The organism is Bifidobacterium sp. B4081, assembly GCF_026537335.1.
In the GTDB taxonomy this organism is placed as follows: Bacteria; Actinomycetota; Actinomycetes; order Actinomycetales; family Bifidobacteriaceae; genus Bombiscardovia.
Genome location: NZ_JAFNMM010000004.1, coordinates 115343 through 167571, shown reverse-complemented (window position 1 = coordinate 167571; position 52229 = coordinate 115343). Strand labels below are relative to the sequence as shown.

Below are 52229 nucleotides of genomic sequence, written 5' to 3'. Positions count from 1 at the left end.
CCGGGCGGGCATCGGACTGGCAATCAAAAAGCTATAAGTAGCACAAACACGCTCTTGAGTTCTCAAACCACCACCACACCAACAATTCCAAGCCCTCCGAAGAGTTCTCAACACTGCCGGGCAGCAAGAAGTAAACTTACACTAACTTAGGTTGTCCCGCAAATTGGTATACAAAAATATCGGAGGAACCCAATGATTCCGGGGCTTTTACGGCGTGTCGACTTTCATCGACATGTTCCCCGTTTCATCGGCCTTCGCCTATCCAGGAGCCCCGTGCACTCTTCAGCGAGGCTCATACCAATATCTTCAAGGCCTAATGTTAGTAGATTTAGTCGTTCGCAGGAAGTATTTCCACCATGCGGATGAGCGCGTGCGACGAGGCAACCATTGCTTATCAATAGCGTGCTACAGGCAGAGGGATTTAACAGTCGCCGCGAACCGTTCAGGCTCATCCCATTGCGGGCAATGCCCTGACTGGTCAAAGCAGATGAACCGATGCGGGCTCTCCAACCCATCGGCGAACTGCTCAACCAGACTACCCGGCAGATGACGGTCATACCTGCCGCTAATGAAATAGACGGGCGCCCCGAAAGAGGTCCGCCCGCTGAAATCGACCTGCTCCAGCTCAGCATCCAAGCGCGCCCGGGATTGAGCCACCCCCTTGGCTTGGTTAAGCAGACGCGACCAGTTGTAGTACGGCGAGCGCAGGTAGGTCATGATCCGTCCCAGGAATCCGAACAGCATGGCAGCCCCGCCGCGAGACAGCAACTCATCAATCATCAGCACCAAGTCGGCAATCCCGCTCTCCCCGCTGACAATCGAACTGAGCCGGTGGCCTAAATGCTGTTGGGCCCAATTTTGTCTTAACCGAAGAGCGGCATGCATACTGACAACCTGTCCGAGGCCGATGTAGCAGCGGACAAGCGAGGGATAGCGCTTCACCATTTCCAGCCCCAGGACGCTGCCCCAGGAATGACCGATGAGGATCAGGGAATCCTGCCCATAGGCGCGAAGAAGCTTTAGCACGAACTGGTGAACATCTTCGACTATAGAATCGATGGTTACTGCTTCGCCTGGGATAAAAGGATGGTAGGACAACCCACTGCCGCGCTGGTCCAGGTTGATGAAACGGAAATCGCGTTCCAATGCCGCGTTGTACCGCATGGTCAACGGAATGCAAGCATCGCCTGGGCCACCATGCAAATAAAGAATGATAGGAGCACGACGCGGTGCCGGATTCATCGAGAATACCAGGTGCGTGCCATTGATCTGCGTCCTATACAGGCGGGAGCGGCTGGGAACTACCACGGTGCGACCAGTCATGGAATCATTTTATCCATATCTCATCCAGTGTGCGCTGAAATCACCTTTAATGAGATAAAACCTGGCGTATAAGTATATGCACGGTTCGCATATTTCTTGACTCGCGTATCAATATAATTGACTGCTGCTTAAGCATATCTGTAAACCGGCGAATCAATCATCGCAGAAACAGAGCTGGCTTTTCTTCCCTGAAATTGCCTAATCTTCTTTCCCTATCCGATGGTCTTGCAAATAGCTAGCTGCATCCAAATAGTGAGAACGTTTTCTAGGTATCAAGAGCACAATATCAAATAGGATGTGTTTTAGGCAATATAGAGCTTTATGATCTACCAGTGTTTGACGATAGAACGTTTTCATAATATGCTGTTTTATGTAGTGTCGATGATGTCACCGGCAAGAATTCAACAAGAGGGACCAGTAATAAAACGAAAGGAGCCTTGTACATATCAGCGCACCCCAGCCGATTATGACCTTGCTCTTGAGAATCAGACGGCCAACGCGTGAACAATGTAGTTCTCGGCATCACTCAATCGGGTCCTGAACAATCCGAATCGAGCGATTGCTTCGCATTCCGATGAAAGAAACGCATCATGGGAAAATATCAGACACTTATAGCATTAGCGGCGAGCGCGAGCCTGCTGATCGGAACATGCGTTCTGCCAGCGGCCTACGCCGATGAAGCCAAACCAGCACAAGTCCTCAAAGTCGATATGGGCAAGACAACCGGGGACTTCCTCGGCGGAGCCTCAGGAACCCTGTACGGTTTAGGCGACGAAGGATCGCCGACAGATGCCATTCTCGACGGCGCCCGTGTGGATAATTCTTCACAGAAACCGCCAACGGGCTCCCAACACCCCAGCGGGGACGCCCTGGCCTTGGAGCGCCAGTTCTTTGCCAATGGAGGACGAGAACTGGCCGTATACATGCAGGATTATTACCCAGATTGGTCCTATAACCATGGTTCACGCCCGGGAGATGACCGATCATATGTAACCAATGTGCCTGTCAGCGATCCCAGATATGGCACCTACAGCGATCAGTCCAATGGACGTTGGGATTATAGCGAAGTCGTCGAAATCGTCGTCAATAAGATATTGTCCCAATCAGAGCATCCTGACCAATACATCTTCATCCCCTTCAACGAGCCAGACGGAGGCAACTGGTACTACACGGGCGATGATGCCCAGAACCCGCTGTTCAAAACAACTTTCCTGAACGACTGGGACGCAGACTACCAACTGATACAAACCATCTGGCAACAATACAAAACCGGCGAAAAACCAAGCAAGGTGCACCCCACAGCAGCGCATGCCCGCATAGCCGGCCCTGGGGACTCATCCTTCAGGCAGAATAGATCAGAAGCTTTTCTGCGCCACACCAAGGAAGTGGGAACCCTACCGGATATCTTCGTCTGGCATGAGCTGGGCAAAGAAAGCCTGCAGAACTATCGGACCCACTACGCGAATTACCGTGCTTTGGAACACGACATCGGCGTGCCCGCCAGAAAGATCAACATCACCGAGTACGGAGAGCTACGCGACATGTCCGTACCTGGTCAACTTGTGCAATGGATGAGCATGTTCGAGGACACCAAAGTCCAAGCCGAGACCGCCTACTGGAACTATGCAGGCAACCTATCAGACAATATGGCCAATGCCAATGCTGCCAATGCAGGCTGGTGGCAGTTCAAATGGTATGGAGACCTGAGAGGAGATCAAACTGTTCAGGTGGATTCCGATCACCGCGACAAAATCGACTCGCTCCAAGGCATCGGGGCATTGGATACCGCCAACCATAAGGGAACAGTCTTATACGGAGGCGCCAACGACGAGAACGCCGATCAGGTGAAGAATACCGGAGCCAACATTCCAGTGACCGTGCAACTGACGGGATTAGACAAGGCAGGGTTTGGCTCCACAGTGGATGTCGAAGTGCGCGAGAATGCTTTTACGGGACCAGACGGCATCGCTGCAACCCCCCGCGTGGTCAATGCGCTCTCAAATGCTCAGGTACGCAATGGCACACTCGATGTCACCACGACCAGTGTGGACCGGTATGCCTCATATCAACTCGTCGTCACGCCACACCAGGACCGGTCACTTCGCACAGATGACCAATTGGGTCGAAATCTCCAAGTCACAGAAGCTGAACGGACCAAATTATCCGGCGGCGCCCGTGCTTACGACAAAACACCTTCGGGCAATGGGTGGAGCTACTTCATGACGTCCGGCAACGGTGATGTCGGCAACTTCAAGGATGGGGCCACAGCTGACTGGGAAGTCCAAACCTCTGCTGACGGCAAATACAGGCTGCAGGTAATCAGCGGAAACACTGGATTCCCAGGGACTAATAAGGTCAGCGTGGACTCCAAAGCCGTTGGTGAATTAGACTATCACGCCGAACTTGCCATGAAAGATGCTGCGAAATGGCTGTATAGGGGAAGCTCTCAGCTGGAGATGAACCTTACTCAAGGACGACACATCATCAGTATCCATGGATCGACGGCCTTGGATAACACCCTTGACAAGTTCCTCCTTTACAGGATTCCCGAGGATCGCGATGGAACCAGTGATGCCGTAGACTACCCAGCTACGCAATTTCGCCTTGCCGGCGGAGCCTCGCTCGATTTCTCCAATGAAGGCAGTCGCGGGTTCGCCGAACTTCGATCAGGCCATGCTCATGCCTTCATCCACGGCTGGTCCCAGGGATACCACACGATCAAACTCGTCTATCGGGCCGCCAAAGGAACACCGATTGCCCTGAACATGAATGGAAAAATCCTCCCGGGAATCACTGCCGCCTACTCAGGTCTGCAATCGACCAGTCTTGAGGTGGCACTGAGTGAAGGCATCAACAGTCTGGACCTTTCGGGAACAGGCGTGAGTCTACGCGATGTTCAGGTCGCCGCATCCAAGGATCTGCGTCACTCTGCCATCTCCCTTCAGGCAGAGGATCAACAATTGAACGGCGGGGCGAGCGCGATCACTGAGAATTCGTCCAATGCCGAAAACCACCAATACGTGATCGGCCTGGGAAATCAGTTCACCACTGCTGAAAGCGGCCCAGCCGGATACGGCGATCGCACCCGTGTAGTGGTTGAGAATAGCAACAACAGACCAAAGGTGAATACGCACAATCCCGGCATCATGACCATTCCGGCAGGCACGGTTCCTCGTGGGGACTATATGATCGCCGTCAGATTCTCCAACGATGCCTTCATCGGCAGGCACGACTACAACCCGCAAATCGTGGACCTCGGACTGCAAATCCGCCAGGGGGATGGCCACGGCCCCGAACTTGCCAGAGGTTCGTTTAGGTATACCTATTCCGACAGAAGCTTCTTGAACCGCTCGCTGCAGGTATCCACGAATGGAGGGGCCCTATCACTGGGGAACTGGGATCCGGCTGGAACGGGCAGAGGCGCTGTCTCCTGGGGAGTGGCACCGAATATCGACTCCCTGATTTTCTACCCTGAAATCATCGGGACGCCGACATCCGAAGACCTAGAGTCCCACCCATCAGAACCAGGTTCAGTCACCATCCATGCCCCCGGCCTGGCTCAGGGCCGAATGACACTGCGTAAGGGCCAGAAATTGCAATTGACCGCCACAGATTCGCAGAGTTCATCTGATGCCGCCATCACCTGGTCCACATCGGATCCACGCATAGCAACGGTAGACCCCCAAGGCATGCTGTCTGCCCTTGAGGTTGGCAACTGCACGATCACAGCAAGTTCCGGAAGTGCCAGCTCGTCCTTCCGTCTTCAGGTGATTCCGGCGACATCCGCAGATGCGTCGACCGCGAACGATTCAAAAGCTAAGCCTAGGTCGAGCGCGAAAGCAGCAGGACAAAAAGGTCAGGAATTCCGACTTTCATCCACAGGGTCTGCAGTTACGCTCATCCTCCTTACAACCATCGTGCTTGTAGGAACTTCCGTTCTGACCTTCATGATGATCCAGCATTCTCACGGCAAACAGTCATGACATACTGTGCATACTGTGAGGCTTGGTCGAATTAACGGCTTTCCTGTGGCCATTCCCCAGTGCGATAGCCACAGGAAGACCGGCATCGCCGGCAGACACACTTACAACCCGACAGAAACGACACGCTTAATTGACTCGATAACGTTTTCAAATTACTCTGTGTTTTTAGGTATTGACCTTCGTGGCCATAGGGATATGAACATTCTCCAAGACCGCAGAGAGGCGATCAGCAAATAAGCAGGGAAGGTTGTTTGCGGTTATCGGTCACCACGATCTCCACCGACACCCGACTTGGCTGTAATCATATGGCAGAGGACATCATGACACATGACTTTCAATGGGGCAATAATCGTCTATCCTTCTTTTTCCATTGGGATGACGACGCTCCAGTCAGCATAGGTCGGATTACGTCGGATGATGTGGACATGAGGATCGACGACAATCTGCCCCTTGTGGAGATCATGGCCGCTGGCTTCGGTCATTGGATTGCCTGCGAAAGGCTGGTCAGCACTTCAATCGGGGCTGGCATGCGATACGTTTCTCATCATTCTGACAAATCTGAAAACGGTATCAATTCGTTACACGTACGAATGAAGAACCGTACCGCCGGTCTTCAAGCTGACGTGACCTATCAACTTCCTACGAATCAGACCATGTTCCGGACCTTTGTAACAGTGACCAACATCGGAAACCGCCCGATCAGCCTCGAATCAGTCACCAGCTGGGTCAGTCTGTTCGGATCCACGCCCGGAGGGCAGCAAGATGCAAGCGGCTGGAAACTTCTTCATGGCGCTTTCGCCTGGTTGGGCGAAAACCGCTGGCGCTCTGAAAATACCGAGGATCTCTTCCCTCAGCTCTCTCAGGAGCTGACCGGAAACAATCCACGCAACGAGTACAAAGCAATCTCCACAGGCACCTGGTCAACTGGTCGCCAGGCTCCGCTCGCGGTCCTATGCAACAAGAGCCATACAGCCACTTGGATTTTCCAAGTCGAGCACAACGGAGCTTGGCGATGGGAGGTCGGCGACTATACCGTCGATGGATACATGGCTTTATCCGGACCCACAAACGAAGATCACTCCTGGTCAAAATGCCTTGCGCCGGGACAAAGTTTTACGTCCGTGCCGGCATCGGTCACTCTGGCCTCTTCCTTTCAATCGGCCTACGATTCCCTGATCGCTTATCGGCGGACTTTCGGCACGCACGTGGCCAAGGACCAACATCCACTAGTGGTTTTCAACGACTACATGAATACCATCAACGGTGACCCGACCACAGAGAAGCTGCTTCCACTGATCGACAGCGCAGCTGAAGTGGGCGCCCAAGTCTTCTGCATCGACTGCGGCTGGTATGACGATTCCGGCGATTGGTGGCCTTCGGTGGGCGAATGGAAACCCTCCACGACGCGCTTTCCAGGGGGATTCGCCGAGGTGATTGATGCCATCGTCTCGCGCGGCATGGTTCCCGGCCTGTGGATGGAACCCGAGGTCGTGGGCGTGCGTAGCCCTATCGCCGCCGCACTGCCAAACGCGGCCTTCTTCCAACGCAATGGTCGACGTGTGGTCGAACAGGACCGTTATCTACTCGACTTTCGAGCTGATGAGGCTCGCAAGTACATGGACTCGGTAATTGACAGGCTTATCGGCGAATTTGGCATCGGCTACTTTAAGTTCGACTACAACGTCTCTCCCGGAGCAGGCACCGACAATCAAGCCGATAGCCTGGGAGATGGACTTCTAGGCCACAACCGGGCCTACTGTGACTGGTTGGATGCCTTACATAAGCGTTACCCAGACCTGATTCTTGAGAACTGCTCCTCGGGCGGCATGCGCGAAGACTTCATGCAGACCAGTCACTTCCGCGTCCAATCAACTTCGGATCAGCAGGATTATCGTCTCTATCCACCGATCGCGGCATCCTCACCCATGATGACCGTGCCGGAGCAAACGGCCAACTGGGCCTATCCACAAGCTTCCATGAGTCTGGAGGAGATCACCTTCAACCTGAACACCAGCATGCTGGGCAGATTGTTCATTTCGGGCTTTCTCAATGCCATGGGTGAGGACCAGCGCAACCTGATCGCCCAGGCCGTACAGACCTACAAGCTTCATATACAGCCCATCGTTTCCAGAGCTGTTCCTTTTTGGCCCATGGGACTGCCCGGATGGACAGACAAGGCATTGGCCCTCGGTCTTCGCTATGACCAGAGCGCACTGGTGACGGTGTGGGCTCGAGACCCCGCCGGCAAAGAAAGCAATGTGGTTCTATCCTTGCCTGATTTCGCCGACTCAGCCGTTGATGTTCATACCATCTTCCCCACAGGCGAACGCTTCGCACCATGGAAAATCCTTTGGGACCCGAACAATGCCAAGCTGCGTTTGCAAGCGCCAGAGCGTCGATTCACGTCCCGAACCATATTGATCACGAGAAAGGAGGCCCAAGGTCAAAGTCGTCTTTAAGGAATTACCGGCAGGCGTCAACACCTACAAACCGGGGGGTTCCGAGTAGCCATTCATGATGGGCAGAAGGTTCTACGAAGGATCGTGGAACATAGGAAAGGAATTTCAATGAAGATATTCAACACAACACGAGTCGGAGCGGCCATCGCCCTGACGGGTGCAATGGTTTTCTCTCTGGTCGGGTGCTCGAATCCCTCGACTGGCAGCAGTGACAGTGCCGATACAAGCTCTAAGGATTACTGGCCATCGGCAACGCAGAAACTCGACGGGGTTCAGCTGAAAATGTGGGTGGCTCAGAACTCCAACAAGATTCCGCTGAAGGTGGTCTCGAACTTCGAGAAGGCTACGGGTGCCAAAATCGATGTCCAGACCATCCCTGATCCGTACGAGCAGAATGTCCAGACGAAGATCACGACTGGAGATACACCCGACCTGGCCTTCTGGCAGCCCACCAAGTCCATGCTGGCTGGTTTTATCGCCCAAGATAAGCTGCAAAAGCTCGATAATGCACCTTGGGTGAAGAACTACACCCAAGGCATCGCCGATGCAGGTGGCGTGGTGGACGGCACTCGTTATGCGGCTCTTTTCTCCACCCCACCGGTTGAGGGCGTCTTCTACAACAAGGAAGTCTTCAAGAAGGCCGGCATCACCGAGACACCTAAAAACTGGAACGATCTAGTCGAGACTGCCAAGAAGATCAAAGCGGCCAATGTCCCCGGCGTGAACTCCCCCCTGTTCGAAATGGCAGGCTCACAATGGGGTACCCAGTACGCGGTATCCGTCCAACTGGCCGAGGCGGCTCAGAACGGCCTCTGGGACCGCATCAATACCGGAAAAGAGAAGTTCACCGACAAGACTGTTCAGACCGCAGTCGACAACTACAAGCAGCTCTTCGATGAGGGCCTCTATAACAAGGACGCAGGATCAGCCAAGGACACCGACCAGGCTGCAGCGCTCTGGGACGGCAAGACCGGAATGATCATCCAGGTCAATTCGCTGTTCAACGCCGTGGCTGCTCTGGCCAAGAATGATAAACAGGCCTTGGACGAAAGAATCGGATTCTTCCCCATTTCCAAGGATGGGAATGTCGGAACCATCATCCCCGAACAGAACAACGCGCTGGTGGCCTTCAAGAGCAAAGACAGCAAGAAGGAGGCCGCCGCTCGTCAGTTCATTAATTACTGGATGAGCACCGGATACGCAGACTTCGTCAAAGACCAGAAGATCATCTCCGTACTGAAGGGGGTTAAGTCTCCTAATTCGGTTCCTCAAGCCTTGATTGATTCCGCAGCTGCGATCAAGACCGGCGTAGGCTCCATGCAGTCTCTGGCCATAGCCAATCCTGACCTTTACATCAATTTGGCCGATATGGTCAACGGCACGAAGTCGCCCCAGGATGTGACCAAGGCGACCCAGGACCAGTTCGCTCAATTGGCTAAAGCACAGGGGGCCAAGAACTTCTAAAGGCTCCTGTCTTTGTCCTGCTTCCGGCAGCTGCCAGCACCAAGGCAACAGCCGGAAGCGGTCATCATGCACGACATCGGATGGGCATCAGGGCCGGCGCTCCTGATCCTGATGCCCATCTCATGGAAGGAAAAGCAGATAAGTATGGTAAACCATGCAACCGAGGGGGTCACACCTCACGGAGGGCGAAGAAGGAACAGATCGATCACCCCCGTCAATCCCATCAAAACGCTTATGAAGCAGAACTACCCGCTGCAATTCGTCATTCCGGCATTTGTGGTTCTGCTGATCTTCTTCTTCATTCCGACGATCATGAATTTCATCTACGCCTTCACCAACTGGTCGGCCTTTGGCAAGACGATTGATTTCAACGGGGTACGTAATTTCGTCGATCTGTTCCGCTCGGGCACCTTGATGCGAGACCTGCGCATCACCCTGGTCTACGCCATTCTCGTAGCTATATTCCAGAACACCTTCGGGTTGATCCTGGCGGTCTTTCTCGAAGAAGACACCCGCCTCAACAGGTTTGCTCGTGTCATGTTCTTCGTTCCAGTCATCATGTCGGCCCTGGCGGTCGGCTACATATGGCAGGCAGTGCTCAAATCTGACGGCGCCCTCAATCAGATACTCTCCTTCTTCCTGGGACGGACAATCGACCTGGCTTGGCTGGGTAACACCACATGGACCATCGTTCTTGTCGCAGCAATCCACGGATGGAAATGGATGGGCTTGTCCATGCTGATCTTCCTGGCCGGACTCAAGACCATCGATTCGGACGTTCTGGAAGCTGCAAGCATTGATGGCGCCAGCAAAAGCCAGATATTCTGGAAGATCAAGTTCCCGCTGCTGGCTCCGGCATTTACTTTCAATGTCGCCACATCACTCCTGGGCTCCATGAACGGCTTTGACATTGTCCAAGCGACTACAGCAGGAGGACCTGGCGGATCTACGGAAATACTGAACATCTTTATTTGGAGAACCTTCGGTCAGGGACTCTACTCGCAGTCGACAACCATGAGCCTGGTTCTGTTTGTCATGGTGATGATCATCGCCATCCCCCTGATCATCTACCTGCGGAGAAGAGAGGCAAAGATCCTATGACATCGGCAACCTACACGCCGGATACGGCCACCCAGGCCCAAAGCAACACAACCATGAACAAGCGATCCAAAGCCGGCACCATCGTCCATGCAGTACTGGTGGTTCTGGTCATGCTGATACTCTTGGGTGTCCCTTTCTGGCTTCTCATTGTTACAGCCGGCAAAAGCCAGGCCGAGGCGATCCGCCCCACGATGAGCCTGCCCAGCCATTGGCAGCTTTTGCAGAACTTCTCGACTGTCATCACCGATGGCAAAATGATCAAGGCTTTCTTCGGATCGGTGATCGTAACGGTGCCCTCGGTCTTCCTGGCTCTCTTGCTGGGCTCCATGGCATCCTGGGTACTTGCCCGTCGAGCCACCAAGCCAATGACGGTGGTGTATGCCCTTTCCATCTCTGGCCTTGTCCTGCCGCCGGCAGTGGTGACCGTTATGATGCTGCTCAAGATCATCGGCCTATCAGGAACAGCTCTGGGAATGATCGGAGTCTACGTCGGAATCTACCTGTCTACGGTCATCTTCTTCGTCACTGGATTCATCCGGACGATACCGATCTCTCTTGAAGAGGCCGCACGCATGGACGGGGCCAGTCCTATGCGGATATTCTTCACGATCATCCTCCCCCTCCTGGGACCGACGCTCGCCACGGCAACCATTCTGGTCACCCTCTACATCTGGAACGACGTCTTCTACTCGCTCTTCATACTGTCCGGCAAGATGGATCTGCTGCCGCTGAACCTTTACAACGTTGCCTCTGCAGGTCTGTACTTGAACAACTGGCATCTGATCTTCGCCTACATCATTCTGATGAGCCTGCCGCTGTTGATCATCTTCGCACTGGCACAGCGTAAGATCATCTCGGGCATCACTGGTGGAGCAGTAAAGTAGTCCAAAACAAGAGGTCGGACACTGGCGGCAAGGCATCAGCATGACGCCGTCTGCGTTCGACCTCCTCATGTACTATGAAGTGGCCGGAAACTGCTCGGCAGTGGAGGTCGGCCAAAAGGACGGACGAACAGATGCCGGTCCGTCAGTCTGATTCTGCGGGTATGTATTAATCCCATCCGATGGTCAGGCATAAGGCGGCATATGGGTATGGGAGTTGCTATGGCTAGGACAGTCGATCACAATAAACCGGCATCAATCAAAGATGTTGCTGTCCTGGCCCAGGTTTCGGTTCCTACTGTGTCCCGGTACCTCAACAGCCCAGAACGGGTCAGCAAGGAAAAACGCGACAGAATCGCCAAGGCAGTGAAGCTCCTGCGCTACCGCCCCAACCCCATTGCTAGAGCCTTGGTCAAGGAACGGACCAAAACCATCGCTGTTCTATCGACGAATACCACTCTGTTCGGTCAATCGCAGACCATTTTCGGCATTGAGGAAAGAGCGCAAAAGGCTGGATACACACTGAATATCGGAGTTCTGAGCCCAGAGGCGGGCGAGCAGTCGCGCCAGCGCATCCAATCGATTCTGGATCAGAATCCGGCAGGCATCGTGCTCCTTGATTACGATCAGGTTAGCGACGATGCCTTCGCCTACGTGAACAAGGATCTGCCCATCATCCTCATTGCCGGCAACCGGAAATCGGATGTCACTCAAATTTCCATGCAGGAGCGCGACGGAGGGTATGCGGTAACCTCCTATCTGTTGGGGTTGGGACATAAAACCGTGTATCACGTCAGCATTCCCGGCGGTGCTGGCGGGTACAGCCGCCTAGCCGGTTGGAGATCCGCCTGTGAAGATGCCGGGGTGCCGGCGCCAGCACCCATAAAGGCTGATTGGGATCCTGAGTCCGGCAAGCGCATAGGGTCAGCCTTGGGACGAAAACCTGAGGTCACCGCCATTTTCGCCGGCAATGACGAGATCGGCATGGGCATCATCCGAGGCCTCAACGATGTGGGCCGAAGAGTGCCCGAAGATGTATCAGTAGCAGGCTTTGACGATCACCCCATTGCCAAGATCTGGAATCCCTCACTGACGACGATCCATCAGGATTTCTTCAAGGCCGGAGAAAAGGCCTTCGACCTATTGAAAACAGAAATTGATGACATCGATCAAGGGCGGGGCAGGACCGATGACTGGAACAAGCTGGTGGAGCTGCCAGGCCACCTGATCGAACGAGAGTCGACCGGAGTTCCTAGATCGTAGTAACACGAGGTATGGGAATCCGTTCCCATACCACCTGCAAATACACGCCGCAAAACAAGTCAGGTTATGCGGCAAATTCGACAGTTCGCGCATGTACAGCCACAGAAACACGTCATAAATGATTAACTGAAATCGTGGCATAAAGGCGTGTCGATGCAGCTGAAGGTCGCTCGCCCACCCAGGAGGCGGATCACAGTTCAAGCGCTCCGTCTACTTCGTGACCGGCCCATAGTCGTGACCGGGTGAAGCTTCGGCAGAGAACAGAGGAAAGTAGCGAACATGTTCAGTGTCAATCTGAGCGATGTGGTCGCCGTACTCAAGTCGCTGATACCCCAGCTGGTGGTCATCGGCGTCTTTCTGGTACTGGCCCTGCTGATCACGATCGCCGTGAACAAGCACACAGTCAAAAACGTAGCCAACCGAAAGATGATCCACTCCCAGTCCTGGCTGGTGGCCTTCGTGGCTGTCGTCGCAGCCCTGGCAACCATGCTCCTGGGACCCTTGTCCAACCTGATCACCAAGTCCACCAGCAAGCACGAGCTGCAGCCAGCGACCGTTACCGCAGCCCGGAACCTGGCCAAGGACATCCAGCGTGAGTCCGTCACCATGCTGCAGAATTCGGATGGGACACTCCCCCTGAAGTCCGACAAGGTCAATGTCTTCGGCTGGGCCTCGACCAACCCCGTCTACGGCGGCACAGGTTCCGGCTCCATGTCGGCAGACAACCCTACAACCAGCCTGCTTGACGGCATCTCCTCAGCCGGTCTAAAGACCAACAAAGAGCTGAGCGACTTCTATACCAAGTACCGTGCAGACCGCCCCAAGGTCGAAATGTTCGCCCAGGACTGGACCCTGCCCGAGCCCACGGCAGACAAGTACACCAGCAAGCTCATGGATGACGCCAAGCAGTTCTCCGACACCGCTGTGGTGGTCATCGGTCGAGTGGGCGGCGAGGGCGCCGACCTGCCGAAGGACATGAAGGCCAAGGACATCACCTATCACGACAATGACAAGGCCAATCCGGACTTCAAGCAGGGCCAGAGCTTCCTGGAGCTGTCCAAGCCCGAGAGCGACATGATCGCCAAGGTCACCAGCTCCTTCGACAAGGTGGTCCTGGTCTACAACGGCGCCAACACCTTCAACCTGAACTTCGTGGGTCAATATCCGCAGATCAAGTCCGTCCTCTGGTGCCCGCCCCCGGGGCAGGCCGGTTTCACCGCCCTGGGCGAGGTCCTGAAAGGCAAGGTCAACCCTTCGGGCAAGACCTCTGACACCTTCGTGCGCGACCTGACCAAGACGCCGACCTACAACAACTTCGGCTCATTCACCTACACCAATATGGACGACCACAAGGCCACCTTCACCGGATTCACCGGCAAGCCCGAAACCAGTACGCCTACCTTCGTGGACTACAACGAGGGCATTTACGTGGGCTACCGCTTCTGGGAGACTGCGGCCAAGGAAGGCCTGATCAACTACAACCAGATGGTCCAATACCCCTTCGGATACGGCCTGTCATACACCACCTTCAGCCAGAAGATGGGACCGATCCATCATGCTGATGGGAAGATCTCCTTTGATGTGACCGTCACCAACACCGGCGCCAAGGCCGGCCGCGACACGGTCCAGACCTACTTCGATCCCCCCTATACCAATGGGGGCATAGAGAAGGCCAGCGCCAACCTGGTCTCCTTCAAGAAGACCAATATCCTGGATCCCGGCAAGAGCCAGACCATCCCCGTGAGCTTCAAGGACGAGGACATGGCCTCCTATGATGCCGACCATGCCAAGGCCTACGTGCTGGATCAGGGCGACTACGGCATCTCCATTCGTTCCGACTCCCACCGTCCGATCCAATCCGACACGGTCAACATTGCCCATACGGTCACCTATGACAAGAGCAATCCCCGCTCCGTCGACAAGGTCGCGGCCACCAACAGGTTCGACGATGCCAAGGGCACGGTGACCTATCTGTCCCGGGCCAACCACTTCGCCAACTATGCGGATGCTGTGGCGGCACCCAAGAGCACCGAGATGCCCGAGGAGGCCAAGGCCCACTTCTATAACAACGACAACTATGATCCCAAGAAGTTTGACAAAGACAGCGACAAGATGCCCACGACAGGTGCCAAGAACAATGTCAGGCTCTACCAGCTGCGCGACAAGAAGTACGACGACCCCATGTGGGACAAGCTGCTGGATCAGCTCAGCGTCAAGGACATGGACAGCCTGATCGCCATGAGTGGCTATGGCACCCAGGCTGTCAAGGGCATCGGCAAGATCGAACTCACCGATGCCGATGGCCCCGCTGCCCTGAACAACAACTTCACCAAGGTTGGTTCCCTGGGCTTCCCCTCATCCACCTCCCTGGCCTGCACCTGGAACCCCTGTCTGGCAACCCGCTACGGCGAGATGATCGGCACCATGGCCCATGACATGGATGTCTCCGGCTGGTACGCGCCGGCCTTCAACATCCACCGCAGTGCCTTCTCCGGACGTAACTTCGAGTACTTCTCCGAAGACCCCGAGATCAATGCGGTCATGGGGTCCAACGAGGTCGCAGCGGCCCGGTCCAAGGGCGTCTACGCCTTCATGAAGCACTTCGCCATGAACGACCAGGAGACCAACCGTACCAACATGCTGGCTACCTGGGCCAACGAGCAGACCATCCGCGAGATCTACCTGAAGCCATTCCAGGCTGCTGTGGTCAAGGGTGGCGCCCAGGCTGCCATGAGCTCATTCAACTACGTCGGCACCACCTACGTGGCCGCCTATGCGCCGCTGATGCAGGATGTGCTGCGCGGTGAGTGGGGCTTCCGCGGCATGGTCCTGACCGACTACTTCGGCGTCTATGGTTATCAGAACGCCGACCAGTTGATCCGCAACGGGAACGACGCCATGCTGGCCACCACCGAGGTGACCAACCACGTCAAGGACAAGAGCGCCACCTCGGTCAAGGCCATGCGCCAAGCCAGCCACAACATCCTCTATACGGTCGTGCATGGATACAAGTACGCCAATGGCGACCCCAAGGTGCAGACCCCTGCCTGGCAAATTGCCCTCTATGTGGCACTGGTTGTGCTGGCCCTGATCTTCCTGGCTCTGGAGTACCTGGCCTTCAGAAGGTTCAAGGCACGTCGCAGCGCTGTGGATGTGGGCACTCTGAGCGATCTGGCGGACGACGCCCGGCAGACCCGCGCCCAGGATCCGGCCAGCATGGAGACCACACCGTCTGAGGACAGCTCCGACCAAGGGCCGACGGCCTGATCCTCCATCTGAAGCTGATCCGTTCCCCGGCGTACGGACTTATGCACCGTCCGCCGGGGAACGGATCAGCACACCTGTTGGTATATAGGCAACATTCATGCCAGGAAAACGACAGGTTATGCAACCCACTCGTATAGGCCTCGACAGTCCGGGAATTCAACGACCAATCCGAGGCCAATCGTGGAAGCAACGAGGGTTCCCGCCGCAGGATCAGCCCCCGTCACGGAAAAGGAACACTATGGAAGTCAAGGATCTGACAGTTCTGGAACGGGCATCGCTGCTCTCCGGAAAATCCACCTGGGCGACCCGTGCCCTGAAGAGGGCGGGCATCCCGAGCATGGTCCTGAGCGACGGCCCTCACGGTCTGCGCCGCCAGACCGGATCAGGGGACAATCTAGGCATGGGCAAGTCCAAGCCCGCTACCTGCTTCCCCACAGCCGGCACTGTGGCCTGCTCATGGGACCCGGAGCTGGCCAAGACCATGGGCCAGGCGCTGGGCAACGAGGCCAGAAGCCTGGGCGTCAACATGGTCCTGGGTCCGGGTATGAACATCAAGCGCAATCCCCTGTGCGGCAGAAACTTTGAATACTATTCCGAGGACCCCCAGGTGGCCGGTCATATGGCTGCCGGCCTGATCGAAGGCATCCAATCCCAGGGCGTGGCCGCCACCCCCAAGCACTTCGCCATGAACAGCCAGGAGCTACGCCGCCAGGCATCCGACTCCGTGGTGGACGAGCGCACCATGCGCGAACTCTATCTGACCGGATTCGAGATCGCCGTGCGCCAGGCCCACCCCTGGGCCATCATGACCTCATACAACATGGTTAACGGCACCTATGCCAACGAGAATTCCCACCTGCTCAAGGACATCCTGCGCAAAGAGTGGGGCTTCGACGGCATGGTGGTCTCGGATTGGGGCGGCTCCAACAGTGCGGTCGCCGCAGCAGCAAATGGCTCCTCCCTTGAGATGCCTCAGGCCGGATACGACTCCGTGAGACAGGTTGCCAAGGCCGTACAGGAGGGCCGCCTGGACGAGGCCGATCTGAATGCCCGAGCCGAAGAGGTGGCGCGACTGGCCAAGCTGACCTACCACTCTGACATGGATCCTGATGGGAACCTGACCGCAGAACAGATACGGGATCACCATCAGGTGGCACGGAGCATCGCCGAGGGATCCGCCGTTCTTTTGGTCAATCGGGAGGGACGCCTGCCCCTGGCCGCCGGCACCCGGATCGCCCTAGTCGGGGATATGGCCGAGACTCCACGGTTCCAAGGATCTGGATCCTCAAAGGTCAACGTAGCCAAGCAGGAGAGCATGCTGGATCTGCTCAGGCAGGGCAACGGCGACGGCCTGGAGCTGGCCTCTTACAGTCAGGGCTACGAACGGCATGGCGAGAAGAACCAGTCTTTGATCGACCAAGCCGTGGCTGCCGCTGGCCAGGCTGACGTGATTGTCGCCTGCGTGGGCCTGGATGAACGCAGCGAATCCGAGGGCCTGGACCGCTCCCACATGGACATTCCCAGCAACCAGGTCGACCTGATCAAGGCCTTGGGCGCGACGGACAAACCCCTAGTAGTCGTCCTGGTGGCGGGCTCCCCCGTCACCACCGACTGGATCGACCAGTGCGATGCCGTCCTCTACATAGGGCTGTCCGGGCAGGCTGGAGCCTCAGCCACCCTGAACATCCTGACCGGCCGGATCAACCCCTCCGGCCACCTGGCGGAAACCTGGCCCAAGTCCTATGCCGACTGCCCCAGCGCCGACTGGTACCCCGACCCTGCGCACGAGTCGATCTACCGGGAGGGCCCCTTCGTCGGCTACCGCTACTACCTGACCGCCGACGTGGAGGAACGCTTCCCCTTCGGCTACGGTCTGTCTTACGCGCACTTCGCTTACTCCGATCTAACCGTGGACGACAAGGGAGTCACCTTCACCCTGACCAATGATTCGGACAGGCAGGGGGCCACTGTTCCCCAGCTCTACGTCCAGGCGCCCAAGGGTGGCGTGCTCAGGCCGGTCCGCGAACTGAAAGGCTTCAAGAAGGTCAGCCTGGATGCCGGCCAGTCCACCCAGGTCCGTATCGACTTCGATCAGACGACCTTCCGGCACTTCGACACGGCCAGCAACTCCTGGCAGATCGAGTCCGGCGACTGGACCATCATGATCGGGTCCGATGCCCGCAACATGGAGCTGAGCGAGCATCTGAACGTCCAGGGCACCGTCGACCCGCAGAGTCCAGACCCTGCCTTGGGCGCTTACCTGACCGGCCGGGTCAAGGAGGTCGACGATGCCGCTGTGACAGCGCTCTTCGGCCACCCGGTGGTCCGACAGGGCGCCGTCAGCACCTTCGGTGTCAACGATCCGCTCTCATCCTGGAAGGACTCAAGAAGCGTCATGGCCAGGTTCGTGGCCAACTTCCTCGCCAAGAGCGAGAACCGCCACGAGGCCAAGACCGGCAACCCCGACCTAAACACCCTCTTCCTTCTCAACATGCCTCCCAGGGCCATGGCCAAGATGACCAACGGGCTGATTGATACGGCCATGGTCGAGGCCATCGTCCGCATCCCCAACGGCCACCTATGGAGGGGGCTGGGCGGATTCATCGCCGGATTCTTCAGAAACATGTCCGCCAACCGCAGGACCGGAAAGGAGCTCAATCATGAGTGATCAGCACAGCCAACAGGCCGAACAGCCGGCCCAAGGGAAGGCGACGACGGCCTCACAGTGGGCGATTGTGCGCTGGTGGCGGCGGTTCAGCGACCGACACACCACCCTGGCCCAGTTCATCGTCTTCTTCATCCTGTCCAACGGGGTCACCGTCCTGCAGCTGGTGCTCATGCCCGTGCTCAAGGCCATCTTCAACGGCACCTCCCTGGTGGGCACCAACTTCCAGATCTGGCGCATGGGGACCGTCAGCGGCAAGCCCTACTACCTGTTCGACTACGCGGCCGGGTCCATCGGCCACGGCGGCGGGGGCGGCCTGGCCTACTTCCTTGCGGTGGAGATCACCCTGCTGATCGCCCAGATCATCAACTTCTTCCTCCAACGCAACATCACCTTCAAGTCCAACTCCTCGGTCTGGAAGGCGGCTTTCTGGTACCTAGTGGCCTACGTGATCATCACCATCATCGCGGCAGCGCTGCAGGGTTGGTACAAGGACCCCATCTACGGCTTCTTCCAGCACACCCTGAACTGGGGCAGCCTAGGGACCACCATTGCTGATCTGGTCACCATGATCATCAACTCGGCCATCTCCTTCTGGGTCTTCTTCCCCATCTTCAAGGTCATCTTCCGTCAGGAGCCCACCGAATCTCAGGCGAGCGCCCAGTAAAATTCCGGCCCCACTCCCCCGGCTGTCAATGAACCGGCATGCATCGGCAGCCAGAGGGGCGGGGCCTTTTCCTCAAACCCATCATGTACAGTGGTCGCATACAACGGCCGCCGACGGGATTGCGGCAACCCCGCCGACATACCCGCCGACCCATTCTTTTGCGAAGTGATCGTTCATGACAGCTGACCGACCGGCCTCCACGAGACCGCCCGTTCTCACCTTCATCGTCCCCGCCTATAATATGGCCCAGCATCTGCCGACCTGCCTGGATTCCCTCTTGAGCCGGGAGGAGGACGATCTGGAGGTCATCGTGGTCGATGACGGGTCCACCGACGCCACAGCGCAGGTTGTGCAGTCATACCAAGAGCGTCATCCGCAGACTGTCCGTCTGATCAGCCAGACCAACAAGGGCCACGGCGGCGCTGTCAACACCGGCCTGGCAGCCGCCCGGGGTCGCTACGTCAAGGTGGTCGATGCCGACGACTGGGTGGACCCGACCTCCCTGAGTCTGGTTCTGAACCAGCTGCGGGACCAGTCGCGACGTACGAATCCGGTGGACATGGTAGTCACCAATTACGTCTACGAAAAAGAAGGCCGCAAACATAAGCGGGTCATCAACTTCCGCAGCGTCATGGACCCGGGACGGGTGCTGGACTGGAACCATCTGCGCCGGTTCGGGCTGTCCCAGTACATGATCATGCACGCCCTGATCCTGCGCACCGAGGTACTCCGCCAGGCCCACACACACCTGCCCGAGCACACCTACTACGTGGACTTCATCTACTCTTATCAGCCCCTGCCCTGGGTGCACACCCTGCTCTACCTGGACACGAATTTCTACCGTTATCACACCGGCCGTCAGGGCCAGTCAGTGCAGACCTCGATCATGATCGCCCGGGTCTCACAACTGCTGCTGGTCAACGGACTCATGGCCGAGTCGACACCTGATCCAGGGACGGTTCCACGCGGACTTTATCGTTATATGATCCACTATCTGTCCATTAACTGCGTGGTGACCTCGGTCTTCCTTATCCTCTCTCGCAATCCAAGCAATTATCGGAACAAGGACATGCTCTGGCGAAGGCTGGAGCACCGCTCCCCCGTCATCGCCTCCGACGTGCGTTCCACCCTGCTCTGCAGGATGATCAACATGCCGGGCAGGCCGGGCCGCTTGGCCATCCGGCTGGGTTATAAGGCCGCCGAAGCCGCCATGGGCTTCAATTGATCGCCTACCCGAGGCAGGAGTACGCAGAGGCTGAACCAGTGATGCTCGGTGCGCAGGGTTATCTCGCCCTGGTAGCGATGGGCTATGTGTCGAATGGACTTGACCCCGTAGCCATGCAGGCCATCCTCAGTCCTGGTCTTGGTGGTGGCCAGCTCGCCATTGCCCTTCCAATTCAGAGGCGATGTGAAGTAGTTTTCAATGCGGATCACCACGAATTGTCCACGGGCGTACAGGGCCACCTTGATCAGGCGGCGGTCGGATTCCTTGACCTTCCTCAAAGCCTCAATGGCATTGTCCAAGGCGTTGCCGAAGAGGGTGGAGATGTCCATGGGCGACATCCCCTCCAAGAGGGAGCCGTCGGCCACCATGGTCAGAGTGATCCCTTCTTCGGAACAGATGCGCTCCTTGGTCGACATGACCACGTCCAGGATGGGGTTGCCGGTGTGCTGCTGCGACCCATACCGTCCGACCGCAGCCTCCAGCTCTTCGAAATCCTGGGACTTGCGCTCAGGATCCATCTGCGAGCGCAGGGCCGCAATCTGATGCTTGAGGTCGTGGGCAAGCCTGCCCATGGCCTCCAGATTCTCTTTGGATCGTATGTACTCCCTGTGCTGGCTGTAAGCCCGGGCGTTGATGGAGGCCAGCTCGGCACTGGTATGGCTCTCCCGCAACTGTTCCTGCTGGGCATAGAGCGTGGCGAACCCGCACAGGTCCACCAGGGTGCGGATGTAGAAGACCTCCAAGCCAACCCGGCCGGAGAAGGGTGTGTTGGTGGAGACGAAACTCAGGTTGGACATGGCGAAGGTGACCACAGCGATGACTGCGGCTATGAAAACGCTGCGTCCTGGCACGGAAGACTGGGCATTGGCGAAGTTGCGCCGCTCCGCCAGCCAGGCCAGCATGCCTACGCCGCCATAAATCAGCACCAGCAGAATCAGGGAGGGCGGGTCATACAGGCTGTGGTTCGAGGGCCGCATGAAGGAGTCCAGCTGCCAGTGCAGAGAGGCGACCAGCTCGGCCAGGACGAAGGCACGGACCAGCAGATAGGCCCCATCCAGCGCCCCCAACCCCGAAGCCAGCATGATGATGGCGTACATGCAGGCCACGGCCAGGCACATGCTGATGATCCAGAAGGCGATAGGCAGGGTGCCGGCCCAGTACTGGACCCCGATGAGCACGGCCAGACCGGGCAGAAGCACAACCGTCATTCTTAGGCGTGAGGTCCTCACCCCGATGGCCAACAGATAGACCAGGCAACCCAACCACTCGCTGATGGCCGTATAGAGCCGGGGGATATCGGGCAGGGCATTGAGGATGTGGGTGCTGGTCATGGCCGACCCGCCACGTAAGCGGTAAGAGCCGTCATAAAAGACTTCTTGCGTGGTCGACTGACCCGCAGCCGCTGACCGGTCGACATGATGCAGTCCTGGTCCTCCATGCCCGTCACATGGGCCAGATTGACCAGGTAGCAGGAGTTGGAACGGAAGAATCCTCGCTGGTCCAGCTGGCCCTCCAGGTTTTTCAGCGTGCTGTTCGTAGTCAGTGAGGAATCCAAGGTGTGAATGACACTGCTGTGGCGGACGGATTCGATAAAGACAATGTCCTTGAGGGGGATCCGGGTGGATCGGGCACCCTCGGTGATCAGAATGGACAGGTCCACGCGGCCGCGCACCTGGGCGATGGACCGATCCAGTTCCTGGGAGAAAGCGAACCAGGGCAAGGGCTTGAGCAGGTAGGAGAGAGCGCCCACCTCATAGCCGTTGATGGCGTACTGGGGGGCGGAGGTGATGAAGACGATGACCACCGACTCGTCACGATCGCGTACCCGGCGGGCCACTTCGATTCCGTCCATGGGGGTCATCTGAATGTCCAGAAGGAGGATGTCATACACGGGTCGATAGCCGTCCGCAAAAGCCTTGCCATCGGTGAAGACGCTGACCGTCAGTTCTTCCTGACGTTCCTTGCGGTAACGGCTCAGGTAATTGACCATGGTCCGACAGCTGATGGAATCATCATCCACCACTGCGATTCTGATCATCCTGGCACACACTCCTTACCCCGTCGGCCAAGGACCTGTGGCCGCCGTTATCACCGTTCTTCAATGATATCGGAGATATCCGCATGGCAGACCCCGCTTGCCCGAAGCCGAACGCTGACAAGCAGGAGGGTTGGTTTGAAAAAGCAAATAAGTTTGAACTGCTCATTTTTTACCTTGCGAATCTATTCTCACTTGTGGACGGGAACGATTAGAGTCGAAACATGTCTACCTTCGCACCCTCCTCGTCCTGGAAACCGTCCACCTGGCTGGCTCGTCTGATGCTGCTGATGGCCGCGGCCGCCTGGGGAGCCGGATACACCTTCGAAAAGGTTGCCATGGAGACCCTGACCGTGCGCTGGCTGATGGGCATTCGCATCCTCTGCGCCATCGTGATCATGACGCCCTTTTTGCTGCCCCGGCTGCGCAGAACCGGGGCCATACATACCCTGGTACCGGGGCTGATCCTGGGGGTCAGTTACTGGGCGGCCTTCAGCCTGCAGATGATGGGGCTGACCACCATCGCTCCGGGCCGCAACTCCTTCCTGACGGCCACCTACTGCATCTTTGTGCCCTTCCTGGTCTGGATTATGGCCCGCCGACGGCCGACCCTGCGGCACTTCGTCGCGGCCGCCATCTGCATCCTGGGCGTGGCTCTGATCTCGCTGCCGGCCCACGGCGGGGGACAGGGGCTGGCTCTGAGCACTGGCGACCTGCTGACTTTGGCCGGTGCCCTGCTCTACGGGGTCAACCTGGTGATCACTGGTTTCCTGACCAAGAAGTTCGACGCCCCTACGCTGACCTACCTGGAGCTGCTTTTCGGTGACATCCTCTTCCTGGTCTGCGCGCTGATCTTCGATCCCTTGCCCACTGCGGCCGACTTCACGCCCTCGACCCTGGGCTCCATGATTTATCTGACGCTGATCTCGACCCTGATGGCCCAGAATTTCCAGAACATCGCCTTCTCCAGGGTCCCCGCCGCCCAGGGTTCGCTGATCCTGTGCTCGGAGAGCCTGTTCGGTATGCTGGTTTCGGTCCTGGTCCTGCACGAGGAGCTGACAGCCACCCATCTGTTGGGCTTCGCCATCATCTTCGCCGCCATCATCCTATCCGAAGTCAGACTTCATCCCCGCCGGCTATCGAAGGGCTCCTCAGCAGCCGGGTCCTCCCGGTAGACTGTCCCGGGCAAGAGGTCGTAGGGCATCTGCCGCTTGATCAGGTAAAAGACCAGCAGGAGCAGGGCCAGGATGCGCGTTGCAGTCTGAACCTTGCCGGTCCAGGGGCCGAAGACGGCCAGGATGACTGCGGTCCGGCACAGATAGAAGAGGAAGCGGGACCAGCCATGCCGCTGCTTGGTCTCGACGGTCATATGGGTGAAGGTGGCACCCAGCGTCCGTCCCCGGCGGGGCAGGGGTATGAGCAGTTCAAAGATCAGCAGCATGGCAAGATCAACCACGGTCCCGAATACATCCAGAGCGGATGGGGCGATCAGCAATCCGCCAAAGCGGTAGTGACCATCCAGCTGATAGGCGCCCAGACGATGGACCGCATAGGTCACGCCCATTCCCAGAGACATGGACAGAATGGTGGCCAGAAGCAGATCCAGAGCCAAGGAGACGGCTCGGTGTATGAACCCGGGGTTGGTGACCAGCTGGGCAGCGTCAGCCTGACGGGTGGGAACGAGCTTATTGGCCGCCATGGCTACCAGGTAGCCGATCAGAGCGCCTGAGGTGTTCCAAATCAGGTCGTCCACGTCGAAGAGACGGTAGGCGCAGCCCACGATGCCGAACACTCCGGTCAGCTGGGCCGTTTCGATGAAGAGGGAGACCAGGAAGGCAACCGGCAGGGCCAGGATGAAGCGCCAGCGGAAGACCCGCCCCATGATGAAGCCCAGGGGCAGGAAGAAGGCCACATTGAGCAGGATCTGCAACATGGCCATCCGGCCGCCTGTGCTCAGGTCGGTCAGGAACTGCAGGGGATTGAGCTGGGGGGTCAGATGATGGGTGGCGCAGAAGGCGGCACGATCGTCGGGCATGGGCCAGAGGGTGAAGAAGACCAGGGCCAGCAGATATAAGACGGTCAGGTAGGCCGCCATGGCTGCTGTCAGCCTGAGCCGGTGATAGCGGTTGTAGATCAGGGCAAGAATGGGCAGGGTCAGAATCAGCGAGGCCAAGGGCCAGAAAACCAGAGATATGCCAAAGGAGCCGCTGAAGTAGTCCAGGTATGTCGAGAGCACAATTCCAGTCTAAATCGCGCTTAAGCCTATCGACCGATTGACTGTGCCGACGAAGAGGTCAGTCGTCGCCCAGGGTTACGTGGATGCCACCAACCAGGGAGCTGACCAGGTTGTAGAGAAAGGCGAAAATGGTAACCAGAGCCACTACTATGACAATCTCGAAGATAGAGAAAATGGTCACCGAACTCAGAACCGTCCCCAGGCTCAGCACCTGGCCTAGGTCGAAACCACCAGCATCCAGGCCTGTCTTGGAGATGACCTGGGTCAGGTTGTCAAAGAGTCCCATAGCATTGAGCAGAATCCAGAGCAGGGCGGCGGCCACCACCTGAATGATGGCTCCGGCGATGGACAGCAGGAAGGTGACCTTGGCCACAGACCAAGGTTCCAGCCGGGTCAAGGACAGCTGCATGCGCCGGGCCCGAGGCACGTGAGGACGCGTCGTCGAAGGGGCTTTGACCGGAGCGGCAGCCGAAGCTGTGGTTCTTGCGGAACGCCCTGATGCCGTCCTGCCGGCAGCAGAAGCCGGGGGAGTGGCCGATAAGGGTTGGCGGGACTCGCCCTTTTTGGATTCATCAGCCTTGGTCTTGCCGGTTTTGGGTTTTGCTGTACCCTTCTTACCGGTACCGGCCTTGGCCTGCTTTTGATCATCCTGGCTCATCGGCACTCCTTGATCCTTGCATTCATCAGTCCGCGCATACCGCCGCAGGACCTGGACGACTTCTTACGAGGCTACCAGTCTTGTCAGACTGGTAGCGGACCTGCTCAGTCCTCTTGGGCCAGACCTTGGCCGTCGCCGGTTCCGGTGGTGGCGATGGGCTGATCCTTGGCCGCCAGAGGAGCGGCAGAAGCCACGTCAACCTGACCGTCATTCTCCTCCTGGTCGTCGCGTTCGGCATTGCGGGCGATGGAGAGAATTTCGTCACCCTTGTCAGGCTTGGCTAGGGTTACCCCTTGAGTGTTGCGTCCAGTTCGCTTGACCTCGGCCACATCGGAGCGGATGACCTTGCCGGACTTCATGATGGCCATGATCTGGTCGTCCTCGTTCACCACCAGGGCGCCGACCAGGGAACCACGGCCCTCGACCATGGCGATGGCCTTGACTCCGTAACCGTTGCGGCCCTGCAAGCGGTACTCGCTCAGAGCAGTCCGCTTGGCGAAGCCCTCGTCGGTGACCACTAGCAGGTCATCGCCAGACTCACTGGCGATCACGTCCATGCTCAGCAACTCGTCGCCGGGGCGGAACCGCATACCCTGGACGCCTGCAGTCTGCCGTCCCATGGGCCTTAGGGTGGAGTCGTCAGCCGGGAAGCGCACGCTCATGCCCTTGCGGGAGACCAGGATGATTTCATCGTCGGCATTGCAGAGGGCGGCACCCACCAGCTCATCGCTCTTAGGCGCCTCTTGGCCCTCCTCGTCGGCGACGGTGCCCAGTTCCATCAGCCGCACGGCGATCAGGCCACCCTGGCGAGGCGAATCATATTCAGCCAGGCGGGTCTTCTTGACCCGTCCGGTCCGGGTGGCCAGAACCAGATAGTCGGCATCGTCGTAGCCGTGCAGGGAAAGGACCTGTTCAATCCGCTCGCCCGGGCCCAGCTGGAGCAGGTTGGCTACATGCTGCCCCTTGGAGTCGCGGGAGCCCTCAGGCAGTTCGTAGGCCTTGAGCCGGTACACCCGGCCCTTGTTGGTGAAGAAGAGCAACCAGTTGTGGGTGCTGGTCAGGAAGAAGTGGTCCACCACGTCGTCCTCGCGCAGCCTGGCCCCGCGGATGCCCTTGCCGCCGCGGTGCTGGGCCCGGTACTCGTCGGCCTTGGTCCGCTTGACGAAGCCGGAGTGGGTGACAGTGACCACCACCTGTTCGTCAGCAATCAGATCCTCCACGTTCATCTCACCCGAGTAGGGGACGATCCGGGTGCGCCGTTCGTCACCGTACTTGTCGACGATCTCATCCAGCTCGTCGCCCACGATGGTGCGTTGGCGTTCGGGGTGGGCCAGGATGTCGTTGTAGTCGGCGATCTTGCGCATGAGCTCCTCATGCTCGTCCAGGATCTTCTGCCGTTCCAAGGCAGCCAGACGGCGCAGCTGCATGGCCAGGATGGCATCGGCCTGGACCTCGTCCACATCCAGCAGCTCCATCAGGCCGGTGCGTGCTGTCTCCACATCCTTGGAGGCGCGGATCAGGGCGATGACCTGGTCGATCATGTCCAGGGCCTTCAAATACCCCTGCAGGATATGGTCGCGATCCTCGGCCTCACGCTTCAGATAGCGGGTGCGCCGCTCAACCACATCCAGCTGGTGGTCCACCCAGTGGCGGATGAAGGCATCCAGGCTCAGGGTCCTGGGGACCCCGTCCACCAGGGCCAGCATGTTGGCCCCGAAGGTTTGCTGCAGCTGGGTGTGCTTGTAGAGGTTGTTGAGAACCACCTTGGGCACGGCATCGCGCTTGAGCACCAGGACCAGGCGCTGGCCGGTACGGCCCGAGGTCTCATCACGCATGTCGGCGATGCCCTGGATCTTGCCGTCGCGCACGGCCTCGCGAATAGAGGAGGCCAGCCGGTCGGGGTTGACCTGGTAGGGCAGCTCGGTGACCACCAGGCACATCCTTCCACGGATCTCCTCGGTGTTGACCACCGCCCGCATGGTAATTAGGCCGCGCCCGGTCCGGTAGGCCTGCTCGATGCCCTTGTGGCCCAGAATGGTGGCGCCAGTGGGGAAGTCAGGCCCCTTGATGATGGAGATCAGGGCGTTGAGCAGCTCCTCCTTGGAGGCCTCGGGATGCTTTAGGGCCCAGTGAACGCCCTTGGCCACCTCACGCAGGTTGTGCGGAGGAATGTTGGTAGCCATGCCCACAGCGATGCCGGCTGATCCGTTGACCAGCAGATTGGGGAAGCGGGAAGGCAGAACCGTGGGCTCCTGGGTCTTGCCGTCGTAGTTGGGGATGAAGTCAACCGTGTCCTTGTCGATGTCGCGCACCATCTCCATGGCCAGGGGGGCCATGCGGCACTCGGTGTACCTCATGGCGGCAGCCGGATCGTCGCCGGGGGAGCCGAAGTTGCCCTGACCGTCCACCAGCGGGTAGCGCATGGACCAGGACTGGGCCAGACGCACGATGGTGTCATAGATGGCTGAATCACCGTGGGGGTGGTACTTGCCCATGACGTCGCCCACCACGCGTGAGCACTTGTTGTAGCCACGATCTGGCCGGTATCCGCCGTCGTACATGGCGTAGATGACCCTGCGGTGGACCGGCTTCATACCGTCGCGGACATCGGGCAGGGCCCGCTCCACGATCACGGACAGGGCGTAGGACAGGTAGGATTCCCGCATCTCCTGCTGGAGGTCAATGGGCTGTATCCGCTCGCCTTGGAGAAGGCCGTAATCGGTGTTATCCATCTCCTGGGGGCTGAGTGGCTCGCGAGACCCGTCGGGCAGGTTGAGGCCGTCCTGGTCCGAGCTGTTGTCGTTGTTGTTATCGTCTGCCAAAATCGATCCTTAGCTCAAATGGTGAAAAGGGAGGGGCGTCCGTCTCAGGCGTCGATGAAGCGGGCGTCGTGGGCGTTGCGCTGGATGAACAGACGCCGGGGTTCGACCTCGTCGCCCATGAGCATGGTGAAGGTCTCGTCGGCCTGTTCGGCATCATCGATGTGGATCTTCTTGAGGATGCGGTGTTCCGGGTCCATGGTGGTCTCCCAGAGTTCCTGGTAGCTCATCTCGCCCAGACCCTTGTAGCGCTGGATCCCTTCGCCCTTGGGCAGCTGTCGGCCTGAGGCCTTGCCCTCGGCCAGGACCCTGTCGCGCTCGGCATCGGTGTAGACGAAGCTGTGGGGCCCCTTGGTCCACTTGAGCCGGTATAGCGGAGGCATGGCCACGTAGACGTAGCCGGCCTCGATCATGGGCCGCATGTACCGGAAGAAGAGGGTCAGATTCAGGGTGGCGATGTGGGCGCCGTCCACATCGGCGTCGGCCATGATGATGACCTTGTGGTAGCGCACCTTGTCGATGTTGAAGTCCTCGCCGTATCCGCCGCCCACAGCCGTGATCAGGGATTCGATGGTGTCGGACTTCATCATGCGGTCCAGACTGGCCCGCTCCGTGTTGAGGATCTTGCCGCGCAGGGGCAGGATGGCCTGGGTCATGGGGTTGCGGCCTTGGATGGCTGAGCCGCCTGCTGAGTCGCCCTCCACGATAAAGAGCTCGCACTCCTGGGGGTCGCTGGACTGGCAGTCCTTGAGCTTGTCAGGCATGCCGGCCGTCTCGAAGATGGACTTGCGACGGGTGTTCTCGCGGGCCTTCTTGGCGGCTATCCGGGCCCGGGAGGCCTCCATGGCCTTCTGGATGATGGACTTAGCCTCGCTGGGATGGGCGTCGAACCAGTCGCTCAGCCTCTCGGTCATGACCCGCTGGACGAAGGTCTTGGCTTCGGAGTTGCCCAGCTTGGTCTTGGTCTGGCCCTCGAACTGGGGGTTGGTCAGCTTGACGGAGACCACGGCGGTCAGCCCCTCGCGTACGTCGTCGCCCGAGAGGTTGTCATCCTTGTCCTTGAGAATGTTCTTATCCCTAGCATAGCGGTTGATCATGCTGGTCAGGGCAGCACGGAACCCCTCTTCATGGGTGCCGCCCTCGGTGGTCGCGATGGTGTTGGCGAAGGTGTGGACGGACTCCGAGTAGGCGGTAGTCCACTGCATGGCCACCTCGGCGGAGATGCCCAGCTTCAGGTCCTCGGCTTCGAAGTCGATGACCTCGGCCTCCACAGGCGTGGCCTTCCTGACCTTGACCAGGTAGTCCACATAGTCCTTGATGCCGTTGGCGTACTGGTAGCTGACGGACTGGCCCTTCTGCTCCGGGGTCTGCTCCTCGCCCGCCACCTCGTCGCCGGCCTGGTCATTGGGGCGCAGATCGGTCAAGGTGATCCTCAGGCCCTTGTTGAGGAAGGCCATCTGCTGGAAGCGGCTGCGCAAGGTCTCGAAGTCGTAGACCGTGGTCTCGAAGATTTTGGGGTCAGCCCAGAAAGTCACCGAGGTGCCGGTGCTCTCGTCCGGCCCCATGGCCTGATCCTTGGATAGGGGAGCGGTGGGCTTTTGGTTGCGGAAGTTCTGATGCCAGTGGTAGCCCTGCCGGCGCACCTGGACGTCGATCCGGGTGGACAGGGCGTTGACCACGGAGATGCCCACGCCGTGCAGACCGCCTGAGACCGCGTAACCGCCACCACCGAACTTGCCGCCGGCATGCAGCTTGGTCATGACCACCTCGACGCCGCTCTTGCCCTCGCCTGGCACCTCGTCCACAGGAATGCCACGGCCATTGTCATCCACACGGATGCCGTTGTCGGGCAGGATGGTGACTTCAATATGGTCAGCGTACCCAGCCAGAGCCTCGTCGACCGAGTTGTCGACGATCTCGTAGACCAGGTGATGCAGGCCCCTGGAGCCCGTCGAGCCGATGTACATGCCGGGACGGACGCGGACCGCCTCTAGCCCCTCCAGCACCTTCAGATCGCTGGCATCATAATGCTCGGGGGAGAGCGAGTCATCCAGCTGCGCGTCGTCCAGCTGATCCTGGCCCGTCATGCCGTCATCCCGAGGCTTGTCCTCCTCATGCTCCCGGCCCTCTTGCGGGGTCCGGGACGGGTCAGTGTTGAGATCTGCCACGGATAGTCCTTTCTGCACCCCTATCGTCGGCCACTGACAACAAAGCAGCTTCCGTTCGTGGTCGAACAGGGGATCAAGTCATGGTCACCAGGTTCCAAATCGTCCATAAAGGGGCCTTGGAAGCGTTTGACCCTATAACCTATAGATTACCAGCTCTAGGGGACTTTAGGCTTACAGAAAGCTGGGAAGACGGTATTCGTAGATTATGGGTTCATCCATAGGTGTCGCGCACGCCTCGGCCAGGTGGATCGAACCGCGAACGGCGGAAACTGTAGTTGTGGGGGCCGGTCACCCGGATCTGCTTTACCGGCATGCCCAGACGCTTGACAATGGTCGCCTTGAGCTGGGGGACCAAGTAGGCCAGCTGGGTGGCCCAGACCGTGGTCTGCGCCTGGATGATCAGCACGCCCTCCCGGTAGGAGACCACTCTCGAATGGGCGGCGATACCGGGTCCCACCACACTGTCCCACTGGTTGCGCAGCCGGGCCACCTTCAGATGGCTGGTCCACCCGCTTCCGGCAGCCAGACTGGTAACCACGCCTCCCAGTTTGGCTGGGTCGCGGCCTGGCTTGCCGAATGCATACCAAGCCTTACGTGAGTCATCCTCTCGCTGCCGACGAGTGGCCGCCCGTCTCGTGCAGCCTTCGAAGACCAGGGCTGGCAATCGACGCTGGTCCAGGTGCAGGGTCTCGACCATGGGTGCCTTCATGACAGGTCGTTCCCCTCCGGCCCATCCGGCATATCCGAGCCGCCATCGGCCGTTCCCCTGGTTCGCCGCAGATCCTGCATGGCACTGGCGATGGCCGGATCCTGAGCGGCCGGATCGGATGGCTGCAAGGGCCTCAACCTGGACACATCCACCAACCTGGCGCCCTGCAGGGAGGGAATATCGCTGTCGGCGGCCACGGTGATGAGCACCTGGTCCTGCTGGCGGGCAAAGTCGAGAATCTGATCCCTGCGGCCCCGATCCAACTGGGCAAAGACATCATCCAGAATGACGATGGGCTCCAAGGAGCGACGATCCTTGACCACCTGCAGCAGAGCCAGTCTCAGAGCCAGGGCCAGGGTCCACATCTCACCGTTGGAGGCAAACTCCCGGGCAGGCATGCCGTTGAGAGTGAAGGCCAGATCATCGCGCTGGGGACCGATCAGATTGGTGCCCCGGGCCACTTCTCCCGGGTATATCCGCTGAAAGTGACGACTGACAGCCTCGGCAACCTCGGGACCGGTCTGCCTATCGGGTCCGATCTCCTCCAGGGAAGGGCGGTAGGTCAATCGAGCGTCCTGACCAGGTCCTGCCAGCCGACCATACAAATCGGTGAAGGGCTGGTCCAGGACCTCTACCAGAGCCGCTCGTCGCCGGCTCAGATCCAGCCCGGTGCGAATAAACTGCCCAGTCCAGATCTCAAGGCCGGACAGAGCGGCATCGCGCCCATCACCTGAGGCGTCATGGCCCGCCTGAGAGAGCTGCTTGAGCAGTGCAGCGCGCTGCCTGGCCACATGGCGAAAATCCTGCCGAACTTGGAAGTAGTCGGCATCAAGCTGGCTGCCGGCCTGGTCCAGCACGGCCCGCCTGGCTGCCGGCTCTCCTGAGACCATCAGCTGGTCCTCGGGGCTGAAAGTCACGCAGGGCACCTGGCCTACCAAATCACGCTGATAGAGGGACGGCCCACCGTTGATTCTTCCACGGTTGGATCCCTTGGCGGCAATGGTCAGCTCATAGTCGGTGGCGGTCCCGTCCTGCTTCACCCTGGCCCTGATGGTGGCCTTGGACTGTCCACGCTCTACCAGGGGCAGGGAAGATGAAGTCCTATGGCTGCCGCCGGCGGACAGGACCTCGATGGCCTCGACCAGGTTGGTCTTGCCCAGGCCGTTCCGTCCTTCGAGAATGGTCACCCCGGGCTCCAAATCGAGGACGCAATGCTCCCAGGAACGGAAGTGATCCAGAACCAGACGGGAGATGTGCATGGCGATTGTTCCTCGAACCTGCCCAGGTGTCAGTTGTTGAAGCGCATGGGCACAAGCAGGTAACGGTAGTCCATGGACTCTTCGGAATCCTGCTCCTGCTGGCCGTTGAACTCTACAGCCTTGACTGCCGAAGTCATCTTGATGCGGACAAAAGGCTCAGCAATGGCGCCCAACCCGTCGATCAGGTAGTTGGGATTGAAAGCCACTGTGATGTCCTCACCGTCCAGATCCGCCTGCAGAACTTCATGGGCCTGCGCTTCGTCAGCCGTGCCTGCGCTCAGGGTCACCTCGTTGCCGGAGAAAACCATACGGATTGGGGCATTGCGCTCGGCTACTAGGGCCACACGCTTGATGGCGTCGATCAGATCCTGCCGGGCGATGACAGCTTGGATGGGGTACTCGTCTGAAAAGAGACGATCTACTGCAGGGAATTCCCCGTCGATCAGCTGGGTAGTGGATATTTTGCCAGCGTTTTCCACGCCCATGATGGTGGGGTTGTCGGCTTCATAATCCATGGTCACGTTCTGGTGCTCGTCCAGGGAACGGGCGATGTCCCGCAGCAAAGAGCCGCGGATAAGCATGGAGGTGGAGAAGTTGGCATCGCGAGGAGTCCAAGTGAAGCTCGAACGGGAGAGCCTGAAACGGTCGGTGGCGGTCATGACCACCTTGTCCCCAGTGATCTCGGTTTTGACGCTGGTCAGCACCGGACGGCTCTCTTCCCGGGAAACAGCGACGATGGACTGGGAGATGGACTGAATGAAGGTCTCAGCATCCACCTGGCCCATGGGCTCAGGAACGGCAGGGAGGTCGGGGTATTCGCTGTCAGGCATCAGTTGCAGAGAAAAAGTGGATTTGCCCGAGGTAATGGTCATCTTGGATCCCTCGGTTGACAGGTAGGTCTTCTCTGATGGCAGGGATTTTGTGATGTCAGCCAGCAGTTTACCCAGTACCAAGGCTGTTCCGGATTCGTCGATGCCTGCCTCGATGTGGTTCCTCGCCGAAACCTCGTAATCGAAAGCAGAGAGCTTCAATGTTCCGTCAGAGGCTTCCATCCTGATGCCTGCCAGGATCGGCGAAGCCGGCCGGGAGGGGATGATGCGGGTGGTCCATGCCACTGCATCCGAGAGTGCGGATGAATTCACTTCTACTTTCATGGGAGCCTTCTTGTCGATGAATGAACTGGATTCATTCTATCGAATAGGTCGGGTGATGTGGTTGGAGTGAGAGGTGTGCTTGAGTATGAAGGTGACTATTGCATAAATATACATTGAGTCATCGTAATAAGCTTGGTGGATGGTGTGGATAAGTTCTCAGATCCTTGCAATGCAGTGGATAGGCATCACCTGAGTGTTGTGGATAAGTAGTGTAATCGGTGTGATTAAAAAGCCAATTTATCCACAAGTCTGGAGTTCTGCTTAGTTATCCACAAAAACATGTGATTTGTTCGCGGGAGATGCACCAGTTATCCCCGGAAAATCAGTGGGTTATTCCCAAGGTTTGCCCACATTCGGGGATAAGTAGGTGGATATCTTTTTCTGCCGATCCACAGTGGTGTCTGCGTGTCGTATCATTCCTGAGGCTGTTTGAGCCGGACGGTCAGCTCCATGACGTAGTTGTAAATCTCTCGTTTTTCCTGCATCTCATTGGAGATACGTGTATAGGCGTGCATGACTGTGGTGTGGTCGCGGCCGCCGAAGACCTCGCCGATATCCACCAAGGACATGCTGGTCATCTCCCGCGCCAGATACATGGCTATCTGTCGGGCTAGGGCGATGTTCTTGGTGCGCGTGCGGCCGACAATATCGTCAAAGGTCAGATGGAAGTATTTGGCCACCTGGGAGATGATGTCAGTGGGCTTGATCTCCACATCCGTAGAGAAGAAGTCTTGCAGAGTCTGTTCGGCCAGGGCTGTGGTGACCGGCTGATTGTTAAGGCTGGCCACGGCGGTGACACGGGTCAGGGCCCCCTCAAGCTCTCGGATGTTCTCGGTGAAGCGTTCCGCGATCAGATCCAGAACCTCGTTGGGAATGCTGACCCCGTTCATGGAGGCCATCATTCTGAGGATGGCCACCCGGGTCTCCCGGTCCGGAGGTTTGACATCCACAGTCAGACCCGAATCGAAACGCGAGATCAGTCGTGATTCGAAGCCTTTCAGATTCTTGGGGGCCACGTCCGAGGCGATGACGATGCGCTTGTTGGCGTCATGTAAGGCATTAAAGGTGTGGAAGAACTGGTCCAGGGTGGCTTCCTTGCCCCCCAGAAACTGGATATCATCGATAAGAAGCACATCCACCTGCCGATAGCGGCGGTTGAATTCCGCGATCTGGCCCGACCCTTGGGTGGAGTTTTGCAAGGCGTCGATGAATTCATTGGTGAATTCCTCCGAGTTGACGTATCGGACCTTGAGCGAAGGATCCTTGACCAGGGCATAGTTGCCAATGGCGTTGAGCAGGTGGGTCTTGCCCAGGCCTGAGCTGCCGTAGATACATAAAGGATTGAAATCCTGGCCTGACCCTTCGGCCACGGCCAAGGCTACGGTTCGCGCAAAGCGGTTGGAGTCGCCTGGGACGAAGGTATCAAAGGTGGCATTCTTGTTCAGGTGGGTCTGCGGGTCGCGCTCCACTCGGTTCTGGCTCATGGGGAAGCGGGGCACGGTGAAGGCGGGTCGGGATGCGGTCCTCTCTGCCTCGCTCTGCTGGTCGGCATCAGCGCCTGCCGTTGACCTCACAGCGGGGGAGGGCTCGGACAGTTCGGCCTGCATATCCAGGGTCATAGGCACATAGGTGCCCTCGTGGAAGTCATTGACGGAAACAATCGGGGACTTGGAGGTTCCAGCGTTCTCGGTCCGCCAGTCCGAGTGGGTCTCTGAGCCGGGCGATCGGTCGATGCCGGCCTGACGCTGGTAGTCGCTATAGGGATCCTGAGCAGGACCGGGAACCTGACGGAACTCGCCGCTGCCCGGGACAGAGCCAGCCATGGCGGACGCGCGTTGGTCATTCTGTTGATCGGCAGCTTTCTGCTTGGCCATTTGCTCTGGGTAGACGATTTTGATGGCCGGGAACATTTCCTGGTTGGTGACCAGCTGCAATGCATTGAGGAGCGGCTGGCTGAGCGGTCCCTGCACAGCCTCCTGAGTGGCCTTGGAGGAGACCCTGAGAACGATGGTGGTGCCGAAAACCGCCTCGGGGGTGATGTCCTCCAGCCAGCCCTTGTCTCTGGAGGTCAATGAGCTGCTGTAGCGGAGCACCTGCAGGACCGAATCCCAGATTCTCTTGGCCTGGGCAGCGGCATCCAGCGGATCCTGCGCCATCAGTGTGCTCCTCTCTTCTCGACGACGAATTTCCCGGTCTTCCTGCTTCTCTCAGAGTAGACAGTAGCTCATTGTTACACCGACTTTGCGCGGTTATCCACAGGATAGCGTGTTGTATCTACGATGAATGTGAATAACAGTGATGTAATTTGTGGATAAGTAAGGAGGCCTATTCTCCTGCTATGACAGGGTTTGCACAGGGTATGGAGCGGTCCTCACCAGCTGGATGCCGGAAGCCTGTTTGACTCCGTCTCGGCTCATGTGTACCGTGATATAGCTTGACTCATAACGAGCCGTACTCGAGTATGTCTACACACGGGAGCAACGAATTATGAAGAGGACATTCCAGCCCAACAATCGCCGTCGTCACATGAAGCACGGATTCCGCGCTCGTATGCGCACCCGCTCCGGTCGTGCCCTGATCAACCGGCGCCGGGCCAAGGGCCGTCGGACCCTCTCTGCCTGAGTCGGATCCAATCCCTTTTCAGAAGGTGGAACGGCTGAGAAGCCACCGGGAGTTCACGGCGGTGCTCAGGCGACGCCATCGGGTCAGCAGCAGGGATCTGGTCATACATTATTCGATACCTGGATCTGACCGAACAGCGACCTTGCTGCCGGTGACATCGGCTGAGCGCGAAGGGCGGCATGACATCCTGCCTGCAGGCAGACGCCGCATGGGGCTCGCTGTATCCAAAAATGTGGGCAAGGCCGTGACTAGGAATAAGGTCAAACGCAGATTCAGGCAACTTGCCGGATCTAAGGAGGACCTGCTGCCATCCTCCTGTGATCTGGTCATGCGCGCCAAACCCAGCGCTGCCACAGCCACATACAAGCAGCTGGAGGAACAAGTCGACAGGCTTTTCCGTGACCTCATGCGCAAGACCGGGAAGACTGCCGGCGGCCTCGATGCACAGGGACAGTCAGAGCTGCAGCTTGCCGGGTCCAAGCGTCAACCCGTTCAACATGTGGAAGCCAGTGAAGGGTGCAGGGCATGAGTGGCCTGGCCTCCCGGGCTCTGCAGGGTGCAGTCCGCTGGTATCAGCGCCACATCTCACCCCTTTCGCCGCCGAGCTGTCGTTACTACCCGACCTGCTCCCAGTATGCTTTGACCGCTCTGAAGCGGTTCGGGGCCTTGCGTGGAACTATCCTGGCCGTTCTGCGGCTATTGCGTTGCACGCCATTCAACAACGGCGGAATCGATGACGTGCCCCAAAGATTTTCCATCTTCTATCGGTTCTCGTGGTCCACGGCCCATGAGGAGGCCCGGCTGACCCCCATGGCCCCAGACAAGGAGACGGCCTGATAATGTTCCAGAACAACGACACCTTCACTTTCGATACGGGCATATACGGCTTCTTCTACAAGATCCTGTATCCCATCGAGTGGCTCATGACCTACATCATGACCTACTGTCACAAGTTCCTGACCCTGATCGGGTTCCACAAGGGTCCCGGCGTGGCTTGGGCGCTTTCGGTAGTGATGCTGGTGCTGGTCGTCAATCTGTGCGTGCTGCCGCTCTTCATCAAGCAGTTGCGATCCATGCAAAAGATGCAGGCCCTGCAGCCCAAGCTGATGAAGATCCAGAACAAGTACCGCAATAAGAAGGATCCGGCGAGCCGAGAGGCCATGAGCCGGGAGACCATGAAGGTCTACCAGGATAACCATGCCAACCCCATGGGATCCTGTCTGCCCGCACTGGTCCAGGGCCCGGTCTTCATGACCATGTTCTATGTGCTATCCGCTGTGCCCTTCATCGCCCGGGGCAAGCGGGCACCTCTGGGAGCCTTCAACAGACAGGTGGCGCGAGAATTCGAAGAGACCACCTTCTTTGGGCTGCGGATTTCGGACAACTTTATGTCTGCCCAAGGTGCGGGCCGCATAGTCATTGTGGTCTTCATCGTGCTCATGTGCCTGGCCATGTTCTACTCGCAGTTCCATAATGTTCGGCGGAACATGCCCAGGTCGGCCATGCAGGGACAGCAGTACAAGATGCAGCAGATGATGGCCTTCATCTTCCCGGTCATGTACATCTTCTCGGGTATCTACTTCCCCTTCGCCGTGCTGATTTACTGGCTGACCAACAACCTCTGGAATCTGGGCCGAACCCTCTTCCAGGTCCGCCATATGCCAACGCCTGGATCGCCTGCCGCGGAGAGCAAGGAGGAGCGGGATCACCGCCATGAGAATGCCCGCCGCAAGCGCCAGGGGCTGCCCTCCTTGGAGGAGGAGCAGTTGATGGAGGCCAAGCGGCTGGAAGAGGAAGCCCGCAACAACAAGAACGTCTCCCACCAGCGTTCTCAGCCTCATCGCAAACGCCGCGGCCGTTGATGCGACCATTGGCAGTGGTGGCCGGCGTGGTGACCTGGCTTTCGGTCGGGCGAATACTGGAGTAGTCTGCAATCATCACGTCCGTGTATCCTCAATACTGGACACTCGATTGGTGACCAGGAATCCAGTGGGCCTGAGGTTATGAATCGGATGTAAACGCGTGTAAGGAGAGCATAGATGTCTCAGTCTCTGGACCAGGGAAAGACCATCGAGCAACTCAATGAGGAGGCGGATGTCGCCGCCGACTATCTGGAGGGGTTGCTGGACATCGTCGATTACGAGGGCGATATCGAGATGGGGGTGCGCAACCACCGTCCGACCGTGCAGATTGTGGCTGACGACGATACGGATATCAAGCATCTAATCGGCAAGGATGGCGAGGTAGTCGACGCTCTTCAACAGCTGACGCGGCTGGCTGTGCAGCAGAAAATAGGGGAGCGCTCCCATCTGATCGTGGATGTGGACGGCTTTCTGCGGCGCAAGCGTGAGCATCTTCGCGAGCAGGCCCTGGATGTGATCGATGAGGTTCGTGAGACCGGCGATCCCGTCAATATGAAACCTATGAACTCATTCGAGCGCAAGATCGTCCATGACATGGTTCGCGAGGAGAGGCTGAAGTCACGCTCCCACGGTGAGGAGCCTCACCGGTACGTCACCGTCTACCTGAAGGCCAAGAACGAAGACGAGGACCTGCCTGACGAAGTTGAGGACGAGCCAGTCGGGTATGACGTCCCGCGGGACGCGGATGACGCTGATCAGGTCGAGGATTCGGCTGACTACAGGGCTGATGACGATCCTGCTGACGCGGACAGGGAGTGACAGTAGAGCCAAGTAGAGCTATGCTCCGATGAAGTATTTGTGATGTCGGCCTTTTTGGATTGCTCCATTGTTTGGTGCGGCCATACTGTGTAAGTCCGTTTTGTTATCGGTCTGTGTAGCGCTATTCGGCAGGTATGTTGTCTTGTCTGGCTCATGATGGTGCTTAGTTTGCCATGCTGCTTAATTCGGAATGCTCTTGGTTCGTGATCCTCTATAAGAGGCTTCCTTCTATGCTGTTTCCGTTAGGATATTGATGTGTGCCTTTGACGCTCTTTTGTGGTTGAAAACCATACGTTGGTAAATGGGCTGGCTTCGGAGTCCAGAGGTTCTCGATTCTGACAGGGTGAGATGCCGCTTGATACGAGATACAAGACAGTATGACGCTGTCAAGGTCTGTGGCTGTGATTAATTGTGTGCCGAATGCAGATGTGAGGAGTTGAAATGGCTGTTGTGGATGATGAGTTGAACAATAGTCCCCTTTTGAGGCGGGTTCTCGGCGATGCTTTAGTACCCATGCAGCGTTTTCACGACAAGCTCCTACGTGAGGGCGTGGAGAGAGGAATCATTGGCCCCCGCGATGAAGACATTATTTGGGAGCGGCATATACTCAATTCAGCTGCCATTGTGCCTTTTGTGCGTGAACGATTGACTACTGATGGTCAGACAGCGACAGTGGCAGATATAGGTTCCGGTGGGGGCTTCCCTGGTATTGTACTGGCTGCGTGTCTTCCGCAGTGCACTGTGGTACTTGTCGAGCCAATGGAGCGGCGTGTGCTCTGGTTGCAGGAAGTCATTGATGAGTTGCAACTGGTTAATGTGTCAGTGCTTCGCAAACGTGCAGAGGATCTGGCTCCGCAATCCTCTCATGCATCAAATCGGCACAACAAAAAAGGTTCACATAGCCACCGTCATGGTCGTCGCCGAAGCGAGGAAGTGTCTAGTTCCGTTTCTGGCCACGGTTCTTCGACTTTGGTCACCACCAGGAATGGTGACAGTCAGCAAGTTGCGAATGGGACCGAATCCTCGGCTGTGATGGGCGGAGCAAGTCCGGCAAATATGGATTTCGCGCCTTCAGTTCCTCAGAATTTTGATGCCGTGACCTGTCGGGCTGTAGCACCTATGACCAAGCTCGCTGGGTGGACTCTACCTCTCTTGAGGTCAGGAGGTCAGCTTATTGCTCTTAAAGGTCGTTCGGCGCAAAATGAGCTTGATAAAGCTGCTAAAGAGATAAAAAAATATCATGGAGCGAATCCACGGGTTCGTCAAGCCCCTGTTGCACCCGGTCTTGAGGACACTCACGTGGTTCTTGTGGACAAAAGCTAAAGCACGATATTGATAGGACACAATTTAATGACTTCGTTGTCAGCGTCTTTGCACAACAGCGAGATAAGACTCTGCTAAATTAGAGAATAAATTATCAATCTCTAAACAGAGCCTTGTCGAAAATGACCAGAAATGACTGATTCTGTCTACTAGATCGAACCTGCATTTGCCGGACTGCAACTAAAGTGTCTGCCACCTAATCGGAAGGGATGACATGCTCAGTTAAGGAGAGTACAAAGTATGTTTGAAATCCTATATGACTTTTTTAAGAATGGTTTGCAGTCCGAGGCTTTTAACGACTTTGATCCTCCAGTATCTAATCTGTCCGCAGAGCAAAGCCATCATAAGTCACATATGAGTATAATATTTGAAATAGTAAAGCTGTTTCATTTGAGATCAAACACATCGCCCCGTCTCTTCCGACTGCTTTGCTATAAGGCTTATTTCATACTGGTTTTGTCTTTCAAACATTGTTGTGCCGATTGTGTAGGGTTATAGCTTAGAACGGGATATACCGCCAACTTTAGGATGCTTGATTAGCCAACTCTGGTGATGCCGTCCTTTGATACTCAGTGACCTAGCAATTTACCTGTTTCATGTGCTAATTCGTCTTATTTACGCCCGCCCTGCTGTTTCTATTTACAGGTTCCCATTGCATAAGTGCAGTTTGGTTTGTCTAACCTGTGTGTTGATCTGCGTTGTATCTTCATTAATACTCATAGAGCGCTGTCGATCTTTGCAAATGTATATGCGAGTGCTTGATTAATCGGTTAATACAACCAGAAGCAATTTCTAAATCGGTTTCAACGCTGACTATGCCTTTTTGATGTCGGGTATGGAGGGATAGCTGAATTTAGCACAAGAGGCCATCCACAGTTTCTAGTGCGTGCACTAAAGATAGTTTCACGTGAAACATTGCGTAATCAACATCTGTTTTAGTGTGTGGCATGTTGCGCACTTCGCCACTTATAGTGTTACAGATTCACCCATTCACAAAGAGCTGAGGGTATGTTATATACGAGTAAGTCCACACAAGACGGCTATATCCTGCAGCATCTTGTATCTGACATTATTCTGCCTTGCTACTCTGAGTGGATGACTCCTAACTAGAGATCAGATGCAATGTTTCACGTGAAACCATTGACATGGAATTCAATAATCTTGATCACGGGTATTTGAGTATAAATGAAAGGGAATCACGATATCCTCTATATTTTGATTAGAAATGGCCCTTGAACTTTATTTTAGCTATTTTCTTTCAACCATATTCTCATGAAGTATAGTGGAACACCTATCAGTATACTGATGCCGGTTGCTTAACAATGAAACAGATTAAATTCATAATTTTGCGACTAGTGCTGTCCGCTAAATACGTGGTAGTCCTTGCTTGCGTATAAACCACCTTAGAATATAGAGTGGGCAGAACTGAGACACCGAACTGTGTAAGCTAACAAGCAAAAATGAGATGGAACTTCCTGAACAATTGAGCTGTTTCACGTGAAACACTATCCTGCAGTACAGTTGTATAAGAATTTGTCTATGAGTTTAATTAGACATTTGTAGCAGTGTTATTAAGACTTCTCAGTAGGTGGACTAATCATTGATAATAACTATGAATAGTGCTTCGTGCTGATGAGGCGTAGTTAATTTATTGATACGCGGTTTTTTAAAGTTATGCACAATTGAGACCTGACAAATGAATTATCCACATTATGCTTGGTGAGTCATGATGTGGTGCAGGAAGAGGCAGAATTGCCAATAATCACAAGGCAAAGCTAATAATTTAAGGGGAGGGTCGGTGACAGATCCGTTATTGGGCCTATCCACACTTATCCACAGTTATGAACAGTGACTGTGTGTAACTAGCGATTGGTTCTGACATGTCCAACTAGGACGGGAAAATTGATTTGTTATCAAAAGGAGGATGGTTCGTGACCGCATCGAAGAAGGTGAAACCCGTTTCGAGAAATACCTCGGATATCGGTGAGCAAGGTACGCCGAACGCATCAGGTATGGAGTCGGCAACGGATATTCTGAATCGAATATTCGCTGACGGGACAGGTTCGGTGTCAGGTGCGGAAATGGCAGATCTTTCTGCACGCTATCAGGCTTTACGCCAGGCTGAATTCCCTCATCCTTCAAAAACTCGCTTCATTGCCGTTGCAAATCAAAAGGGTGGGGTAGGGAAGACCACAACTACAGTTAATTTGGCATGCGCCTTTGCTGAATTCAATCAGCGTGTGTTGGTCATCGATATGGATCCACAAGGCAACGCTTCTACTGCATTGGGAGTAGCTCATGAGTCCGGGACTCCATCAACGTATGATGTACTTGAAGGCCGTCTTGGGATTGACGACGTTAAGGTAGTTTCCCCTGAATTCCCCAATCTTGAGGTTGTCCCATCTTCCATTGACTTAAGTGGAGCTGAGCTGGAAGTTGCGGATATGCCCAACCGCAATCAGCTAATGAAAAAAGCAGTTGCTGACTATCTTAAAGTCTGCCATCAGCATTATGACTATGTTCTCGTTGATTGCCCACCTAGTCTCGGATTGCTAGTTCTGAACGCCATGTGTTCAGTCAATGAGGTATTGATCCCAGTACAAGCTGAATACTATGCGCTTGAAGGACTGCAACAGCTACTGCATACCATAGGGCTTGTTCAGCAAAGCTATAATCCTTACCTTGTAATCTCGACAATGTTGTTGACGATGTACGATAGGCGAACACTGTTAAGCAAAGAAGTGTTTGATCAGGTCAAGGAACATTATCCAGAGATAGTGCTTAATACGACCATTCCGCGTTCAGTCAAAATCTCTGAAGCTCCCAGCTTCCGGCAAAGCGTTGTCACCTACGACCCTAAAGGAGCCGGTGCTATTGCTTATGAGGAGGCAGCGTTAGAAATCGCCCAGAGATCGAACCAGGTACTGGAACATATTGCCAATAGAAGACAGGGGGAGTGAGGACATGACAAGCCGTTCACGGTTAGGCAAGGGCTTGGGGGCTCTATTCCCCGCTTTGCCAGGTGAAGATGATGAAAACAATGCTGACAATAATAGTCGGCGACAAGATAACAAAGTACCAAATTCAAGCAATAAGCAGCCGATTTTTCAAGGTTTGGGTGCGGAATCAAATGGACAAAAGCGCCTAGAGAAGGACGACACAACAAAAGGCAAGGCAAAATCAGAAAGAAGTACTCAGCATTCGGATCGTGCTGGCTCAGAGCTAGCGGATTCAGCAAAGTCCTCTAAGAGTGGTCGTAAACGTACCAACGCAGGACAAAAGCGAGTCAGTATTTCCAAGTCAATCGCCGACGATGTTTCACGTGAAACATTAACGTCGAAGAGGACCACCAAGCGTCGGTCTGTTCCCTCCATCAGCAGCTTGGAACACCCTAGTGATTTATTCTTTGGCCCTACGACGACGAATGTTTCACGTGAAACATCGTCGATGATGAAATCGAGTGATGCTGTCGACGATAGGACAAAAGAGGCTCGGCAAAGCGTTAACCGTGCAGTTCCTGTTGGCAATGATACTGAGCTAAATAAGGCAGAAGGCAATACCCAAGAGAAGCTGGAACCCGTCCAAGGCGGGTACTTGGCTGAAGTGCGTGTGGACGATATTAGGCCCAACGCACAGCAACCGAGGCAGATCTTCGATGAAGATGAACTGTTGGAGCTGTCCCGCTCCATCAAGGAAGTTGGTGTATTGCAGCCGATAGTGGTGCGAAGATCGACTCTTGCAGACTATCCAAGAACAACTGGAGATAAAACAACCTCAGTTGTCAGCGCAGGCAGTAAATCAAAAGTTGTTGACGCTAAGACCGGTGCAGAGCGATCGGGACAGCTTTTAAACCAGAGAGACGTGAATCTGCGGCAAACAACTCATTATGAAATCATAATGGGTGAGCGTCGTTGGCGTGCTACTAGGTTGGCTGGCCTAGATACCATACCTGCAATTGTTAAAACGACGAGCGATGACACCATGTTGCGTGATGCCTTGCTCGAGAATCTCCATAGAGTAGCTCTTAATCCTCTGGAAGAAGCAGCAGCTTATCAGCAAATGATCGATGAGTTCGGCTTGACTCAGGACGGTCTGTCTAAGTCAATTTCCAAGTCCAGACCTCAGATCACCAACACACTTCGCTTGTTGAAGTTACCCCCCAGTGTTCAGAAAAAAGTCAGCTCAGGTGTGTTGTCAGCTGGACATGCCCGCGCCTTGCTTACTTTACCGGATGAAAAGTCCATGACTGCTTTGGCAGACAAGATCATCGCTGAGGGATTGTCAGTAAGATCTACCGAGGAACTTGTCGCCTTGCAGACCGGACAGGCGAAGAAGAAGGCAAAAAAGCCTAGAGTAAACGCCTGGGCCGATAGTCCTGTACGCCAGGACCTGGAAAGTCACTTTGATACGAAGGTGGCTATTAAGGGGACTAAAAAGCACGGGAAAATAGAAATCGTATTTTCTTCGCCAGAAGATATGGACCGTATTGTTGGCATTCTCTTGGAGAAGGATCAATCCCCAAATAATGGCAATCGTTCGGGCGATAAAGGCTGGGTTTGATCCTATTCTCAGAATGCGACTGCAGGGGTTGCTTAACCAAACCCTGCCGATAAGGCGAGCGATTGCTTCATAGCTCAAACAGGTCCCGTATGAGCTGATGAGCAATCGCTGCATTTGTCTTAAGATCAGAATGATTAAACCATCATTAGTAAGTGCCAGTCACTGTCCAGATATATCTGTGCTGAAAGGCTGTGCGCAATATACCTATGTTGGCAGACTGTTCGGTTCTGAATAACTGCTAACTGATCAGCCAAGTCGTGTTGTCGGTTAACTACATCCGGTCCGATCGGTATCTCAACTGGTTAGCTGTCATGGGTGGATGAGTGCGCCCAAGTGTGGGGCATGTGGTGAGTCGTTGACTAAGCTGGCTATTTAGTTGGGCGTACTGGAGTGGTTGCTTATGTCTGTGCTGTGTGTCGGCTAAGAGGTAAGTCTCCGCTTAGATGTGGTTCTAGATGAAGCAAGGTTCCTTTCCTGGCAGGGAAGTAGCATACCTAAGCTAGCAAGGTCTGTAGGATTTTCGACGCGGCGTTGGGGGGAGGGCTGGGTTCTGTAATGTCTCCTTAGCAGAGAGTAGTTATATCAGCAGGAGACGATAGAAAAAGCTGTAGGGTCAGTGATGTTTCTGTTGAGCGGGCTATTTCGTCGTAACCAATAGACAATTAAGTGCAACTAAATAAGCTGCTGAAATAGTCGATAAACGAAGTGCCTGGCAATCTTAAACTGCCAGGCACGTAAATTCTTGTTTGCAGGGCGTATCAGGTCTTAGCGGTTATCCAAACTCGTAAGATACTCTTGGGCATCCAAGGCTGCACGGCAACCCATGCCAGCAGCAGAAATGGCCTGACGATAGACTTTGTCGGTTACGTCACCAGCGGCAAAGACTCCGGGTGTGGAGGTCTTGGTTGAACCGCCCTTGACCAGGATATAGCCGTCCTGATCCAGGTCGACTTGTCCATTAAAGAAAGCAGTCTGGGGGGTGAATCCGATGGCAACGAAAACTCCATTTGCTGGAATATTTGACTGCTGGCCAGTTGCTGTGTTGCGCACATCCAAAGAGGTTACACCGCTACCGTCACCGTTGATCTGCGTAACGACCGAATCGAGAAGGAAGTTGATCTTGTCATTGGCCTTGGCTCGGTCCACCATGATTTTTGAAGCGCGGAAGCCTTGGCGACGGTGAATCAAGGTGACAGAAGAACCGAAACGGGTCAGAAAGTCTGCGTCACTCATGGCAGAGTCGCCGCCGCCAACGACCACAATCGGCTTATTCTTGAAGAAAAATCCGTCACATGTGGCGCAGTAGGAAACACCTCGCCCAGAAAACTCGCGCTCTCCAGGAATCTCCAATTTTCGATATTGCGAACCAGTGGTGATAACGACTGCTCGAGTTTGGTATTCTTCACCGCCATCGGTAGTGATCCGTTTGATATCTCCACTCAAGTCAACTGAGACGACATCGTCGTACTCGATCTGAGCACCAAAATGTTCGGCCTGCTCGCGCATCTGATCCATCAGATCCGGACCCAATACCGCTTTTGGGAATCCAGGGAAATTCTCTACCTCTGTCGTGTTCATAAGCTGACCGCCGGGCGTTAGGGCACCAGCAATCACAAGTGGAGCATATCCGGCTCTGCCAAGATAAATGGCGGCTGTGTAACCTGCTGGTCCGGACCCAATAACAATGGCATCATGAACAGTTTGCTTCATAACGCTACTGTATCCATGCAGGATGACCGGGTCACACGCGGTGGGCGAAAAGGGCGCTACTTATCTCACAGTAGGTCTGTTTCTGACAGAAGCAAGTTATTCTTAAACTATGGAGAAAACCGTGATAGTGGCCATCGTAACCAATCTTGGGACGATTCTGGTGCTGATCTGGTTTATGCTCCGAGTTGATCGGTTACTGCGGGAGCATCCTAGTCATCAAACAGACGATAAGAGTGAGGATGACAGCTGGCATAGCTGGCGTTTTTGGAATCCTCCAAGCTCTGATGACAATGAAGACGAGTTGGACGCAGAAAACCTTGTCGCTGATGATGACATGTCATTTAGGTCTACCGACCGGTATGCATCCTCAACTCAGGAAGAACTTGGTGAAAGTTCCTCGCGCGGATCGAACAAGAGCGAGGAAAGCAGCAGAGATGAGTAAGACATATTGAGCAAGGCCGAGGACTGCCCAATTGTAGTAGGGTGCGGTTTTAATCGCTTGTTTGATCTTATGAAGTATGGCCTTTGAACAAGGATGGATCCCCTTGGATATATTAATCCACTGATTTGCAGGGTATCTATGGGCATTTATCTATGAGCCCTAGAGTGCGTGGGGGGAGCAAACCGCGTCAGCAAGATGGCTTAATAAATGAAATCTGATCGGAAGATGTGTTCTCAGCGATGAGGATAGACAAATAGGGGCAAATGAACCGGGAAAACTATGCCGGTGACCGAATGATAATTTGCAGGTGAAGACTCAACCCTCGCTCGAAGTTCTTGCTGGCATAGTTGGAATGGATCGATTCTCGACGCTATAAAAGCAGCAAAACCTACATGCAATTACGCGTACTTTGATAGAAAAACTTGGTATAACATCTTCAGCAAAATCAGGCAGCATCCGTAGTGATTGCAATCCTGCAAGGGTCGTCTTCTTTTTCAGTCGACCATTTCTTTATTCGACTCGCACTTTTAAGGTGCAGGATTCGCTGTCGGTCATAGGCCGTTATACCGTTTGAGGCTCTCACTGGAGTTCGTGCAGTAAGTTGATCACCCCAGAATGTTTCACGTGAAACATTGGATACCGACCGCGATTGCATTCAAGGGTGTGAACGAATATCGCGGTTTCCTGTGAGTTGAGTCTCGGAGGACGACCAGTCATTGTAGTATCGGCAATCCATTGGTCTGCGTCGATTTTGCAAATCGGTTTGGTTGACAATATAAAACCGTGATCTGACTGAACATGCCCTTCGATCAATATCGGCTTTGGCTGAGTAGCAAAAGAGAAGTGGAGAGTACATCAGAAGTGGGGAGCTGGGCATATCGAATAGAAGGCGAGAAATAATCGATGATGAGTGGCGAACAATGAACCACTGCCATTGTATGGCTGGGAAAGAATGCTAATGAGAATCTGGTGCCCGCCCTGTATGCTATCTGCTGTGCCTGTATTGCAATCGGCGTATATTGCAGATCCGCCTGACGCATATTGTACAAATTGCACATCATGCATCAGGCGGACCTTGTACGTGCTAGCCGAACGATAGGCAGAACCAGAGGGGCTTTAAGGTCTCAATCGGTTCGCTTTTGATTCAAAACTGATTGAACCAATGCCGTGTATAGCTCTGGCAGATTGTAGCCAGCGGCCTGGGCTGACTGTGGCAGAAGCGATGTGTCCGTCATACCGGGTGCCACATTGGACTCCAGGAATTGCGGCTGACCTTGGGCATCAACGATGAAATCGGTTCGTGAAATATCGCGGAGCCCCAGAGCCCGGTGAGCGGTCAGTGCGGCATCGCTGACAGCCTGTGTGGTCTTGGCATCCAGTCGGGCTGGAACATAGAACTCTGTCGGGCCAGGTGTGGAGCGAGCCTCGAAGTCGTAGGTGCCTGAGGGAGTCCAGATTTCAAGCGGAGGCAGAACCAGGGGGTGTCCGTCAAACTCGAGGATGGACACAGAGACCTCGGCGCCCGTGACAGCCTGTTCAATCAGGGCTACATCACCGTAGGCAAAGCAATTGATCAGCGCCTGAGTGAGCTGGCTCTGTTCAGTCACCATGGTGCAGCCCATGGCTGAGCCACCCATGGTGGGTTTGATGAAGAGTGGAAGTCCTAGCGAACCTAGAAGCATATCGATAACGGGTTCGACACCCAGCTCGCGGAACATGGACTCGGGCAGCGTCACGGAATGCGGAGTGTGCAAGCCGGCCATGCGGACGACGTTCTTGGCGATGGGCTTGCTCCAGGCGGTCCGGGAGGCCTTGGCCCGGGATCCGATGTAAGGCAATCCGGCCATTTCCAAGACGTCACGGATGGAACCGTCCTCGCCGTTGGCGCCATGCAGCAAAGGCCAGACCAGATCAGGGCGGGTCGACTCGTCGGTCAGGTAGGGAAGGAGCGAGCCATCCATGTCGTGGACCTGGACTGTCCACCCTGCCTCCTCCAGGAATCCCTGAACTCGATGACCCGAGCTGATGGAGACATCGCGCTCATGGCTGAGGCCACCACAGATCACCAGAAGCGACTTGTCAGCACGTTTGGTGGTCTTGCTGGCCAGGGAGGTGACATCGTCCATGGTGACTGGTGTGGCTTCACGGATGGAGCGATGTGAGGTCCGCCCGGCTTTTTTGGCCACTTCGCTGGCACCTGTGGCTGAAGTGGTGGCCGCAGTGCTGGTCGGACTTGCGACCGTGGTCGTCTTCGTGCTCGCGATTGTCTTGGCCTTGCCGGTTGCCACGGTTTTGCCGCCGGTCTGCTGCCGAGGTGTCTTGCTGTGCTTGGCCGCCATGATTCAGCCCCTTTTCTTGTCGTTGTCAGGCTCGAACAGCCGGACGGTGGCGAGTTCGTTCTCGATGACTGTGGACAGTCTGCGTATTCCTTCCCGGATCCGATCGGGAGTGGGGTAGCAGAAGGACAGGCGCATATGATCCGCGCCCTCCCCATTATCGTAGAAGGCTGTGCCTGACACGTAAGCTACCTTGGCGGTGATCGCTCTGGGCAGCATGTCCTTGGCGTTGAGCCCCTGGGGTATCTTCAGCCAGATGTAGAAGCCACCCTTGGGCTTCAGCCATGAGCAGTAGGGCAAATATTCCTTCAAAGCCTCGTCCGTGGCATCACAGCGCTCCTTGTACATTCCCCGGTAATCGTTGATCTGCGATTTCCAGTCGAAGTTGTCCAGATAGGTGGTGATGGTCATCTGGCTCATGTTGGAAGGACAAAGGATGGCTGACTCGTTGGCCAGAACCAGCTTCTGTCGGATGCCAGGAGGCGCAACCATCCAGGCCACGCGCATGCCCGGGGCGATGATCTTGGAGAAGCTGCTCAGGTAGACAATGCCCTCGGAATCGTAAGAGCGCAGGGCCGGATAGGTCTGGCCGTCGAAGGCCAGTAGTCCATAAGGATTGTCCTCGACAATAAGCACATGGTACTTTCTGGCGATCTCGATGACTCGCGGCCGCCGCTCGACACTCATGGTGGCGCCGGCGGGATTGTGGAAGTTGGGCACGGTGTAGAGGAACTTGATCGCTTTGCCTTGACGGCGCTGTTCAAGAATGGTCTCTTCCAGAGCCTCGGGAATCAGTCCGTCTCCGTCCATGGCCACGTTGACCACATCGACCTGGAAGGACTGGAAGACGCCCAGGGCGCCCACATAGTTGGGTGCCTCAGCCAGCACCACATCGCCCGGATCGCACATGATTCTTGTGATCAGGTCCAGTCCCGACTGGGAGCCGTTGACGATGACCACGTCATCCGGCTGGACGTCCTTGATACCTTCCAGCTCCATGATGGGCAGCACGTCCTCGCGCAGATGGGGATCGCCCTGTGCTGACCCATACTGCCAGGCCACTTGGCCCTTGCTCCGTAGCATGACGCCAAGCTGGTCGGCCAGTTTATCGAAAGGCATCCGGCCCAGGTAGGGCATGCCGCCGGCCAGGGAGACCACTTCGGGTCGATTGGCGACAGCGAAGAGGGCGCGAATTTCGGAGGCGCGCATCTGCTCGGCTCGTGCTGCATAGGAGCTATACCAGGGATCGTTCTTGATGACCTTGGGTGCGATATTGGGATCATCCGCCATGACTGACTTCCGCCTTCCTGCCGCCGTTGTCTAAGGAAACTGTATTACCTGCAAGGGCTTTGTTGGAGGAAAAATCCAACACATTACCATTTCGGTACACCCATGGTCGGAACCCCGCCTGGGATTCCTTCCCATTTTCCAGGAACTTTCAATCCTAGCTGCTTTGAGGATCGGCAACAGCAAGACAGCAGCAAGAATGGACAGCCAAGTGTTCCAGCCAGGGACGTGTGGAGGACCTGCTTAGAAGGCCTGGACGGACGTGAAGCGTAGGGAGTTGCCCGGCATGCCGTCCATGGGCACCCAGACGACCAGATCCTGGGTCGTGACCGGCTCACGCAGGGTGACCTGGGTGGTGCCCGAGGGATCGAAGCTGAAGTCGGCCAGCGGCTGCCCCTGGTTGGGCTGGGCCGCTGTGGAGTTCGCGTAGATCTGGGCATGGCCGCCGCTCTGTGGCATGACGATGGTCAGGCGGGAGACTTCCTCCGGCTTGGTCAGGTGCATGTACCATCCGAAGCCCTGCAGGCCGGCGGGCTTGTTCAGGAAGAGCTGCCGATCCGACTGATAGGCTGTGGTGTTCTTGGGCTTGGGCGGATTGGGAACCTTTTTGGCCACCTTGTCAGCATGGCTGACCTTGTCGGTACCAGCCTTGGCCTTGGCCTTGCCATTGTTGGTAGTTGTCGCCTCCTCGTCCCCATCAGTCCTACCGGGGAAGGGGACGTTGGACATGACCGGCCAGCCGCCCTCCTCCTTGCCGACGTTGGGTCGGGAGCCGGAGATGGTTGAGATCGCCCACACCAAGGCCACTACGATGATTGCGGCCGCTACGGCAATGACTACGGAGCGAGTCGTGAAACGGCCGAATAGACGCGTGTCGGCCATGTCTGTCTCGTCATCCAGATCCTCGTCTTGGCTATCGTCCGGAAGTTCCGAATAGGTCACCGGCGCTGGCATGGAGTGAATTTCGGGCGTGAAGCTGGGGGGCAGAGGCTCCATGACCGTGGTCTGCTGCTCTTCTTCGTCAAAATCGCGCTTCTTGGAGGATCGGGGCGCTCGTTCGGCATCCTGATTCGAGTGGTCATTCTGCCGCTCTTCGTATGTCTGATCGGTCGAGCCGCTGGCCACGCGTGCATGGGTTCTGTCGTGTGCCTCGGCGTCATCCTCGCGCCGGGCATGTGATTCTCCATTACTCTGTGGGACGGTCTGTGAGGCGGTCCGGTTGGATGCTGCCCTGGCCTGACGACCGCCGGTCTCATGGCTTTTCTTGTCGCTGGACTTGTCGAAGTCCCACTGGGTGAAGCCGCGCTCCACGGGGTTGTCGGCGGTCACGCCGCTGCCGCTGATGGCCTCGGGCGGCCGATGCTGATCGTCTCCCACGGTCGGCATCCGCCCGGTCACTGCCTTGGACTCCTCGTCATTCAAGGCAGCGGGCCTGGCAGTCGTCGTCCTGAGTGCGCTCACATCCATGGCCGCGGTCTTGCGGGAGCGGCTGCTCAAGGAGCGTAGCCGTTGACGTTCGTCGAAGAGCGAGAAGAGGTCGGTGTCCGTGTCTTCGGGATTGAGCATCTCGATTTCGCTCCGGCCGGGGAAGAGCAGTTGGTTGGTCTTCCAGTGCGGCTCATGATGGGTCACAGTCTGTGCGGCAGGCAGGGCTGAGGAGGTCAGCCCATCGGGCAGGGGCAGTACATCCTTGGGATCCACCGGTCTCAGAGCCACGGTCTCGATGGAGGCGCGGCCGTCCATCTCAGGCCAGATCAGATCGCTGTCGGTCAGCTCCTCGGGAGGGATCCAGGGGCTGAGCAGTGCCGACAGCTCGGCCAGGGTGACCAGGGGCACTGGCTTGGCCCCCTGATCATCAGTCAGTCCCAGTCCGCGCATGCAGATGATCCTGAACTCTCCGGGTGTGTGCTTGGGAAGCTCTTGTAGGCTGGG

Annotated in this window: 35 protein-coding genes and 1 pseudogene (1 of these 36 cut by a window edge); 20 read left to right on the top strand and 16 right to left on the bottom strand. The window is 56.4% G+C overall.

Translation table 11 applies throughout. From position 1 onward, the window contains the following. Window positions 1–405 precede the first annotated feature (405 nt). Entirely contained in the window at window positions 406–1242 is an 837-nt protein-coding gene (locus J3T92_RS07970) for an alpha/beta fold hydrolase (RefSeq protein WP_267400927.1), read from the bottom strand. A 671-nt stretch (window positions 1243–1913) separates the two neighbouring features. Here J3T92_RS07970 and J3T92_RS07965 point away from each other — a divergent pair. Then, the gene (locus J3T92_RS07965) at window positions 1914–5306 is read left to right on the top strand and encodes an Ig-like domain-containing protein (protein WP_267400926.1); all 3393 of its coding nucleotides are present in this window, start codon (window positions 1914–1916) and stop codon (window positions 5304–5306) included. A 353-nt stretch (window positions 5307–5659) separates the two neighbouring features. Here J3T92_RS07965 and J3T92_RS07960 read toward each other — a convergent pair whose 3' ends face one another. After that, complete coding sequence (locus J3T92_RS07960; protein ID WP_267400925.1) at window positions 5660–5788, bottom strand: hypothetical protein; 129 nt, start codon at window positions 5786–5788, stop codon at window positions 5660–5662. A 171-nt stretch (window positions 5789–5959) separates the two neighbouring features. Here J3T92_RS07960 and J3T92_RS07955 point away from each other — a divergent pair, with 171 nt between their 5' ends. The 9 genes from J3T92_RS07955 (at window position 5960) to J3T92_RS07915 (ending at window position 20298) form a co-directional block, all read left to right on the top strand. Then, the gene (locus J3T92_RS07955) at window positions 5960–7765 is read left to right on the top strand and encodes a glycoside hydrolase family 36 protein (protein WP_267400924.1); all 1806 of its coding nucleotides are present in this window, start codon (window positions 5960–5962) and stop codon (window positions 7763–7765) included. A 108-nt stretch (window positions 7766–7873) separates the two neighbouring features. Further along, window positions 7874–9229, top strand: a complete 1356-nt coding sequence (locus J3T92_RS07950; protein ID WP_121914843.1) for an ABC transporter substrate-binding protein — start codon at window positions 7874–7876, stop codon at window positions 9227–9229. Between the two features lie 234 nt (window positions 9230–9463). Further along, window positions 9464–10330 (top strand): carbohydrate ABC transporter permease, encoded by an 867-nt coding sequence (locus J3T92_RS07945; RefSeq protein ID WP_121914844.1) that lies wholly within the window; start codon window positions 9464–9466, stop codon window positions 10328–10330. Next, window positions 10327–11214 carry a carbohydrate ABC transporter permease gene (locus J3T92_RS07940; protein ID WP_051354109.1) on the top strand — a complete coding sequence of 296 codons (888 nt, stop codon included), beginning with the start codon at window positions 10327–10329 and terminating at the stop codon, window positions 11212–11214. Before J3T92_RS07945 ends, J3T92_RS07940 begins: the two co-directional genes overlap by 4 nt. A gap of 219 nt (window positions 11215–11433) precedes the next feature. Next, window positions 11434–12474, top strand: coding sequence for a LacI family DNA-binding transcriptional regulator (locus J3T92_RS07935; RefSeq protein WP_267400921.1), 1041 nt, complete (start codon window positions 11434–11436; stop codon window positions 12472–12474). A gap of 279 nt (window positions 12475–12753) precedes the next feature. Continuing rightward, window positions 12754–15741: a glycoside hydrolase family 3 C-terminal domain-containing protein gene (locus tag J3T92_RS07930; protein WP_267400920.1), complete on the top strand. Its 2988-nt coding sequence runs from the start codon at window positions 12754–12756 to the stop codon at window positions 15739–15741. Window positions 15742–15979: 238 nt separating this feature from the next. Beyond that, window positions 15980–18409 carry a glycoside hydrolase family 3 C-terminal domain-containing protein gene (locus tag J3T92_RS07925; RefSeq protein WP_267400919.1) on the top strand — a complete coding sequence of 810 codons (2430 nt, stop codon included), beginning with the start codon at window positions 15980–15982 and terminating at the stop codon, window positions 18407–18409. Further along, window positions 18402–19073 carry a hypothetical protein gene (locus tag J3T92_RS07920; protein ID WP_267400918.1) on the top strand — a complete coding sequence of 224 codons (672 nt, stop codon included), beginning with the start codon at window positions 18402–18404 and terminating at the stop codon, window positions 19071–19073. The genes J3T92_RS07925 and J3T92_RS07920 overlap by 8 nt, the downstream gene beginning before the upstream one ends. Window positions 19074–19248: 175 nt before the next feature. Then, window positions 19249–20298: a glycosyltransferase family 2 protein gene (locus J3T92_RS07915; protein ID WP_267400917.1), complete on the top strand. Its 1050-nt coding sequence runs from the start codon at window positions 19249–19251 to the stop codon at window positions 20296–20298. Here the strand turns inward: J3T92_RS07915 and J3T92_RS07910 are convergent. Together J3T92_RS07910 and J3T92_RS07905 are read right to left on the bottom strand one after the other, a co-directional pair. Next, the gene (locus J3T92_RS07910) at window positions 20262–21629 is read right to left on the bottom strand and encodes a sensor histidine kinase (RefSeq protein ID WP_267400916.1); all 1368 of its coding nucleotides are present in this window, start codon (window positions 21627–21629) and stop codon (window positions 20262–20264) included. The genes J3T92_RS07915 and J3T92_RS07910 overlap by 37 nt on opposite strands. Further along, complete coding sequence (locus J3T92_RS07905) at window positions 21626–22336, bottom strand: LytR/AlgR family response regulator transcription factor (RefSeq protein ID WP_267400915.1); 711 nt, start codon at window positions 22334–22336, stop codon at window positions 21626–21628. The genes J3T92_RS07910 and J3T92_RS07905 overlap by 4 nt, the downstream gene beginning before the upstream one ends. A gap of 221 nt (window positions 22337–22557) precedes the next feature. Here J3T92_RS07905 and J3T92_RS07900 point away from each other — a divergent pair, with 221 nt between their 5' ends. Continuing rightward, window positions 22558–23508 carry a DMT family transporter gene (locus J3T92_RS07900; protein WP_267400914.1) on the top strand — a complete coding sequence of 317 codons (951 nt, stop codon included), beginning with the start codon at window positions 22558–22560 and terminating at the stop codon, window positions 23506–23508. Here the strand turns inward: J3T92_RS07900 and J3T92_RS07895 are convergent. The 8 genes from J3T92_RS07895 to dnaA form a co-directional block, all read right to left on the bottom strand. Then, on the bottom strand, window positions 23457–24569 hold the full coding sequence (locus J3T92_RS07895; RefSeq protein ID WP_267400913.1) for a VanZ family protein: 1113 nt from the start codon (window positions 24567–24569) through the stop codon (window positions 23457–23459). The genes J3T92_RS07900 and J3T92_RS07895 overlap by 52 nt on opposite strands. A gap of 58 nt (window positions 24570–24627) precedes the next feature. Beyond that, complete coding sequence (locus J3T92_RS07890; RefSeq protein WP_267400912.1) at window positions 24628–25227, bottom strand: DUF3566 domain-containing protein; 600 nt, start codon at window positions 25225–25227, stop codon at window positions 24628–24630. A gap of 104 nt (window positions 25228–25331) precedes the next feature. Beyond that, the gene (gene gyrA / locus J3T92_RS07885) at window positions 25332–27959 is read right to left on the bottom strand and encodes a DNA gyrase subunit A (RefSeq protein WP_416378874.1); all 2628 of its coding nucleotides are present in this window, start codon (window positions 27957–27959) and stop codon (window positions 25332–25334) included. A 134-nt stretch (window positions 27960–28093) separates the two neighbouring features. Next, window positions 28094–30133 (bottom strand): DNA topoisomerase (ATP-hydrolyzing) subunit B, encoded by a 2040-nt coding sequence (gene gyrB / locus J3T92_RS07880; RefSeq protein ID WP_267400933.1) that lies wholly within the window; start codon window positions 30131–30133, stop codon window positions 28094–28096. A 292-nt stretch (window positions 30134–30425) separates the two neighbouring features. After that, the gene (locus J3T92_RS07875) at window positions 30426–30923 is read right to left on the bottom strand and encodes a DUF721 domain-containing protein (protein ID WP_267400908.1); all 498 of its coding nucleotides are present in this window, start codon (window positions 30921–30923) and stop codon (window positions 30426–30428) included. Beyond that, window positions 30920–32182, bottom strand: coding sequence for a DNA replication/repair protein RecF (gene recF, locus J3T92_RS07870; protein WP_267400905.1), 1263 nt, complete (start codon window positions 32180–32182; stop codon window positions 30920–30922). The genes J3T92_RS07875 and recF overlap by 4 nt, the downstream gene beginning before the upstream one ends. Before the next feature lie 29 nt (window positions 32183–32211). Further along, window positions 32212–33336, bottom strand: a complete 1125-nt coding sequence (gene dnaN / locus J3T92_RS07865) for a DNA polymerase III subunit beta (protein ID WP_220236566.1) — start codon at window positions 33334–33336, stop codon at window positions 32212–32214. Window positions 33337–33749: 413 nt separating this feature from the next. Continuing rightward, window positions 33750–35492, bottom strand: a complete 1743-nt coding sequence (dnaA, locus tag J3T92_RS07860; RefSeq protein ID WP_220236565.1) for a chromosomal replication initiator protein DnaA — start codon at window positions 35490–35492, stop codon at window positions 33750–33752. Window positions 35493–35823: 331 nt separating this feature from the next. Here dnaA and rpmH point away from each other — a divergent pair, with 331 nt between their 5' ends. The 8 genes and pseudogenes from rpmH (at window position 35824) to J3T92_RS07820 (ending at window position 44522) form a co-directional block, all read left to right on the top strand. Then, window positions 35824–35958: a 50S ribosomal protein L34 gene (gene rpmH / locus J3T92_RS07855; protein ID WP_015022700.1), complete on the top strand. Its 135-nt coding sequence runs from the start codon at window positions 35824–35826 to the stop codon at window positions 35956–35958. A 25-nt stretch (window positions 35959–35983) separates the two neighbouring features. Then, window positions 35984–36376 (top strand): annotated as a pseudogene (rnpA, locus tag J3T92_RS07850) (ribonuclease P protein component); the annotation flags it as partial. A 107-nt stretch (window positions 36377–36483) separates the two neighbouring features. Then, window positions 36484–36795, top strand: a complete 312-nt coding sequence (gene yidD / locus J3T92_RS07845) for a membrane protein insertion efficiency factor YidD (protein WP_267400899.1) — start codon at window positions 36484–36486, stop codon at window positions 36793–36795. Between the two features lie 2 nt (window positions 36796–36797). Continuing rightward, window positions 36798–37820 (top strand): membrane protein insertase YidC, encoded by a 1023-nt coding sequence (gene yidC / locus J3T92_RS07840; RefSeq protein WP_024627111.1) that lies wholly within the window; start codon window positions 36798–36800, stop codon window positions 37818–37820. A gap of 177 nt (window positions 37821–37997) precedes the next feature. Then, window positions 37998–38639, top strand: a complete 642-nt coding sequence (locus J3T92_RS07835) for a protein jag (protein ID WP_267400898.1) — start codon at window positions 37998–38000, stop codon at window positions 38637–38639. Window positions 38640–39080: 441 nt separating this feature from the next. Continuing rightward, the gene (locus J3T92_RS07830; RefSeq protein WP_267400897.1) at window positions 39081–39962 is read left to right on the top strand and encodes a 16S rRNA (guanine(527)-N(7))-methyltransferase RsmG; all 882 of its coding nucleotides are present in this window, start codon (window positions 39081–39083) and stop codon (window positions 39960–39962) included. 2012 nt (window positions 39963–41974) lie between these two features. After that, complete coding sequence (locus J3T92_RS07825) at window positions 41975–42922, top strand: ParA family protein (RefSeq protein WP_029676100.1); 948 nt, start codon at window positions 41975–41977, stop codon at window positions 42920–42922. 4 nt (window positions 42923–42926) lie between these two features. Beyond that, entirely contained in the window at window positions 42927–44522 is a 1596-nt protein-coding gene (locus J3T92_RS07820) for a ParB/RepB/Spo0J family partition protein (protein ID WP_267400896.1), read from the top strand. Between the two features lie 765 nt (window positions 44523–45287). On the opposite strand, the gene trxB is transcribed toward J3T92_RS07820, so the two are convergent. Beyond that, a complete protein-coding gene (gene trxB / locus J3T92_RS07815; RefSeq protein ID WP_024627106.1) occupies window positions 45288–46232 on the bottom strand; it encodes a thioredoxin-disulfide reductase in 945 nt (314 codons plus the stop codon). Between the two features lie 109 nt (window positions 46233–46341). On the opposite strand from trxB, the gene J3T92_RS07810 reads away from it, so the two are divergent. Next, complete coding sequence (locus tag J3T92_RS07810) at window positions 46342–46674, top strand: hypothetical protein (RefSeq protein WP_267400895.1); 333 nt, start codon at window positions 46342–46344, stop codon at window positions 46672–46674. Window positions 46675–47798: 1124 nt separating this feature from the next. Here the strand turns inward: J3T92_RS07810 and J3T92_RS07805 are convergent. From J3T92_RS07805 to J3T92_RS07795, 3 genes are all read right to left on the bottom strand, one after another. Then, window positions 47799–49013, bottom strand: a complete 1215-nt coding sequence (locus tag J3T92_RS07805; protein WP_267400894.1) for a D-alanine--D-alanine ligase family protein — start codon at window positions 49011–49013, stop codon at window positions 47799–47801. Window positions 49014–49016: 3 nt separating this feature from the next. Continuing rightward, a complete protein-coding gene (locus J3T92_RS07800) occupies window positions 49017–50300 on the bottom strand; it encodes a PLP-dependent aminotransferase family protein (protein ID WP_267400893.1) in 1284 nt (427 codons plus the stop codon). 240 nt (window positions 50301–50540) lie between these two features. Continuing rightward, window positions 50541–52229 carry the end of a murein biosynthesis integral membrane protein MurJ gene (locus J3T92_RS07795; protein ID WP_267400891.1) on the bottom strand. Its footprint extends 2529 nt past the window's final position, so only the last 1689 of its 4218 coding nucleotides appear in the window; its start codon lies off the right edge, out of view; its stop codon occupies window positions 50541–50543.

What these genes read in the sequence shown, in the direction of transcription:
- J3T92_RS07970 (WP_267400927.1), bottom strand. Translation starts at nt 1,242, where the DNA reads ATGAATCCGGCACCGCGTCGTGCTCCTATCATTCTTTATTTGCATGGT.
- J3T92_RS07965 (WP_267400926.1), top strand. Translation starts at nt 1,914, where the DNA reads ATGGGAAAATATCAGACACTTATAGCATTAGCGGCGAGCGCGAGCCTG.
- J3T92_RS07960 (WP_267400925.1), bottom strand. Translation starts at nt 5,788, where the DNA reads ATGACCGAAGCCAGCGGCCATGATCTCCACAAGGGGCAGATTGTCGTC.
- J3T92_RS07955 (WP_267400924.1), top strand. Translation starts at nt 5,960, where the DNA reads ATGTTCCGGACCTTTGTAACAGTGACCAACATCGGAAACCGCCCGATC.
- J3T92_RS07950 (WP_121914843.1), top strand. Translation starts at nt 7,874, where the DNA reads ATGAAGATATTCAACACAACACGAGTCGGAGCGGCCATCGCCCTGACG.
- J3T92_RS07945 (WP_121914844.1), top strand. Translation starts at nt 9,464, where the DNA reads ATGAAGCAGAACTACCCGCTGCAATTCGTCATTCCGGCATTTGTGGTT.
- J3T92_RS07940 (WP_051354109.1), top strand. Translation starts at nt 10,327, where the DNA reads ATGACATCGGCAACCTACACGCCGGATACGGCCACCCAGGCCCAAAGC.
- J3T92_RS07935 (WP_267400921.1), top strand. Translation starts at nt 11,434, where the DNA reads ATGGCTAGGACAGTCGATCACAATAAACCGGCATCAATCAAAGATGTT.
- J3T92_RS07930 (WP_267400920.1), top strand. Translation starts at nt 12,754, where the DNA reads ATGTTCAGTGTCAATCTGAGCGATGTGGTCGCCGTACTCAAGTCGCTG.
- J3T92_RS07925 (WP_267400919.1), top strand. Translation starts at nt 15,980, where the DNA reads ATGGAAGTCAAGGATCTGACAGTTCTGGAACGGGCATCGCTGCTCTCC.
- J3T92_RS07920 (WP_267400918.1), top strand. Translation starts at nt 18,402, where the DNA reads ATGAGTGATCAGCACAGCCAACAGGCCGAACAGCCGGCCCAAGGGAAG.
- J3T92_RS07915 (WP_267400917.1), top strand. Translation starts at nt 19,249, where the DNA reads ATGACAGCTGACCGACCGGCCTCCACGAGACCGCCCGTTCTCACCTTC.
- J3T92_RS07910 (WP_267400916.1), bottom strand. Translation starts at nt 21,629, where the DNA reads ATGACCAGCACCCACATCCTCAATGCCCTGCCCGATATCCCCCGGCTC.
- J3T92_RS07905 (WP_267400915.1), bottom strand. Translation starts at nt 22,336, where the DNA reads ATGATCAGAATCGCAGTGGTGGATGATGATTCCATCAGCTGTCGGACC.
- J3T92_RS07900 (WP_267400914.1), top strand. Translation starts at nt 22,558, where the DNA reads ATGTCTACCTTCGCACCCTCCTCGTCCTGGAAACCGTCCACCTGGCTG.
- J3T92_RS07890 (WP_267400912.1), bottom strand. Translation starts at nt 25,227, where the DNA reads ATGAGCCAGGATGATCAAAAGCAGGCCAAGGCCGGTACCGGTAAGAAG.
- gyrA (WP_416378874.1), bottom strand. Translation starts at nt 27,959, where the DNA reads ATGGATAACACCGATTACGGCCTTCTCCAAGGCGAGCGGATACAGCCC.
- gyrB (WP_267400933.1), bottom strand. Translation starts at nt 30,133, where the DNA reads ATGACGGGCCAGGATCAGCTGGACGACGCGCAGCTGGATGACTCGCTC.
- J3T92_RS07875 (WP_267400908.1), bottom strand. Translation starts at nt 30,923, where the DNA reads ATGAAGGCACCCATGGTCGAGACCCTGCACCTGGACCAGCGTCGATTG.
- recF (WP_267400905.1), bottom strand. Translation starts at nt 32,182, where the DNA reads ATGCACATCTCCCGTCTGGTTCTGGATCACTTCCGTTCCTGGGAGCAT.
- dnaN (WP_220236566.1), bottom strand. Translation starts at nt 33,336, where the DNA reads ATGAAAGTAGAAGTGAATTCATCCGCACTCTCGGATGCAGTGGCATGG.
- dnaA (WP_220236565.1), bottom strand. Translation starts at nt 35,492, where the DNA reads ATGGCGCAGGATCCGCTGGATGCCGCTGCCCAGGCCAAGAGAATCTGG.
- rpmH (WP_015022700.1), top strand. Translation starts at nt 35,824, where the DNA reads ATGAAGAGGACATTCCAGCCCAACAATCGCCGTCGTCACATGAAGCAC.
- yidD (WP_267400899.1), top strand. Translation starts at nt 36,484, where the DNA reads ATGAGTGGCCTGGCCTCCCGGGCTCTGCAGGGTGCAGTCCGCTGGTAT.
- yidC (WP_024627111.1), top strand. Translation starts at nt 36,798, where the DNA reads ATGTTCCAGAACAACGACACCTTCACTTTCGATACGGGCATATACGGC.
- J3T92_RS07835 (WP_267400898.1), top strand. Translation starts at nt 37,998, where the DNA reads ATGTCTCAGTCTCTGGACCAGGGAAAGACCATCGAGCAACTCAATGAG.
- J3T92_RS07830 (WP_267400897.1), top strand. Translation starts at nt 39,081, where the DNA reads ATGGCTGTTGTGGATGATGAGTTGAACAATAGTCCCCTTTTGAGGCGG.
- J3T92_RS07825 (WP_029676100.1), top strand. Translation starts at nt 41,975, where the DNA reads ATGGAGTCGGCAACGGATATTCTGAATCGAATATTCGCTGACGGGACA.
- J3T92_RS07820 (WP_267400896.1), top strand. Translation starts at nt 42,927, where the DNA reads ATGACAAGCCGTTCACGGTTAGGCAAGGGCTTGGGGGCTCTATTCCCC.
- trxB (WP_024627106.1), bottom strand. Translation starts at nt 46,232, where the DNA reads ATGAAGCAAACTGTTCATGATGCCATTGTTATTGGGTCCGGACCAGCA.
- J3T92_RS07810 (WP_267400895.1), top strand. Translation starts at nt 46,342, where the DNA reads ATGGAGAAAACCGTGATAGTGGCCATCGTAACCAATCTTGGGACGATT.
- J3T92_RS07805 (WP_267400894.1), bottom strand. Translation starts at nt 49,013, where the DNA reads ATGGCGGCCAAGCACAGCAAGACACCTCGGCAGCAGACCGGCGGCAAA.
- J3T92_RS07800 (WP_267400893.1), bottom strand. Translation starts at nt 50,300, where the DNA reads ATGGCGGATGATCCCAATATCGCACCCAAGGTCATCAAGAACGATCCC.